At 64.0% G+C, this 56254-nt stretch carries 55 protein-coding genes and 1 tRNA gene (2 of these 56 running past the window's edge); 26 read left to right on the top strand and 30 right to left on the bottom strand.

The window, feature by feature from the left end; translation table 11 throughout:
• Window positions 1-749 carry the 5' portion of a multiple monosaccharide ABC transporter substrate-binding protein gene (gene chvE / locus ASG62_RS22320; protein ID WP_056690598.1) on the bottom strand. 316 nt of this gene lie to the left of the window's left edge, so only the first 749 of its 1065 coding nucleotides appear in the window; it begins with the start codon at window positions 747-749; its stop codon lies beyond the left edge, outside the window.
• A 342-nt stretch (window positions 750-1091) separates the two neighbouring features.
• Here chvE and ASG62_RS22315 point away from each other — a divergent pair, with 342 nt between their 5' ends.
• The 7 genes from ASG62_RS22315 to ASG62_RS22285 all read left to right on the top strand — a co-directional run bounded on the left by ASG62_RS22315 (window position 1092) and on the right by ASG62_RS22285 (window position 8093).
• Complete coding sequence (locus tag ASG62_RS22315; RefSeq protein ID WP_244487475.1) at window positions 1092-1904, top strand: FadR/GntR family transcriptional regulator; 813 nt, start codon at window positions 1092-1094, stop codon at window positions 1902-1904.
• Complete coding sequence (locus tag ASG62_RS22310; protein WP_057180587.1) at window positions 1901-2824, top strand: Gfo/Idh/MocA family protein; 924 nt, start codon at window positions 1901-1903, stop codon at window positions 2822-2824. The genes ASG62_RS22315 and ASG62_RS22310 overlap by 4 nt, the downstream gene beginning before the upstream one ends.
• A 45-nt stretch (window positions 2825-2869) precedes the next feature.
• Window positions 2870-4672, top strand: a complete 1803-nt coding sequence (locus tag ASG62_RS22305; protein WP_056690597.1) for an IlvD/Edd family dehydratase — start codon at window positions 2870-2872, stop codon at window positions 4670-4672.
• Window positions 4672-5598, top strand: a complete 927-nt coding sequence (locus ASG62_RS22300) for a 2-dehydro-3-deoxygalactonokinase (protein WP_056690595.1) — start codon at window positions 4672-4674, stop codon at window positions 5596-5598. Before ASG62_RS22305 ends, ASG62_RS22300 begins: the two co-directional genes overlap by 1 nt.
• A gap of 15 nt (window positions 5599-5613) precedes the next feature.
• Complete coding sequence (locus ASG62_RS22295; protein WP_056690592.1) at window positions 5614-6276, top strand: 2-dehydro-3-deoxy-6-phosphogalactonate aldolase; 663 nt, start codon at window positions 5614-5616, stop codon at window positions 6274-6276.
• Between the two features lie 213 nt (window positions 6277-6489).
• Window positions 6490-6834 carry a hypothetical protein gene (locus tag ASG62_RS22290; RefSeq protein WP_056690589.1) on the top strand — a complete coding sequence of 115 codons (345 nt, stop codon included), beginning with the start codon at window positions 6490-6492 and terminating at the stop codon, window positions 6832-6834.
• A 470-nt stretch (window positions 6835-7304) separates the two neighbouring features.
• On the top strand, window positions 7305-8093 hold the full coding sequence (locus ASG62_RS22285; protein WP_056690587.1) for a metallophosphoesterase family protein: 789 nt from the start codon (window positions 7305-7307) through the stop codon (window positions 8091-8093).
• Window positions 8094-8109: 16 nt separating this feature from the next.
• Here the strand turns inward: ASG62_RS22285 and ASG62_RS22280 are convergent, their stop codons facing one another.
• Window positions 8110-8553: an SRPBCC family protein gene (locus ASG62_RS22280; RefSeq protein ID WP_056690586.1), complete on the bottom strand. Its 444-nt coding sequence runs from the start codon at window positions 8551-8553 to the stop codon at window positions 8110-8112.
• Window positions 8554-8973: 420 nt separating this feature from the next.
• Between ASG62_RS22280 and ASG62_RS22275 the strand changes: the two genes are divergently transcribed.
• A complete protein-coding gene (locus ASG62_RS22275) occupies window positions 8974-10008 on the top strand; it encodes an SOUL family heme-binding protein (RefSeq protein WP_056690584.1) in 1035 nt (344 codons plus the stop codon).
• A 77-nt stretch (window positions 10009-10085) separates the two neighbouring features.
• Here ASG62_RS22275 and ASG62_RS22270 read toward each other — a convergent pair whose 3' ends face one another.
• The 4 genes from ASG62_RS22270 to ASG62_RS22255 all read right to left on the bottom strand — a co-directional run bounded on the left by ASG62_RS22270 (window position 10086) and on the right by ASG62_RS22255 (window position 13089).
• Window positions 10086-10430, bottom strand: coding sequence for a cupin domain-containing protein (locus ASG62_RS22270; protein ID WP_056690583.1), 345 nt, complete (start codon window positions 10428-10430; stop codon window positions 10086-10088).
• 16 nt (window positions 10431-10446) lie between these two features.
• Window positions 10447-11724, bottom strand: a complete 1278-nt coding sequence (locus ASG62_RS22265; protein ID WP_056690581.1) for an O-acetylhomoserine aminocarboxypropyltransferase — start codon at window positions 11722-11724, stop codon at window positions 10447-10449.
• A 124-nt stretch (window positions 11725-11848) separates the two neighbouring features.
• A complete protein-coding gene (locus tag ASG62_RS22260) occupies window positions 11849-12280 on the bottom strand; it encodes a CoA-binding protein (RefSeq protein ID WP_056690578.1) in 432 nt (143 codons plus the stop codon).
• Window positions 12277-13089, bottom strand: coding sequence for an enoyl-CoA hydratase (locus tag ASG62_RS22255; RefSeq protein ID WP_056690575.1), 813 nt, complete (start codon window positions 13087-13089; stop codon window positions 12277-12279). The genes ASG62_RS22260 and ASG62_RS22255 overlap by 4 nt, the downstream gene beginning before the upstream one ends.
• A 276-nt stretch (window positions 13090-13365) precedes the next feature.
• Here ASG62_RS22255 and rplM point away from each other — a divergent pair, with 276 nt between their 5' ends.
• From rplM to ASG62_RS22240, 3 genes are all read left to right on the top strand, one after another.
• The gene (rplM, locus tag ASG62_RS22250) at window positions 13366-13830 is read left to right on the top strand and encodes a 50S ribosomal protein L13 (protein WP_056503638.1); all 465 of its coding nucleotides are present in this window, start codon (window positions 13366-13368) and stop codon (window positions 13828-13830) included.
• A 1-nt stretch (window position 13831) separates the two neighbouring features.
• A complete protein-coding gene (gene rpsI, locus ASG62_RS22245) occupies window positions 13832-14305 on the top strand; it encodes a 30S ribosomal protein S9 (RefSeq protein ID WP_056690573.1) in 474 nt (157 codons plus the stop codon).
• A 160-nt stretch (window positions 14306-14465) separates the two neighbouring features.
• Window positions 14466-15794 (top strand): tyrosine-type recombinase/integrase, encoded by a 1329-nt coding sequence (locus tag ASG62_RS22240; protein WP_056690570.1) that lies wholly within the window; start codon window positions 14466-14468, stop codon window positions 15792-15794.
• Here the strand turns inward: ASG62_RS22240 and ASG62_RS22235 are convergent.
• Together ASG62_RS22235 and ASG62_RS22230 are read right to left on the bottom strand one after the other, a co-directional pair.
• On the bottom strand, window positions 15785-16081 hold the full coding sequence (locus ASG62_RS22235; protein WP_056690569.1) for a hypothetical protein: 297 nt from the start codon (window positions 16079-16081) through the stop codon (window positions 15785-15787). The two genes, ASG62_RS22240 and ASG62_RS22235, sit on opposite strands and share 10 nt — an antisense overlap.
• 78 nt (window positions 16082-16159) lie before the next feature.
• On the bottom strand, window positions 16160-16609 hold the full coding sequence (locus ASG62_RS22230; protein ID WP_156382311.1) for a hypothetical protein: 450 nt from the start codon (window positions 16607-16609) through the stop codon (window positions 16160-16162).
• Window positions 16610-17086: 477 nt separating this feature from the next.
• Here ASG62_RS22230 and ASG62_RS25995 point away from each other — a divergent pair, with 477 nt between their 5' ends.
• The 3 genes from ASG62_RS25995 to ASG62_RS22220 all read left to right on the top strand — a co-directional run bounded on the left by ASG62_RS25995 (window position 17087) and on the right by ASG62_RS22220 (window position 19828).
• On the top strand, window positions 17087-17347 hold the full coding sequence (locus ASG62_RS25995; RefSeq protein WP_082536992.1) for a helix-turn-helix domain-containing protein: 261 nt from the start codon (window positions 17087-17089) through the stop codon (window positions 17345-17347).
• Between the two features lie 208 nt (window positions 17348-17555).
• Window positions 17556-18779 carry a DNA methyltransferase gene (locus ASG62_RS28150; RefSeq protein WP_156382310.1) on the top strand — a complete coding sequence of 408 codons (1224 nt, stop codon included), beginning with the start codon at window positions 17556-17558 and terminating at the stop codon, window positions 18777-18779.
• Window positions 18776-19828, top strand: a complete 1053-nt coding sequence (locus tag ASG62_RS22220; protein WP_056690562.1) for a DUF262 domain-containing protein — start codon at window positions 18776-18778, stop codon at window positions 19826-19828. The genes ASG62_RS28150 and ASG62_RS22220 overlap by 4 nt, the downstream gene beginning before the upstream one ends.
• A 1333-nt stretch (window positions 19829-21161) precedes the next feature.
• Here ASG62_RS22220 and ASG62_RS25990 read toward each other — a convergent pair.
• Window positions 21162-21977 carry a nucleotide-binding protein gene (locus tag ASG62_RS25990; protein WP_156382309.1) on the bottom strand — a complete coding sequence of 272 codons (816 nt, stop codon included), beginning with the start codon at window positions 21975-21977 and terminating at the stop codon, window positions 21162-21164.
• 445 nt (window positions 21978-22422) lie between these two features.
• On the opposite strand from ASG62_RS25990, the gene ASG62_RS22215 reads away from it, so the two are divergent.
• Both ASG62_RS22215 and speB read left to right on the top strand, forming a co-directional pair.
• Complete coding sequence (locus ASG62_RS22215) at window positions 22423-23019, top strand: recombinase family protein (protein ID WP_056690559.1); 597 nt, start codon at window positions 22423-22425, stop codon at window positions 23017-23019.
• 2394 nt (window positions 23020-25413) lie between these two features.
• Window positions 25414-26361, top strand: a complete 948-nt coding sequence (speB, locus tag ASG62_RS22210) for an agmatinase (RefSeq protein ID WP_056690556.1) — start codon at window positions 25414-25416, stop codon at window positions 26359-26361.
• A gap of 165 nt (window positions 26362-26526) precedes the next feature.
• On the opposite strand, the gene ASG62_RS22205 is transcribed toward speB, so the two are convergent.
• Window positions 26527-27621 (bottom strand): COX15/CtaA family protein, encoded by a 1095-nt coding sequence (locus tag ASG62_RS22205; RefSeq protein ID WP_056690553.1) that lies wholly within the window; start codon window positions 27619-27621, stop codon window positions 26527-26529.
• A gap of 205 nt (window positions 27622-27826) precedes the next feature.
• Between ASG62_RS22205 and ASG62_RS22200 the strand changes: the two genes are divergently transcribed.
• Entirely contained in the window at window positions 27827-28057 is a 231-nt protein-coding gene (locus ASG62_RS22200) for a DUF2842 domain-containing protein (RefSeq protein ID WP_056690550.1), read from the top strand.
• Between the two features lie 72 nt (window positions 28058-28129).
• Here the strand turns inward: ASG62_RS22200 and ASG62_RS22195 are convergent, their stop codons facing one another.
• Complete coding sequence (locus ASG62_RS22195) at window positions 28130-28627, bottom strand: DUF29 domain-containing protein (protein ID WP_056690549.1); 498 nt, start codon at window positions 28625-28627, stop codon at window positions 28130-28132.
• Window positions 28628-28743: 116 nt separating this feature from the next.
• Window positions 28744-30288, bottom strand: coding sequence for a hypothetical protein (locus ASG62_RS22190; RefSeq protein WP_056690546.1), 1545 nt, complete (start codon window positions 30286-30288; stop codon window positions 28744-28746).
• A gap of 182 nt (window positions 30289-30470) precedes the next feature.
• On the opposite strand from ASG62_RS22190, the gene ASG62_RS22185 reads away from it, so the two are divergent.
• Window positions 30471-31031 (top strand): polysaccharide biosynthesis/export family protein, encoded by a 561-nt coding sequence (locus ASG62_RS22185; RefSeq protein ID WP_056690543.1) that lies wholly within the window; start codon window positions 30471-30473, stop codon window positions 31029-31031.
• Between the two features lie 294 nt (window positions 31032-31325).
• Window positions 31326-32864, top strand: coding sequence for an undecaprenyl-phosphate glucose phosphotransferase (locus ASG62_RS22180; protein WP_056690540.1), 1539 nt, complete (start codon window positions 31326-31328; stop codon window positions 32862-32864).
• 131 nt (window positions 32865-32995) lie between these two features.
• On the opposite strand, the gene ASG62_RS22175 is transcribed toward ASG62_RS22180, so the two are convergent.
• The 3 genes from ASG62_RS22175 to ASG62_RS26795 all read right to left on the bottom strand — a co-directional run bounded on the left by ASG62_RS22175 (window position 32996) and on the right by ASG62_RS26795 (window position 36447).
• Window positions 32996-35164: a putative bifunctional diguanylate cyclase/phosphodiesterase gene (locus ASG62_RS22175; RefSeq protein ID WP_200944643.1), complete on the bottom strand. Its 2169-nt coding sequence runs from the start codon at window positions 35162-35164 to the stop codon at window positions 32996-32998.
• A gap of 428 nt (window positions 35165-35592) precedes the next feature.
• Window positions 35593-36132, bottom strand: a complete 540-nt coding sequence (locus ASG62_RS22170) for a formaldehyde-activating enzyme (RefSeq protein ID WP_056690534.1) — start codon at window positions 36130-36132, stop codon at window positions 35593-35595.
• 156 nt (window positions 36133-36288) lie between these two features.
• Window positions 36289-36447: a DUF3563 family protein gene (locus ASG62_RS26795; RefSeq protein ID WP_156382307.1), complete on the bottom strand. Its 159-nt coding sequence runs from the start codon at window positions 36445-36447 to the stop codon at window positions 36289-36291.
• A gap of 238 nt (window positions 36448-36685) precedes the next feature.
• On the opposite strand from ASG62_RS26795, the gene ASG62_RS26790 reads away from it, so the two are divergent.
• Window positions 36686-36853, top strand: coding sequence for a hypothetical protein (locus ASG62_RS26790; RefSeq protein WP_156382306.1), 168 nt, complete (start codon window positions 36686-36688; stop codon window positions 36851-36853).
• Between the two features lie 158 nt (window positions 36854-37011).
• Window positions 37012-37692: a MarC family protein gene (locus ASG62_RS22165; RefSeq protein WP_056690830.1), complete on the top strand. Its 681-nt coding sequence runs from the start codon at window positions 37012-37014 to the stop codon at window positions 37690-37692.
• Window positions 37693-38097: 405 nt separating this feature from the next.
• Here ASG62_RS22165 and ASG62_RS22160 read toward each other — a convergent pair whose 3' ends face one another.
• Both ASG62_RS22160 and ASG62_RS22155 read right to left on the bottom strand, forming a co-directional pair.
• Complete coding sequence (locus tag ASG62_RS22160) at window positions 38098-39714, bottom strand: EAL domain-containing protein (RefSeq protein ID WP_274532636.1); 1617 nt, start codon at window positions 39712-39714, stop codon at window positions 38098-38100.
• A 332-nt stretch (window positions 39715-40046) separates the two neighbouring features.
• Window positions 40047-41312: an NAD(P)/FAD-dependent oxidoreductase gene (locus ASG62_RS22155; protein ID WP_056690528.1), complete on the bottom strand. Its 1266-nt coding sequence runs from the start codon at window positions 41310-41312 to the stop codon at window positions 40047-40049.
• 63 nt (window positions 41313-41375) lie between these two features.
• Here ASG62_RS22155 and ASG62_RS22150 point away from each other — a divergent pair, with 63 nt between their 5' ends.
• From ASG62_RS22150 to ASG62_RS22140, 3 genes are read left to right on the top strand one after another with little or no spacing between them, the layout of a single operon-like run.
• Window positions 41376-42290, top strand: a complete 915-nt coding sequence (locus ASG62_RS22150; RefSeq protein ID WP_056690525.1) for a dihydrodipicolinate synthase family protein — start codon at window positions 41376-41378, stop codon at window positions 42288-42290.
• Between the two features lie 5 nt (window positions 42291-42295).
• Complete coding sequence (locus ASG62_RS22145) at window positions 42296-43294, top strand: 4-hydroxyproline epimerase (protein WP_056690523.1); 999 nt, start codon at window positions 42296-42298, stop codon at window positions 43292-43294.
• Window positions 43291-43956: a GntR family transcriptional regulator gene (locus tag ASG62_RS22140; protein ID WP_056690520.1), complete on the top strand. Its 666-nt coding sequence runs from the start codon at window positions 43291-43293 to the stop codon at window positions 43954-43956. Before ASG62_RS22145 ends, ASG62_RS22140 begins: the two co-directional genes overlap by 4 nt.
• 97 nt (window positions 43957-44053) lie before the next feature.
• Here the strand turns inward: ASG62_RS22140 and ASG62_RS22135 are convergent.
• The 7 genes from ASG62_RS22135 to ASG62_RS22105 all read right to left on the bottom strand — a co-directional run bounded on the left by ASG62_RS22135 (window position 44054) and on the right by ASG62_RS22105 (window position 48779).
• Window positions 44054-44130: transfer RNA gene (locus ASG62_RS22135), tRNA-Pro, on the bottom strand.
• Window positions 44131-44232: 102 nt separating this feature from the next.
• Window positions 44233-44802: a MerR family transcriptional regulator gene (locus tag ASG62_RS22130; protein WP_056690517.1), complete on the bottom strand. Its 570-nt coding sequence runs from the start codon at window positions 44800-44802 to the stop codon at window positions 44233-44235.
• Between the two features lie 129 nt (window positions 44803-44931).
• Window positions 44932-45282, bottom strand: coding sequence for an integration host factor subunit alpha (locus ASG62_RS22125; RefSeq protein WP_056690514.1), 351 nt, complete (start codon window positions 45280-45282; stop codon window positions 44932-44934).
• 151 nt (window positions 45283-45433) lie between these two features.
• Window positions 45434-46411, bottom strand: a complete 978-nt coding sequence (locus ASG62_RS22120) for a beta-ketoacyl-ACP synthase III (protein WP_056690509.1) — start codon at window positions 46409-46411, stop codon at window positions 45434-45436.
• Complete coding sequence (plsX, locus tag ASG62_RS22115) at window positions 46408-47514, bottom strand: phosphate acyltransferase PlsX (protein WP_413814227.1); 1107 nt, start codon at window positions 47512-47514, stop codon at window positions 46408-46410. Before plsX ends, ASG62_RS22120 begins: the two co-directional genes overlap by 4 nt.
• Window positions 47515-47685: 171 nt before the next feature.
• A complete protein-coding gene (locus tag ASG62_RS22110) occupies window positions 47686-48252 on the bottom strand; it encodes a YceD family protein (protein WP_056690507.1) in 567 nt (188 codons plus the stop codon).
• Window positions 48249-48779, bottom strand: a complete 531-nt coding sequence (locus tag ASG62_RS22105) for a ubiquinol-cytochrome C chaperone family protein (RefSeq protein WP_056690503.1) — start codon at window positions 48777-48779, stop codon at window positions 48249-48251. The genes ASG62_RS22110 and ASG62_RS22105 overlap by 4 nt, the downstream gene beginning before the upstream one ends.
• 163 nt (window positions 48780-48942) lie before the next feature.
• On the opposite strand from ASG62_RS22105, the gene ASG62_RS22100 reads away from it, so the two are divergent.
• Together ASG62_RS22100 and ASG62_RS22095 are read left to right on the top strand one after the other, a co-directional pair.
• Window positions 48943-49461, top strand: a complete 519-nt coding sequence (locus ASG62_RS22100; protein ID WP_056690500.1) for an outer membrane protein assembly factor BamE — start codon at window positions 48943-48945, stop codon at window positions 49459-49461.
• 304 nt (window positions 49462-49765) lie between these two features.
• The gene (locus ASG62_RS22095; RefSeq protein WP_162245990.1) at window positions 49766-50902 is read left to right on the top strand and encodes a phosphatidylglycerol lysyltransferase domain-containing protein; all 1137 of its coding nucleotides are present in this window, start codon (window positions 49766-49768) and stop codon (window positions 50900-50902) included.
• A 76-nt stretch (window positions 50903-50978) separates the two neighbouring features.
• Here the strand turns inward: ASG62_RS22095 and ASG62_RS22090 are convergent, their stop codons facing one another.
• The 6 genes from ASG62_RS22090 to ribD form a co-directional block, all read right to left on the bottom strand.
• The gene (locus ASG62_RS22090) at window positions 50979-53129 is read right to left on the bottom strand and encodes a sodium-translocating pyrophosphatase (RefSeq protein WP_056690494.1); all 2151 of its coding nucleotides are present in this window, start codon (window positions 53127-53129) and stop codon (window positions 50979-50981) included.
• A gap of 182 nt (window positions 53130-53311) precedes the next feature.
• Entirely contained in the window at window positions 53312-54064 is a 753-nt protein-coding gene (locus ASG62_RS22085; RefSeq protein ID WP_244487472.1) for a sulfite exporter TauE/SafE family protein, read from the bottom strand.
• Window positions 54065-54180: 116 nt separating this feature from the next.
• The gene (gene nusB, locus ASG62_RS22080) at window positions 54181-54666 is read right to left on the bottom strand and encodes a transcription antitermination factor NusB (protein WP_056690488.1); all 486 of its coding nucleotides are present in this window, start codon (window positions 54664-54666) and stop codon (window positions 54181-54183) included.
• 5 nt (window positions 54667-54671) lie between these two features.
• On the bottom strand, window positions 54672-55118 hold the full coding sequence (locus ASG62_RS22075) for a 6,7-dimethyl-8-ribityllumazine synthase (protein WP_056690486.1): 447 nt from the start codon (window positions 55116-55118) through the stop codon (window positions 54672-54674).
• A 112-nt stretch (window positions 55119-55230) separates the two neighbouring features.
• On the bottom strand, window positions 55231-55842 hold the full coding sequence (locus ASG62_RS22070; protein WP_056690483.1) for a riboflavin synthase: 612 nt from the start codon (window positions 55840-55842) through the stop codon (window positions 55231-55233).
• Window positions 55843-55854: 12 nt separating this feature from the next.
• Window positions 55855-56254: the final stretch of a bifunctional diaminohydroxyphosphoribosylaminopyrimidine deaminase/5-amino-6-(5-phosphoribosylamino)uracil reductase RibD gene (gene ribD, locus ASG62_RS22065; protein ID WP_056690480.1), read on the bottom strand. It continues 722 nt past the right edge of the window; 400 of the gene's 1122 nt are visible here — the last part of the coding sequence; its start codon lies off the right edge, out of view — the gene reads right to left on this strand; its stop codon occupies window positions 55855-55857.

Here is a 56254-nt window from a genome sequence, read left to right as displayed (position 1 = left end):
ACGCCCTTCAGCGAGGAGATGATGCCGATCGAAAGGCCGTCGTAGGGCGACAGGACCGCGTCGACCTTCTTGTCGGTGTAGTTGGCCGAGAGGATGTTATCCATTCGGGCCTGCGCGGTCGCCGGGTCCCAGCGCAGCGTGCCGACCTTCTCCATGCCGGTCTGGCCGGACTGGACGACGAGCTTGCCGCTGTCGATGTAGGGCTGCAGCACGCTCATGGCGCCGTCATAGAAGAAGAAGGCGTTGTTGTCGTCCGGGGAGCCGCCGAAGAGCTCGATGTTGAACGGACCGGCCGCGGTCTTCAGATCGAGACCCTTCTCGATCGTCTGAGCCTGCAGCACGCCGACCTGGAAGTTGTCGAAGGTCGCATAGTAGTCGACGTTCGGCGAGTTCTTGATGAGGCGATCGTAGGCGATGACCTTGATGCCGGCATCGGCGGCCTGCTGGAGCACGTCGGTCAGCGTCGTGCCGTCGATCGAGGCGATGACGAGGACCTTGGCGCCCTTCGTGACCATGTTCTCGACCTGGCTGAGCTGGGTCGGGATGTCGTCCTCGGCATACTGGAGATCGGCCTTGTAGCCCTTGGCCTCCAGCGCCTTGACCATGTTGTCGCCGTCCGCGATCCAGCGGGCGGAGGACTTGGTCGGCATGGCGACGCCGACGGTGCCCTTGTCCTGCGCGAAAGCGGACGAGGACAGAGCGGCCATGCCGAACACGGCGCCGGCCAGAAGCAGCTTCAACGATTTCATATGTCTCTCCCTGGTGAAACCCTGTCGCTCCGGCCGCAGATGCACCAAGGGACGCCTTGCCCGCCCGGCTGCACCTTCAAAACACCGTCTCGACGATCCTTCCCGCTCCGGCTCTGCCGTCCGTCCACCTATCGTCGCGAGGCTCCTGGAGCCCGCGATGCCTCCGATCCTGGACGGCGCCTCGGCAAGTGTCGGGACCATCATCAGGTTCACGATCGGAGTCAAGAGGCTCTCGCGCCATTGATCGTATCAAAGATGGTGAATCGCCCGGATGCGGATTGCCAATCGGCGCAGCTTGGTCAATGATCGGATCATTGGGAGAGAATCCGGATAACGGACCACGTGCAGCAAAAATCGGGACGACGCGAGGAGGTCGGCGAGAAGCCGAACCGCACGATGAGCCTTGCCGCCGACATCGGCTGCAAGATCACATCGGGCGAGCTTGCGGCCGGCTCGGCCCTGCCGACCGAGGCCGAGATCCAGAGCCAGTACGGCGTCTCGCGCACCGTCGTGCGAGAGGCCATCCGGCATCTGGCCGCCAAGGGTCTCGTGACCGTCGGACCGAAGGTCGGAACGCGGGTGCGCGAGGCCATCGACTGGAACATGCTGGATGCCGACGTCATGCGCTGGCACCTCGTCTCCTCCAACCGGCGTCCCTTCGTGGAAGCGCTCTACGAGATGCGCCTCATCAACGAGCCAGACGCGGCGCGGCTGGCCGCCTCGCGCATCACGCCCGAGCAACTCGTTCGCCTCGGCGAGGCGCTTCGCGCCATGGCCGAGAATCCGCGGGGCTCGCGCGAGCTGATCGTCGCCGACCTCGCCTTCCACCGGATCGTGCTGGAGGCGACGGGAAACTCGATCCTGCGCTCGCTCGGCACGATGATCGAGCGCAGCCTGTCCATCTCCTTCTCGCTCAGCTGGCGGCAAAATCCGCAGGAGGAGACGGTTCGCCAGCACGGCCGCGTGCACGACGCCATCAAGCGCGGCGACGGCGAGGCCGCCGCCCTCTTCATGCGCCGCCTCATCGAGAGCGCCTTCGAGGACGTGGTGTCGGCCCTTTACGTGGAGGAGGCCGGCCGCACGCTGAACTCCTTCCGAGACAACCAGATGGAGTCGCCTCTCGAGGCGCTTTCCCGGAGAGACAACCTGACATGACGGACATTCGCCTCGGGATCGTCGGCGTCGGCAAGATCGCCCGCGACCAGCACATTCCCTCCATCGCCAAGACCGGCGGCATCTCGATCGTCGCGAGCGCGAGCCGCCACGCCTCCGTCGAGGGCGTCCCGCATTTCCGCTCGCTCGCCGAGATGCTTGAGTCCGGCGTCGAGCTCGACGCCGTCTCCCTCTGCACGCCGCCCCAGGTGCGCCATGGCGATGCGCTGCTCGCGCTTCAGGCGGGCAAGCATGTTCTTCTGGAGAAGCCGCCGGGCGCGACGGTCTCCGAGATCGCGCCCCTCTTGGAGGCGGCCGAGGCTGCGGGCGTCACGCTCTTCGCCACATGGCACTCCCGCTTCGCGCCTGCCGTTGCGCCCGCGAAGGCCTGGGCGGCGGACGCGACGATCGAGAGCGTCCATGTCGAGTGGAAGGAGGACGTGCGCCACTGGCATCCCGGCCAGGACTGGATCTGGGAGGCCGGCGGCCTCGGCGTCTTCGATCCCGGCATCAACGCCCTGTCGATCGTGACGGCCGTCCTGCCGCGGCGCATGTTCCTGGAACGCTCGACGCTGTTCTTCCCTGCCAACCGGGCCCAGCCGATCGCCGCGGACCTTTCCTTCCGCGACAGCGCCGGCGTTCCCGTGACGGCGGAGTTCGACTGGCGCCAGACGGGGCCGCAGACCTGGGACGTCACGATCGTCGCCGACAAGGGCCGCCTGACGCTCTCGCGCGGCGGCAGCGTCCTGTCGATCGACGGCAAAGTCGTTTCCGAAGAGCCGGATGCGGAGTATGCCGGTATCTACGAACACTTCGTGAAGCTTATCGGCTCCGGCCGCTCCGACGTCGACCTCTCGCCCCTCGCCCATGTCGCGGATGCGTTCCTGCTCGGTCGCCGCGAGATCGTCGAACCCTTCGAATAACCGATCGCACCCATCCCTTTCATTCTCGCAGGAAGCTGAACCCCGATGCTGAAGAAGACCGACAACGTCAAACCCCTGCGCTCGCGCTCCTGGTTCGACAATCCCGCCAACACCGACATGACGGCGCTCTATCTGGAGCGCTACCTCAACTTCGGCCTCAGCCTGGAGGAGCTTCAGTCGGGCATGCCGATCATCGGCATCGCGCAGACCGGCTCGGACCTCTCTCCCTGCAACCGACATCACCTGGAGCTCGCCAAGCGCGTTCGCGACGGCATCCGGGAGGCCGGCGGCATTCCGCTGGAGTTTCCGGTCCATCCGATCCAGGAGACGGGCAAGCGTCCGACCGCCGGCCTCGACCGCAACCTCGCCTATCTTGCGCTGGTAGAAGTGCTCTACGGCTATCCGCTGGACGGCGTCGTGCTCACCATCGGCTGCGACAAGACGACGCCCGCCTGCCTCATGGCGGCGGCGACCGTGAACATTCCCGCCATCGCGCTCTCCGTCGGCCCGATGCTGAACGGCTGGTTCCGTGGCGAGCGCACGGGTTCGGGCACGATCGTCTGGAAGGCGCGCGAGCTGATGGCCAAGGGCGAGATCGACTATCAGGGCTTCATCAAGCTCGTCGCTTCCTCCGCGCCCTCGACCGGCTATTGCAACACGATGGGCACTGCGACGACGATGAACTCGCTCGCCGAGGCGCTCGGCATGCAGCTGCCGGGCTCGGCCGCCATTCCCGCGCCCTATCGCGACCGCCAGGAGATTTCGTATCTCACGGGCAAGCGCATCGTCGACATGGTGCACGAGGACCTCAAGCCCTCCGACATCCTGACGCGCGACAGCTTCATCAACGCGATCCGCGTGAACTCGGCCATCGGCGGCTCCACCAACGCGCCGATCCATCTGAACGCCCTCGCCCGCCATGTCGGCGTCGAACTCGACATCGACGACTGGCAGACCTACGGCGAAGAGATCCCGCTTCTGGTCAATCTCCAGCCCGCCGGCGAATATCTCGGCGAGGACTACTATCATGCCGGCGGCGTTCCGGCCGTCGTCGCGCAGCTGATGACGCAAGGGCTGATCCACGAGGACGCCCCGACCGTCAACGGCAAGTCGATCGGCGACAACTGCCGCAACGCGCGGATCGAGGACGAGAAGGTCATCCGGCCCTTCGACAGCCCGATCAAGACGCATGCCGGCTTCCGCGTTCTGCGCGGCAACCTCTTCGACAGCGCCATCATGAAGCTCTCGGTGATCTCGCCGGAGTTCCGCGCGCGCTATCTCGCCAATGCGGCCGATCCCGACGCTTTCGAGGGCCGGGCGATCGTGTTCGACGGGCCGGAGGACTATCACCACCGGATCGACGATCCGGAGCTGGCGATCGACGAGCATTGCGTCCTCTTCATGCGCGGCGCCGGCCCGATCGGCTATCCCGGCGCGGCCGAGGTCGTGAACATGCGCGCGCCGAACTATCTTCTGGAGCGCGGCATCTCCTCCCTCGCCTGCATCGGCGACGGGCGCCAGTCCGGCACGTCCGGCTCGCCCTCGATCCTCAACGCCTCGCCGGAAGCGGCGACCGGCGGCGGGCTCGCGCTCCTGCAGACCGGCGACCGCGTGCGGATCGACATCGGCAAGGGCACGGCGAACATCCTGATCTCCGACGAGGAGCTGGAAGAGCGCCGCAAGGCGCTGCTCGCCAGCGGCGGCTACAAGTATCCCGCCAACCAGACACCCTGGCAGGAAATCCAGCGCGGCATCGTCGGCCAGCTGTCGACCGGCGCCGTGCTGGAGCCGGCCATCGCCTATCAGCGGATCGCACAGACCATGGGTCTGCCGCGCGACAACCACTGATGGCTGCCGCGCAGTCGCCGAAGGACGCCGTCTGCGCGGCGGTCGACTGGGGCACGTCGAGCCTTCGCATCTGGCTGCTCGGGCCGGACGGCGCGGTGCTCGGCGAGCGCCGCAGCCGCGAAGGCATGCAGGTCGCGGCCGAGACGGGCTTCGCGGCCATTCTCGACGGCCATCTCGAGGCGCTTGGGGCGGACCCGGCTCTTCCCGCGATCGTCTGCGGGATGGCGGGCGCCCGCCAGGGCTGGGTCGAGGCGCCCTATGCCGAGACCCCCGCCTCGCCGGGCGACCTCGCGACCGGCGCGATCCTGGTGGAGGGCCTATCCCGCGAGGTGCGCATCCTGCCCGGCGTCGCGCAGAAGGCCGGCGGGCGGCCGGACGTCATGCGCGGCGAGGAGACGATCGTGCTCGGCCTCGCCGCGGAGTCGGATGCGATCGTCTGCCTGCCCGGCACCCATTCCAAATGGGTCTCGGTCGAGGGCGGGCGCATCACGGGCTTCTCCACCTTCATGACCGGCGAGGTCTTCGCGCTCCTCGCCGGCCACTCGATCCTGCGCCATGCCGTGGATTCCGGTCTCGACGTCCTGTCCGAGCGCGATGCCTTCGCGTCCGGCGTGGAGGCGAGCCTGAAAGCGCCGGACCTCACGCTGAACCGCCTCTTCGCGCTGCGCGCCGCCGGGCTTCTCGGGGGTGCCGGGGCGGCGGAGACGACGGCGCGCCTTTCCGGGCTCGTGATCGGGCTCGAAATGGCCGGCGCGCGTCGGCTTCACCCGGGCTCCGAGCGCATCCTCCTCGCCTCGTCCGGCACGATGCTCGACCTCTACTCGGCCGCTCTCGGCGTCGCGGGTTTCGCCTTCGAGGCGGCCGATGCGGACGCCGCCGTGCGGCGCGGCCTCCTTGCGGCAGCACGTCAAGCTTTCTCCCTTTAGACACAGGCCTTTGCCATGAGTTCCACTCCGCAGCCCTCCCCGCCCCGCATCATCTGGCCGACGCTGAAACGAAGCCTCGTCGCGATCCTGCGCGGCATCGGACCCGACCATGCCGAGGCCGTGGTCGGCGGGTTGATCGAGGCCGGCTTCGAAGCGATCGAGATCCCCCTGAACTCGCCGGAGCCGTTCCGCTCCATCGAGCTGGCGGCGCGGCTCGCGCCCGAAGGCGTTCTGATTGGCGCGGGCACGGTTCTCTCGACCGAGTCGGTCGATCGTCTGGCGAACGCGGGCGGGCGCCTGCTCGTCAGCCCGAACGTCGATCCGTCCGTCATCCGGCGCGCCGGCGAGCACGGCATGGTGACCATGCCCGGCGTCTTCACCCCGACGGAGGCCTTCCAGGCCATCGCGGCCGGAGCCTCGGCGCTGAAGTTCTTCCCCGCCGGCGTTCTCGGCCGGTCCGGCGTTTCCGCGATCATGGCGGTGCTGCCGAAGGATATTCCGGTCGGCGTCGTCGGCGGCGTGTCGGAGGCCGACTTCGCCGGGTTCGCCGAGATCGGCGTTCGCACGTTCGGCCTCGGCTCCAGCCTCTACAAGGCGGGGATGGCGCCCGACGAGGTGATCCGGCGCGGCAAGGCCGCCGTCGCGGCCTACGATGCGGCCTTTCCCGTTGCTCGCTGACCCTTTGCCGGTTGCCGTCGAAACGCTCGAAACGAGGCCTCGTCGTTAAGCTTAACTTTCGCACTGCGAAAGCTGAGCTTACCGATCAAGTCCTTGATCTTGCTTGAAACTAACTTTGATGGGCGGTTCGATGCGATCTTGATTGTGCGGTGCAGCGTAAATGTGTATGACTGTCCTTGGAGGAGAATTCTTCTTTCTTTAAGGATGTCCGCAATGATCAAGACCGCGCTTTTCGCCACCGCCGCTCTCCTCTCCGCCGGCGCTGCCCATGCCGAGGACCTGCGTCCCCTCGCCGGTCACACGATCGAGCTCGCCGCAGCAACCGGCTCCGTCTACTACACGAAGGAAGCCCGCGGCTTCCGCGTCGTTGCCACTCTGTCGGGCAGCGAGGGCGCCACGCCCGTCCGCTTCGTCGCCACGCTCGCCGATGGCCAGGCCGTGACGGTCTCGGTTCCGGTCGAAGGCGAAGCCGCCCAGGAGCTCGAGATTTCGCGCGATGGCGAGACCCTGTCGGTCGAGCCGGTCGAAGCGCTGATGGTCCGCGCCTCGCTCGACTGATCGAACAGCCGCCGCTGTCCAGCGGCGCGCTCGCAAGCGGGGACGGATATCCTCCCCGACTCGCCCGGTCGATCGGCCAGGCCCATTCGAGAGACGTTGCAGACGGTTCTCGATCGTGCCCAACCCAGTCGGTTCGAAAGCCTTCATGTCCTCGTGCGGTGCGGGAGGATGCTCTCGACCCTCGATCGTTCCGTGATCACGGCCGGCATCTCGCGATGGCGGCCGTTTCGCGTTCCCCCTCACGGCGGGAGCCATTATCGTCCTTGTCGGAGCCGAACGTCACGTCGATCCGGGGTCGTGTGCTCGTGCCATCCGGCCGGGCCTCAGACCTCGGGCTCCTGCGCCTCCGCGAGCGTCTCGGCGAAAGGCCAATCCGTTTGTTGTCAAAGCTCTTGCATCGTTTGGGCCTGTCCTTCGCAGGCAGGCGCCATAGCTTGGACGATGGTTCTGCGACGGATAAGGGGCGCGCGGTGGATCGTTCGCTTCTCTATGCCATCGGCGACGTCCACGGGCGGGCCGATCTCCTCGCCGACCTGCTGCAGGCGATTGAGGACCACGCGGCACAGGCGGGCCGGACGCATCGCATCTACTTTCTCGGCGACATCATCGATCGCGGGCCGGACAGCCGCGCCTGTCTCGATCTCGTGCGGGACACGCTTGCCCGCTCGCCGACGTCGCGGCTGATCCTCGGCAATCACGACGACTACCTCCTGTCCTTCTTCGACGGGAAGAGTTTCAAGGAATCCTGGTTTCAGCTCTGGATGAACCAGGGGGGTCGCGAGACCCTCCTCTCCTACGGCGTCGATCCCTCCAATCCGAAGGTGGCGCGAAAGAGTCTGCGCGAGCGCTTCGGCCATCATCACAGGATGCTGACCCTCGCCTCGATCATGGAATACGACGATGACTTCGTCTTCGTTCATGCCGGCATCGATCCCTCGCGCTCCCTGGAGAAGCAGACGCGGAGCGATTGCCTCACCATTCGCCGGCGGTTTCTGGAGCATGTCGGACCGCTCGGACACATCGTCGTCCACGGGCATACGATCCAGAGCCCGCCGCGCGCGGTCGCGACGGAGAACCGCATCTCGCTCGACACGGGCGCCTATTCCAGCGGCACGCTCACCGCTCTTGTGATCGACCGTCAGGCGCGCACGCTCGAAACGCTCTCGACCCAGCCGGACGGCCGCGTTCTTTCCGGCAGTCCCGTCCGGCTCGACCGCGGCCTCGGCACCGTGCTCGACGGCTTCGCCGAAGCCGCCTGAGCCGCTTGGTTTCTCATCAGGCGGAAACCGCGTCGACGATCCCGGCGAGGCCGGACTCGTAGACGGCGGAAATGACGCCCGTCGCCTCGTCGCGGCTGACACCCTTGGCATCGAAGGTCGATGTCCACTCGATCCGGGAGCCGTCGCCATCGGCCGTGACGGAAAGGGTGGAGATATAGCCGTCCACGGGCATTGCCCCGTCGAGAATCCGATAGGTGTAGCTCCGGCCCGCATCGTCCCAGTCGACGAGCGCTTCGAGGACGGTTGCACCATCGTTGAGGACCAGGAGGCGAAGCGTCTGCCCGTCCCGCTCCTCGATCGTGGCCGACTGGATGGCCGGATGCCATTTCGCGATACCGGCGAAATCGCCGATCGCGGACCAGACCTTGCCCGGCGATGCGTCCGTCGTCGCCGACTTTGTGACGCCGAGTTCGCCGAGCGAGGTCGAAACCTGTGGCAATGATGTCGAACCTTGCATGTCGTCCCTCCCGTGACATTCCGCGTGCCGTTCTAAGCATTTGGCGGAAACGTAGGTGAAGGTAGCACGTCTGCGCGGACGGACGAGAGCGCTGGAGCGTCGGACAAAAAAAGGGGCGGCTCGAAGGCCGCCCTCTCAAAAACTGGCTGGAGTATCAGGCCATGAAAAACCTGATACCGCGCAAACCGATACGAAGGGTAAAGGTTGCATACGGCCTCGACGATCATGCTTTCGGAACCGAAAAGTTTCAGGTTCGAGGCTTGGCTGCGACCAAGATGCTGCGCCTGCGCAACCAACCCTTGAACGCCGCGTTGAGAGGGCATTTCCCGGAGCGCGGACCCGTCCGCATTCCTTATTCCCGCGCGGTCGCCAGTGACGGGCGCGGATAGCCAGGAGTTCTCCATGTTTGGACACAAGCCGACCGCGTTGGAACGGATCTCGGACGCCCTCAGCGACATCGGCGACCGGATCGTCGATCTGGAGGAGCGCGTGGTCGAGCGGGTGAACCCGACGCCATCGGCGCCCGAGCGTGCCCGGCGGGCGATCGCGCGCCATCTGCCCGGCCATTCCAGCGGCATCTCGCGCTACGTCCCGGACTTCTTCTCCGGCTGGCACCTGCCGACGAGCGACGACGCGCGCTCGACCTACCGCTCGGCGCGCAACCAAGTTTCCAGCTGGGGCTCCTCGCTCTACGGCCTGCGCAACGATCTGCCGGACGTGCGCTCGCGCCTGTCCGACATCGATCTCCCCGATGCGCGCCTGCCGCGCTGGTCGAGCTTCAGCCGCGGCTTCGCCACGCGCAGCCGTCTCGAATATTTCCGCGATCGTCCGGGCCTGACCACGCTGGCCGTTCTCGGCGGCACGGTCGCCGTCGCGGGCGCCGCCTACTTCGTCGCCAAGAAGGTTTCCGAACACACGGAAGAGCCGGACTACGACGTCGTGCGCCAGGACGGCGACATCGAGATCCGCGACTATGACGCCATGGTGGTCGCCGAGACCGTGAAGAGCGGCTATCACGAGAAGGCCCGCCGGGTCGGCTTCGAGACGCTCGCCGACTACATCTTCGCCAACAACCGTTCGGGCAAGAAGATCCCGATGACGGCGCCGGTGCTGCAGCAGCTGTCCGAGGCCGAGGGCCAGACGCGCGGCTGGGCCGTGCGCTTCGTCATGCCCAAGCGCTTCACCAAGGGCGCCCTGCCGCAGCCGGCCTCCGGCGACGTGAAGCTGAAGGACGTGCCGGCCAAGCGTGTCGTCGCCATCCGCTTCAGCGGCAACTTCACGGCCTCGCTCGCCTCCAAGAAGCTGATGCTGCTCTACAATTACATCGCGGACGAGAACCTGAAGCAGAAGGGCGATCCGGAATACGCCTTCTACAACCCGCCCTGGACGCCCGGCCTCTTCAAGCGCAACGAGATCCTCATCGAGATCGACCGCTAAGAGCCGAAGACCGAGACATGACGAACCCCGCATCCTCCTTCGAGGATGCGGGGTTTTCGTTTGTCCCGAACCACTCGTCAGGTCTTGATGACGTAGTGCTTCAGCGTCGTCTCGATCACCCGCCAGGTGCCCTTGAAGCCGGGGCGGAGGACGAAGGCGTCTCCCGCCTTGACCACCGTCTCCGCTCCGCCCTCCTCCGTGATGACGGAATGGCCGGAGACGATGTGGCAGAACTCCCATTCCGCATATTCGACGCGCCATTCGCCGGGCGTCGATTCCCAGTAGCCGGCATAGAGGCCCTGGCCGTCGTCCTCGATGTTCCAGGTCCGGTTGGTCGGGTTGCCGGAGACGATCCGGTCCGCCGCCGGCGCGCCGTGCTCGGGCTCGCCGGCCTGTTCCAGGATGAAAATGCGGTCGGACATGAGTCTCGCTCCTCGCTCAGGTTCGCGCGAGCGCCTGGTCGAGATCGGCGAGGATGTCCTCGATGCTCTCGATGCCGACGGAGAGGCGCACCGTGTCGGGCCCCGCGCCCGCGACGACCTTCTGGTCGTCGGTCAGCTGCTTGTGGGTCGTGGAGGCCGGGTGGATGACCAGCGAGCGCGTGTCGCCGATATTGGCGAGGTGGGAGAAGAGCTCCAGCCCCTGCACGAAGGCGACGCCCGCCTCGTAGCCGCCCTTCAGCCCGAAGGTCAGAACGGCGCCGGCACCCTTCGGCGCGAATTTTAGCTGGTTCGCGTGCCAGGGATCGTCGGGCAGGCCGGCATAGGAGACCCAGGCGACCTTCTCGTGGCCCGAGAGATGCTCGGCGACTGCTTGCGCGTTTTCGCAATGGCGCTGCATGCGAAGCGGCAGGGTCTCGATGCCCGTCAGGATCTGGAAGGCGTTGAAGGGCGAGATCGCCGGTCCGAGATCGCGGAGGCCGAGGACGCGGCAGGCGATGGCGAAAGCGAAATTGCCGAAGGCCTCGTGGAGAACGACGCCGTTGTACTCGGGCCGGGGCTGGGACAGCGTCGGGTAGCGCGCGCTGGCGGACCAGTCGAACGTGCCGCCGTCCACGATGACGCCGCCCATGGAATTGCCGTGGCCGCCCATGAACTTCGTCAGCGAATGGACGACGATGTCCGCACCATGCTCCAGCGGCCGGCAGAGGTAGGGGCTGGCCAGCGTGTTGTCGACGATCAGCGGCAGGCCGTGGCGATGGGCGATCTCGGCGATGCCGGCGATGTCGACCACGATGCCGCCGGGATTGGCGATCGATTCGATGAAGATCGCCTTGGTGCGTTCGCCGATCGCGGCCTCGAAGGTGGAAAGATCGGCAGGATCCGCCCAGTTCACCCGCCAGTCGAAGCCCTTGAACGCATGGGTGAACTGGTTGATCGAGCCGCCGTAGAGCTTGCGGGAGGCGACGAAGTCGTCGCCCGGCTGCAAGAGGGCGTGGAAGACCAGAAGCTGAGCCGCATGGCCGGAGGCGACCGCGACGGCCGCCGTGCCGCCCTCAAGGGCGGCGACGCGCTCCTCGAGCACGGCCTGGGTCGGATTCATGATGCGGGTGTAGATATTGCCGAACTGCTGAAGGCCGAAAAGCGCGGCCGCATGTTCCACGTCGTCGAAGACGAAGGACGTCGTCTGGTAGATCGGCGTCGCGCGCGCGCCGGTCGCCGGATCGGGCGATGCGCCCGCGTGAACCGCAAGGGTCTCGAAGCCGGGGGTCGTCATCTCGTCTTTCCTCCAAAGGCCGAAGCGGCGAAGGGACAGCGCCTTCCGCCGCCCGGGCGACACAGTCCATCGACGTTCCAATCGGTGGCGGCCCGGCGAAACATCGTTCCGGACCGCCCTTCCGTCACGAGCCGATCAGCCGAGGGTGCTCGATCGCCGGGCAGCGGTCCATCACGACCTCGACGCCGGCGGCCATGGCCCGCTTCGCCGCCTCCGCATCCCGGACGCCAAGCTGCGTCCAGAGAACGGCGGGCCGGGGGTCCAGCGCCAGAAGCTCGTCGACGATGCCGGGCAGCGCGTCGCTGGCGCGGAACACGTCCACCATGTCGATCGGCTCGGCAATGGAAGCGAGATCGGCATAGCAGAGCTGGCCGAGAATTTCGCCGCCTGCCTGACCCGGATTGACCGGAACGACATGATAGCCCTTGGCGAGGAGAAACCGCATGACGCCATGGGACGGGCGCTCGGGCTTCGGGCTCGCCCCCAGAAGCGCGATGGTGCGAACCGTCGAAAGGATGCGCCGAAGGCGCTCGTCGGTCTCGATCGTTCCGCTCATTCATTCCTCCAGTCCGGCTTGCGCTTCTCGATGAAGGCCGAAATCCCTTCTTCGGCATCGCGCGCCATCATGTTCTCGACCATCACGCCCGCCGCATAGTCGTAGGCCTCGGCGAGCCCCATCTCGGACTGCCGGTAGAAGGCCTCCTTGCCGATCTTGACCGTGACGGCGGACTTCGCCGCGATCGAGGACGTGTATTTGTGCACGATGGTCGGCAGATACTGCGGCGGGACGACGCGGTTGACGAGGCCGAACTCGCGGGCGCTGCGCGCATCGATCGTCTCGCCGGTCAGGAGCATTTCCATCGCGTGCTTGGGCGCGAGGTTGCGCGAGAGCGCGACCATCGGCGTCGAGCAGAAGAGACCGATATTGACGCCGGGCGTCGCGAAGGTGGCCTCCTCCGAGGCGATGGCGAGGTCGCAGCTCGCCACGAGCTGGATGCCCGCAGCCGTCGCGACGCCGCCGATCTCCGCGATGACCGGCCGGGGATGGCGGACGATATCCTGCATGAGATCGGCGCAAAGGCGCATGGTGCGATCGAAGAAGGCGCGCCCGCCGTCGTCGTCGGCGCGATGGGCGGTCATCTCCTTGAGGTCGTGGCCGGCACAGAAGACCCGCCCCTCCCCGGCAATCACGACGACGCGGCATGCGGGATCGGCGGCTGCCTCGGCCAGCGCCGCGCGCAGCGCCTCCATCATGCGGATCGACAGGGCGTTCGCCGGCGGAGCGGAGAGGGTCAGCCGGTGCACCGGCCCCTCCCGCTCCACGAGGACGGGCTGCGTCTGGCTCAGTTCAACGATCTCGGCCAAGGGCACCTCCTGATGTCGCCGTCTTGCTAGCCCATCCCCGCAGGCCTGCCAATCTCCAGCTACGGATCACCGCAGCATTATGCGGTACCTGAATACCTCTATTGTTAAGCATCTGTTTTTGCTATCTTTAGCCCTGAAGGAAGCATGTCGGACACTCTTGACCTGAAGGAACGCGCGCGGTAGACAACCGCTCAGAGTGCGGTCCCTGGGGCCGCCCTTTTCGTATGGCGGTTCTTCTGGAATGCGCCGACGTGACGCTGTTCCAAGGAAGAACCCATGAAAACCTTCTCGCAGAAGAACGAGACGGTCGAGAAGAAGTGGATCCTGATCGACGCCGAAGGGCTCGTCGTCGGCCGCCTCGCATCGATCGTCGCGCTCCGCCTTCGCGGCAAGCACAAGCCGACCTTCACCCCGCATATCGACGATGGCGACAACATCATCATCATCAACGCGGACAAGGTCGTCTTCACCGGTAAGAAGTTTACCGACAAGACCTACTACTGGCACACCGGCTATGCCGGCGGCATCAAGCAGCGCAAGGCTCGCCAGATCCTGGAAGGCCGCTTCCCGGAGCGCGTCGTCGAGAAGGCCGTGGAGCGCATGCTGCCCGAGGGCCCGCTCGGTCGCCAGCAGCTTCGGAACCTGCGCGTCTATGCCGGGTCCGAGCACCCACATGCCGCCCAGACCCCCGAGACGCTCGACGTCGGCGCGATGAACTCGAAGAACAAGAGGGCTGCATAACATGGCCGACATGAACTCGCTCCAGGCTCTCGGCAGCATCGAGAGCGTCCAGGAAGCCGCTCCGGTCCACGTCCAGAAGCTCGACTCGCTCGGCCGCGCCTATGCGACCGGCAAGCGCAAGGACGCGGTCGCCCGCGTCTGGGTCAAGCCGGGCTCCGGCAAGATCATCGTCAACGACAAGGAATTCGCGGCCTATTTCGCGCGTCCCGTCCTGCAGATGGTGCTGCGTCAGCCGATCGTCGCGGCGAACCGCGACGGCCAGTTCGACATCGTGGCGACGGTCGCCGGCGGCGGTCTCTCCGGCCAGGCCGGTGCGGTCCGTCACGGCATCTCGAAGGCCCTCACCTACTACGAGCCGGGCCTGCGCCCTGTTCTGAAGAAGGGCGGCTTCCTGACCCGCGACAGCCGCGTCGTCGAGCGCAAGAAGTACGGCAAGGCCAAGGCCCGTCGTTCGTTCCAGTTCTCGAAGCGGTAACTTACTCGTTCTCGAAGTCCTACGGCGCAAGGGGTCGGCAGCAATGCCGGCCTCTTTTCACGTTTGACATCGCGTTGACAAGACCTTGATCCCCTGGACATTCCAGTTCATTTCTTTTGACAGATTGAGGACACGAACACGTAGGAATCAGGGGTCTCGCATGTCGTATGAGAACAAGGTCTCCTTCAGGGAAGGACGTATCGTTCTCTACACAAGGAATGGCTCGCCAACCTTCCACGTCCGCCTGAAGGTGGATGGCCAGGACGGCTACGTCGTGCGCTCAACGAAGAGGGTATCCGTCGAAGAGGCACGCACCTTCGCTGAGGACCTCTACGATGACCTGAGATATCGCGTCCGAAACAACCTCGATACCGGGACCCATACGTTCGCCTCTCTGTGGAAGAGATGGCTTGCCGCGAACCGGGCATCCCTCTCCATCCACCGGCTTCGCTACATCGAAGGGACGGCAAACCGCTACCTCCTCCCCTTCTTCGGCAAGAGGTCACTCGAGTCGATCAACGACGTGATCGTTACGCAGTATTGGACGTGGCGTATCGCCTACTGGTCCTCTGCGGAGGGGACAGCGAAGATCGAAGCCGCAAGGAAGACGAGAGCGACCAAGCAGAACCCCTGGATACAGAAGCTCGGCAACGTCGCGAAGGTCCCCGCACAGAAATCGCTGGATATGGAGAGGACCGCCCTCCTCCAAATCTTCCATTGGGGTGAACGCAACGGCCTTATGAAGCGAGTGCCTGACGTATCCTCTCCGAAAGTCAAACCACGAGGAGTCGTGGAGCGCCGGCCGGCATTCGAAATCGAAGAATGGAAAGAACTCTACCGCTTTATGCGGGGATGGGTCCGGGAGGAGTATACGGTCACCCCATCCGCCAGTCAGGGATCACCGATCGTCAGGAAGCCAAACGGCTTCCATCTTTGGCACCGTGAACTCCTTCGGAGCTACGTCCTCTTCATGGGAGCATCGGGCCTGAGACCCAACGAAGCGCGTCAACTTCGTTGGCGAGACATTGCAACCCACACGGATGAACAAGGAACCAAACACATTGTTCTCTACGTCGCACCGACGACGAAGACCGGAGAACGCGAGACCATCCCTCTCAGAAACGCTTGGGTCATCATCGACCGCCTTAAGGCGGCTTCGTCCTTCACGGCACCCGACAATCTAGTGTTCTGCGATCGATCCGGCGCACCCATCGACAATTTCGGAAAGACCTTCAAAGCCTTGCTGATCCGATGCAACCTGTTGAAGGATAGGTTCGGCCGCGATCGAACCATCTACTCGCTGAGACACACCTACTGCACTCTCAAACTTCTCCATAGCGATGTGAAGATCGAGGACCTCGCACAGAACCTTGGGACATCCCCGGCGACCATCTTCGCCCATTATCGCCATATCACGACGAGAATGAAGGCGAGTTCGCTGGGAGGTCAACTCCGGCCCGGCCTCAGTTCAAAGGGACTCTATTTCTGAGTTCCGGTCTCTACCCGTCGATCGGCAAACATCCAATCGGACCGGTCCCAGAGGATGCTCCATGCGCTCTGAGGGATACCGAGATCGGACATCCGATCTAAAACTTCGTAGACGATGGTCTCATCATCACCGAGCTTTCCACGCAGTTGTAAGGAGCAAACCACGCGCCCGTCTTCGTTGAGGAAATCGTCAGGCGACATGTGACCGACCAAGCGCTCTTCGAAGCCTTCGTCCACGCTGACGAGGATCGTGAGTTCAAACTGACCGAAGCCGGTTCCAGGCGCCATCGCTTGATTAATTCCTCTCGTCGTTTCCGTGAATACGGAGACCGTGCCTCTCAAAAGTTTCGCGCGGTAAGCGCCGCCCTAGAGTGAGCAGTATCGTGTCCATTTGACCCACTTCGCGGCGGTCACCGCCATGCGGCCATCATCCAGACGCTGTTCCTTCATGAGGGCTTGCGTCGCCTCCGGCTCCGCTGGCTCGACGGCGTATCGAAGTATGAAGCGAAAATAGTCGACTTCGCCCGGTCGTAGTTTCCTGATTGGAACCGCATTGACGACACAGGCGCAATAAGTCTGAACCTTGTCATCGTAGTCAGCGAGGAATGCCGCTCTTTCCTCATCTGAGACCCGTGGATGCGTTTTTGACATGAGAAGCTTCATCGGCGCCATCCCCCACAAACACGCCTCAGAGATCGCCTGTGCGTCCTCTGCAACCGAGGTCTCGTAGGGAGAAGGGTCCTCCGCCCGAGCGGGTTGAACGATACCAATGGCGATGGATGCAGCAATCCAAATGCCTCTGAATGCCAAGTTCAACTGACCATCTCCATCGCACTCGTGGTCGCATCAAAGAACCCGCGCTCTAGGGCCTTATTCGACGAACGATTGGTAATGAATACAATCACAATCCCAATGATCGTGATCAACATCATCACCACGAAGATCATCATGAGGAGAAACCGACCGAACGAGATGCCCTTCCGTCCAGAGAATGTAAGAACCGATGTGCCGTCTCTTCCAGCATCCAATTCGCTTATGATCGTGATCCGATGCATAGAGGATCGAGGGCGAAGAACAACTCGACCTTTCTTGTCGATGTAGGCTTTCCCAATTCGGGAGGACGCCTTGAGAAGAGCCGTGCGGACTTCCTCATTCGAAACCCCGGAGGGGACCCTTCTCGAAACTGTAAGATCATTAGCCACTGTAGTTCCCCTCTGAATACAAGAGACGCTACACAAATCTGGTGGCTATAGCCAGTGGTTTTCCGGCCATGGGAATGGTCGCGTTCTCCTTATGAACGGACGCGAACTCCTAGCTTGGAATCTGAGACGACTGAGGGTGGAAAAGGGACTCTCACAAGAACGGCTTGCAGCCGATACGTCCATCGACCGTGCCTACCTCGGCGGACTAGAGCGAAAGACTGAGAACGCCAGCGTCGATCTCCTAGATCGGCTCGCACGGGGACTGTCGGCAGGCATCTGGGAGTTGTTCGTTGTTCCTGAACCAGGGGCCGAACCGCCGAAGCCGCTTCGTGGTGGGAGAAGAGCTAAGTGATTGCGTTTTCTCGAACGATTGAGGCCCATTACGTCAGACACGAACGGCAGTCACCGACATTCTACCGTCGGACATCCGTAGGGGGTCGGACCAAACCATAATTAGGAGCCGGTTGATGCACCGGGTCACTCGTAGCCATCGATTAGTTTTGGTTCGGCAGCGAAGGGGGTATATGACAAAGGTAGATAACGGAATCACGTGAAGCGCATTGCTAGCACCACCTTACCTCGTCTCGCCGAAACTAACGGTTAGGGAAAAGCGGAAGTCCCTCTATCCGTATTACGCTGGCTTTTCGGAAGAGTTCGTGAGGACGGTCCTGGGCGGGTTGCATCTGCAAGAGGACGCAGTGATCCATGACCCCTGGAACGGCTCAGGCACGACCACAGCCGTTGCAGCGATGATGGGATTTCGGAGCATCGGATTTGATGTGAACCCGGCTTTGTCGATCATTGCGGCAGCACGAACTGCGACAAGGGAGGAAGCAATAGAGGTCCTCCAAGCGATCAAAGCGCTGGAAGCTCGACCTCCGAAGGGGAAGAGATCAGCGGCTATTCAACTAACCGCAATCTTTCATCGCCTTCACTTGGACACGTGCACACTGGCGGAGACTTACGAGAACCGCCGCGTAAGCTTAATACTATGCATCCTTTTTAGGGCGGCTAGGACACTCGCTAAGCCATCTCGGGCCAGTAATCCGACATGGTATAAGATTTCGCCCTTATCCCAACCCACGACGGCTACCGATGTACTGAACGAAGTTAAGAGGCAAGCCGATATCGACTTGGATTCGATTTCATGGCGGCAGTCGTCTACACCAGCACCGATGCTTCATACAGTTAACTCGTGTATACAACATCTTCCTGACGAGACGATCGATGCTGTCGTGACCTCTCCTCCATATCTAACGCGTATAGACTACGTGAAAGCTACACTACCGGAACTCCAACTCCTCTCCTTGATCTTTCCAGACCTCGATGAGCTAGACATACGTCGAAAGATGATAGGGTCCCCGTTAGTGGGCCGAACAGCGCCAATGGCCATTGATGCGTGGGGAAGGACCGCCTCTGACTGCCTTGGGCTCATCTCCTCCCATCCATCTAAGGCATCCAACGGTTACTACCTTCGGTTTTACCTGCGCTATTTTCACTCTCTTTTCGTGTCTCTTTCGTCGCTGTTTGAATCATTGAAACCTTCGGGCTTCTTATCAATGGTTACACAAACATCTCATTATAAAGAGGTATTCATTGATCTCCCACAGATTGTCGAAGAGATGGCCCTAGCGATTGGGTATCAAAGAACCGGGTCGAGCCAGTTTCACCAGTCTCGTTCTTTTGTGACATTGAATGCGAAGTCCAGCCGCACCCTTTCATGTGTCAATCCAATAGAACAGATATCAATTTTTCTAAAGCCGAATGCGCTGGTGCGATCATGAAAGCCAATCCATCCCCCACTCCCGTGGCTGACTACTGTCAGGATATCAACTTAGGCAAGATCGTAGTCAACAATGACTATCAACGCGCCGAGGGGATATGGTCTCACTCCGCCCGTTCGTTTTTCATTGAGTCGATCCTCCTAGAGTATCCGATACCCAAGCTATACCTCCACGCTCGCTTGGACCTGCTTACAAGGCAGGTCATAAAGGAGATAGTAGATGGTCAACAAAGGAGTAGCGCCCTTCGTGACTTTTACAATGACAAACTGAGATTATCAAGAACACTTATCACTGAAGATGTTCGAGGTCTCAAATACTCACAGCTAGACGACCAGTGGAAGACTGCCTTTTTGTCTTACTCGCTTCCAATCGACCAGTTTACCGGGGTAGGCGAGGACGATGTTCAGGAAGCTTTTCGGAGAATGAACGCGAATAATGTTCCTCTGAATGAGGAGGAGCAGCGCAATGCTCAGTTCCAAGGTCCATTTAAGTGGTTCATACTGGACATCGCGAAGTCCTACACTCCGATATTTAGGGAACTGAAGCTCTTCTCACGACGTGATTTTGTCAGGATGGTCGATGTCAAAGCATATTCAGAGATTGCCTATGTCTTAGACAGCGACTTCGCAACGATAAAGTCAGAACGCTTGAATGCGTTGTACAAAAAGTATAATAGCTCCTTCCCTCAGATAGATGAGTTTAGGATAGTTATATGCACGGGACTTGATGAGTTCGTTAGAAGAGAGGAACTCCATCTTCCTGTATTCCTTCGTGCCCATATTTTCCAGTCGATAGTAATTGCTTTGATTTCCCTAATGGGTAAGTTCAGGTTTGTCGAACGCATCTATGGAGAAAACAAGCAGCACGTAGATGAGATGATTGATCTCAACCCGACTATAGAAACGCTCGGTCTATGTCTCGAAGACCCGGATTCATATCCTGGCTACCACCGCTTTATTCAAGCCTGCACGAGAGGCACCAATACGGGTGAGGCGCGCACGGTCCGGTTCCTCTACTTCACACAGGCGCTTTCGAACGCAGTAGAATGAACCACTGTAGCGATCTTGAAAGTCTCTACGCGAGCTTTGAAAAGCGGCTCTATAGGCTGACTATAGAACTCGATCACGTGCGAGAGATCGAAGGCTACCGAAGGCGAATGATCCTTGCCCAAGTGGTTGTCGAGTTGGACAACCTTCTTTTAGGGTGCCTTCGTGAGTTCCTGGTTAGTTGCCTACTCGGCACGAGAACAGTCAACGGCACTCGTACAGCTTCTCAGCAAGCCCTCACTAGTGAAGGGGAAGCCTCGGCATTCATCATGTCTTCGCTGAACTCGTTTGGTTATCAACGGATGGGTTCGCCAGCAACAGTTCCTCGACGGAAGGAACCAACGATCCGCCAGCCAAGGGACGTGGAGAAAGTCCTCCTGGCTGCGAAGGCTAATAACATCGTGTCGGTTCAAAGGGCGCTGGCATTCAATTTCAAGTTCTTTGACGAAATAGGATCACTTCGCAATTTCTATTGCCATCGTAACAAGGATACGTACGACTCGGCATACAGTAAGGCACGCAACTGGGGGGCGACATCCCGGTTGCATCCAGATGAGCTTGTGTTGAAGCCTCGCCCGGGTCGGCCGGTCCCCATCATCAGGGATTGGATCGGAGAAGCACGGTTGTTCTTTGAGGAAATCACGGCCTAGGCTCACTAGCCCCGGCTCGTTTGAGATTTCCCCTCCCTCCTCATAGGGGGGTCTCCCGTCGATCAACATCCACTAACGGCGTCTGTAGCCTTCCAGGCTTATACAACTCGACGAACGGAGGTCCGAAGGCCGAACTTTTCTAGTCAACGCAGTCAAAGCTATCACCAGATACCTTCGTCAGACCCAATGTCTATCAGGCAAAACGGAGGGTCTTGAAGTCTCCCTACCGTGGGGATGGCAGGGGTTCGGACGCACCCCATTCTGTCGATACGCAATTGCAACAGTGCCTCCTAAGATCATTTGAGAAGGTGTTTTGGACGCCTCCAATGGGAATAGAGAAGGCGGAAGACGTTGCCGCTCCAGCATCAGTGGCGTTGATGGTGGCTTGGGACGAAAATTCGTCCTACGCGACTGGCACCTCTACATAACTAAGGCTCAAGGAAAGTTCAGATGTACGGCTTGTGCAGAGGATTGATAAGCCACGGGCGGTTCAGCGGCTCAGGCAATCGGCTAGTCGAAACTAATTAGCAGGCGGAGGCTGAGACCACCGCCTACTAGATTACATCTACTCATTGACGGCTATTCATAGATTTGAATGTCGCCAAAACCGTCTTTTTGTAAGAGATATAGAGGCAGACACAATCAACAGGGTCACTTCGATCATTTTATTATATAGCTATAGCGCCTTACTGTTCTCTATTAAGTTCCGATTCATTGATTTCAATTTTCGGAAGTCTTTCGACAAGAGATGCTAGAGCGGCTGGCGACACGGTCCAACCGTTAAGCGCACCTATCCAACGACCCCCAAGCTCTTTGATCATCTCCTTGCAAGGTTTTGTTTCCCCTTCAAGTAGATACGCATTCTTATATTTACTGGCCTTGATGCCGTTACCGTCTAGTTCGGCAGAAGGTTCATTATACACCTGATGACGAGAGGACTTTTTGATAATAGTCTTCCGGCTATCAGCAACAGTTGAGGAAGGCTTAGATTCGACCTTCGGCTGAGGAGCCGGAGGGACGGTGTCCTCGCCTCTTGAGTCCTGGAACGACTTAAGGATAGCCATTTGTCGAGCGATCTGGCCGCATGCTGGCCCAAGCGCCGAATGCCAGTTGCGATCCTGCCGATCGCCCTCGTACTGACCGGCCGTTATGCCCATTAAGTCTGTCGGTAACCGGAGGTCCTTTGCATTGTCCGGTATCAAGAAGAAGGAACGCTCAATCCCAAGGCGTCCGATGAAAAGACCCATTTCAAGTATGACGTTGTCGCGGACTGATTCATGTATCTCGTCACGTTTCACCGTGAGGTCGTCTGGCGAAAATACGAAGATGCCGAAATCGCTTTCTCGCAAGACTGCGATCAATGCCGACAGGGCACTCTGGGATAACAGGAAGATTCCCTGATTCCAGACAGAGCATTCTGCCTCTCTAGTTAAGTTGGAATGAACAGCATTGGCGATATGCAGTCCTTCTCGGGACGAACCTATAAAGACCTTAGGTTTCAATCTTTCCTCCTCTTGTCGCCTATCGGCAACAATTCGCCTGTTCCTTCAAAGCAGATACATCAAGGTTGTAGCGTCGAGGTGAAGGAAACTCAAGGTGGATGCTGTTCTACCTTACGTCCCTCACGTCCCTCGAGCCTTTGCGGCATTCGAGCTTTGTGGATGTCCAAAGCCAACAAATCGTTTCGTATGATACCTTCTCGACATACCGTCGATTGAATTCCAGCGCGGCAACCACGATCTATCCGCCTCTTCGGCATCGAGACAGTTTCGGAAAGCCGAAGTGTGAGACAACACATTGGCTCAACATCACTTTCCGTCTTATCTCATATGGGCTTGCCCATGTGAGACGCTGGCTCGACGTCAGTTTCAGTTTCATATGCATTCCTTTTGACATTTGAGACAATAAGTCTCATAATGTCAAAGAACCATGTGAGACCTGAAATCTATGACAACACAGCTTATCGGATACGGCCGAACAAGCACCGTCGATCAAAAATCGGGACTCGAGGCCCAGCGGGCAACCTTGGAAGGGGTTGGCTGCCACAAGCTCTTTCTGGAACAGATTTCTTCGGTTGCGATCCATCGACCGGCATTAGAGGCTGCTCTTAGCTACGTGCGCGAGGGCGACGTTTTGATTGCAACCAAGATCGACCGCTTGGCGAGGTCGATGTCGGACCTACTGATGATATGTCGACGCCTCGACGAAAAGGGGGTTTCTCTCCGAGTCTTGGCTATGGACCTCGACACATCCACAGCGACAGGGAAACTCATGCTTCATGTCTTAGGCAGCGTTGCTGAGTTTGAACGGACTATGATGCGAGAGCGGCAACTGGACGGCGTTCAACGCGCCAAGGCGGCAGGGGTGTATAAGGGACGTGTGCCAACGGCGATGAGAAAGACCGATGAGGTTATCCAACTGAAGGCTAGGGGCATGACTGCAAATGAAATCGCCCAAGCCGTTGGAATTAGCCGAGCTTCAACTTTCAGAATACTAGCATCTTTGAAAGATAGATCACCGGCTGACCGTCAAATAGAAGGCTGAGACTCGCGTCTATCGAGTATATCGAAGACCATTCCGTGAAACTCACGATATAGACCGATACCTAGATCGCCGTGAACTTCACCGGAGGTTATTCTGTGTGTCCTCACCTCGTCCGTTTCAAACCTTGCATATCCATAGAGATCATCACAAGCTTTTAGTAGGTCTATTACGTTTACGATGTATCCGGCAACTTCATGAAGGTTGCTGGGACGCCCTCGCCTTCCATTGCCAACCCTAGTCGTTAAACCCTCCAGACGCGACTGGAGGACTTGAATACGACTAAGAATTTCGGCATAGACGCGAGACTCGCCCTCTGTATGCGCTAGTTCGACCATCTCACGAAGCGCGAAGATGACGTCGGCACTGATTGGCTCATACTCAATGTGGCTGGCTGAGATAATCTGTCCAGGCCGTCTCTGTAGATGAGAATAGAGGGATGTCAGAGTGCAGCCAATCCTACGCGTCTCGCGTGACAGAGCGGACAGCTTAAGCGATAGATTGGACCTCGCACCAAGAAGACGCTGCGCACGCTCCTGTAGGCGGTGCCGTTCGATCTGACTGATTTGTTGTCTTACCATGGTCCCGGCGACAATAACCCCGGCTAGAGTTACTATCGTACCGAGGAGAGAGGCACCTTGGCTTCCCCACTGGAATGTAGTGAAGTCCCCTATCCATCCCCATATCAAGCGTCCGCAGGCTTGCGTTAGTAACCTCTGGCAGTAGTTTGGGATTAGTTCGACCAGCCTTGTAAATGCAATGACGATCCACGCGATCCCCAAGAGGGCTAGGACGACCTTTCGTTTTCTCACAACTAATCCCCACGTCCGACGCATGACTTCCTAAATGCAGCCGGCTCGTCATCCTAGCGATTGTGCGAACCCATATACACCAACACAGCGATTTGTCGCCTTATGGTCAGGCTTCAGTCGCCATTCGTGTTGCATTTCGGCGACAGTCGGATGGTAATTGTCGGAAAGGCGATGAAATTCGAACTTTTGGCTTGGAGTCCTCGATTTTCCCGTACGAGCACCCATACATAAGTGGAGAAGCAGGTTTCGTAGGCACTCAAAAGCCCTCGCGACCCTGCCTCTTAAGAATTGAACATAGCCGCCCCGTATGGGACAGCGGTCCGGGTGACTAGCCAGGTCAGGTCCGGGATACCGTTTGGGTTCGGAAAGCCGAACTAGCCTGTGGTGACAGGCGTAAAGCGTCGAGATTGATGGTGCCCGCGCACTCGTTGATCGAGTTCGCAGGAGTAGGAGCCTGTAGCTGGTTACCTACAGAGGCACCGTCATATCGATGTGGCGGCACACCCTCGCGTCATACCTTGTTAAGGTGAAGCATTTCAGTAAAGGCCGACCGCATGACCCCGGCCTACCACTACGGTGGTGAGATCATCGTTATGGTTCCTCGTCCTGATATCAGCAAACCTTCGCTTTCGCCGGAGACGGCGAAGCTATGTCCCGAGCCATCCTTCCGCAAATATTAGATAATAATCTTTATTAAGAAATAGAAAGTAGTGTGCATCCTATTCATTTGAATGAACGCTCTCTTGAACACGTGTTCATAATTGTTTCTAACCGATAGAGGACTGATGGATAGCTCATTCAGGGACGTAGTTGACTCTCTCCATCAATCATATGTTGCTCTCCTTAATATGACGCCAATAGAGGTAGGCAAGCCAAAGCCATATCCTCCACGCGATTCGGGAGTTTATCTATTCAGTCTAGATGGAAACCCTCAATACGTGGGTCGAACTCGGAACTTACGAAACCGATTCGATGCCCATCGTCTCCCCTCCTCTAAACATTGGTCAGCAGGATTCGCCTTTCAGCTTGCAAGACAGGCAACCAATCACGTTACAGCTTCATATGGGAGTAAGAATCACCTTACTAGACGCCAATTGATGGAGAATGAGGATTTCAACATCGCTTTCTTGGCTTCTAAGCTTAAGATTAGGACCATGCAATTCCAATACGTCTTGGAATCCAACTCCATAAGACAAACGGTCCTAGAGGTCTACTGCGCGGTTGTCCTTAACACCCCTTACAACAAGTTTGAAACTACCTGATAGTTCGGAACATGCGGAGCCTAGAAGAGGTCATGGTCCCCTTTGTATCACGCAGGCTACGTTCCAAGACACGTACCTTCCTTTGACATCGCGTTGACAAAGATAAATCGACTTCTGAAACGCCTGTGTAGGAGGGCTTTCAGCATGTTCCTGTTCTCGAAGCGCTAAGCTTTCGGTACATCCCATTCGAAAAAGGCCGCGAAGCACCCGCTTCGCGGCCTTTTTCATGGGTCCTCGCGGCGTTGTGCAAAGCCGTGCATCTTCAATGTGAGGTCCACATCCGCTAGGGGGAGCCGACCTCAACGCAGCGGGATGCGATCCTCATGGCCGGCACGACCATCGACAACGCCTTCACGGCGACGACCATCCTCGGCGCCGCGGGCGATCCGACCTATGCGGGCATCCCCTCCTTCATGCGGCGGCGCCTGACGAAGGATGCCGTCGGGGCCGACGTCACCGTCTGGGGCATACCTTTCGACGCCTCCGTCTCGAACCGGCCGGGCACGCGGTTCGGACCCTCTGCGCTTCGGAGGGCCTCGCAGATCTTCGACAACGATCCGCAATATCCCTTCCACCGCGATCTCTTCGAAGCCCTCAGCGTCGTCGACTACGGCGACTGCCGGCTGGACTACCGCCTGCCCGAGACCGCACATGCGACGATCCTCACTGAAGCGCAGAAGCTCCTCGGCCAGAGCGGCTTTCTGCTGACATTGGGCGGCGATCACTCCATCACCTTCCCCCTGCTCCAGGCCCATGCCGAGAAGCACGGCAAGCTGTCGCTGGTCCATTTCGACGCGCATCAGGACACATGGCCGCTGGCGGGCGAGCGGGTGGATCACGGATCGTTTCTGACGGCCGCGCTGAAGCACGGACTGATCGACCCGGAGAGCTCGATCCAGATCGGCATCCGCACCCATGCGCCGGAGACGGGCGGGCTGGAGATCATCCACGGCAACGAGGTCGAGGACCTCACCTCCGCCGAGATCGCCAAGCGGATCTACGAGCGCACGGGCGGCACGAACGTCTACCTCACCTTCGACATCGACTGCCTCGACGTCGCCTTCGCGCCGGGCACGGGAACGCCCGTCGCGGGCGGTCCCTCCAGCGCCAAGATGCTGGCCGTCCTGCACCATCTGAAGAATCTGCAGATCGTCGGCGCCGACGTGGTCGAGGTCTCGCCGCCCTACGACCACGCCGACATGACGGCGATCGCGGGCGCGACGGTCGCGCTCTACGTCATCGGCATCCTGGCGGAGAAGAAGGCCGGCTGAGACTTCGATTCAAGCGCTTGCGAGACTGATTCAAGAGGCTCGCGCAGTGAGTCCGGCAATCGGCCCAAGCCTTTCTTCGAGCACATCTTTCACAGTCCGCAGACGAAAAGGGCGGGAGCGGCATCATCGCCGTCCCGCCCTTTTCCGCTTCGAACGTCCGGCCGATCAGTGCCGCGCGGGCACGCGGTACGGGCCCTTCAGGCCCCGCGCATGGGCGACCGCGAAGGCGAGCACGACGAGGGCGCCGCCCTGGTGGAGAAGCGCCCACTCGATCGGAACGGCCAGAAGCAGCGTCGTGATGCCGAGCATAGCCTGGACGATCACGAGGCCGAGGAGCACGACGGCGCGGCGCGCATGGGTCGAGCCCGGCGCCTGCTTCACGGCGGCGACGACATGCACCAGCACCACGGCGAGGAGCAGATAGGCGCTCATCCGGTGCACGAACTGCACCGTCATCACGTTCTCGAAGAAATTCCGCCAGACCGGTTGCATGACGAGAAGCCCCTCCGGCACGATCCGTCCGTCCATCAGCGGCCAGGTGTTGAAGGTGAGGCCAGCATTGAGGCCGGCGACGAGCCCGCCGAGATAGATCTGTGCCAGGGCCAGAAAGACGATCAGCCCGGCAGCGTGCACGGAATGCTCGGAGGGGGCGTCCTCGTCGGAATGGGGCGCAAGGCCCCGCGCGACCCAGATCGTCGAGGCGAAGATGATGCAGGCGGTCGTCAGGTGGATCGCGAGGCGGTACTGGCTGACATCGGTGCGCACGGAGAGGCCCGAGGCGACCATCCACCAGCCGATGGCACCTTGCAGAGCGCCGAGGGCGAGAATGCCGAGCAGCTTGGGCTTCAGGCCGGCCGGAATGCGCCCCGCGATCCAGAAGATCGCCAGGGGCACCGCGAAGATCACGCCGACGAAGCGGGCGAGAACCCGATGCGTCCACTCCCACCAGAAGATGGTCTGGAACGCTTCGAGGCTCATGCCCCGGTTGATCTCCTGATATTGCGGGATCTGCCGATAGAGGTCGAACTCCTCCTGCCATTCGGCGAGCGAAAGCGGCGGCACGATGCCGTGGATCGGCTTCCACTCGGTGATCGACAGGCCGGACTCGGTCAGCCGCGTCGCGCCGCCGACGAGGACGAGCGCGAAGACGACGAGCGCCACCACATAGAGCCAGATCCGGATCAGGCGGCGATTGGTCTCGTCGGACGTGCGGGTCCGCGCGGCGTAGGGGGAGCCGGCGGCCGGGTAGGTGGTCGACATGCGCAAAGGGTCCTCTCCACGCGCCCTCGGCCCGTGAGGTCGCGGGAGCCAAGGGAGCTTGCGGTTCATCTGAACGCCCCGCCCCGGCTTTTCAAGCCGCCATCGGCCGCATCCGATGGTCGCGGCCTGCTTGGAGGACTGGCCATATCAGGCGCAAAAGCCCATAGACCGTGCCAACCGCAACGGAGCCGCAAGGAACGCGCCGATGCCGATCCGGCTGAAGAAGTTTATCGGAGCGATCCTGCTGATCGTCCTCGTCGTGGTCTACGCGATCTTCGCGACCGCTTTCGCGACGCTTTATCTGGCGGAGGCGAGTGGCTTCGTTCACCTCGCCTATTTCCTCGTCACCGGCCTCTTCTGGATCGTGCCGGCCATGGTGGTGATCAAGTGGATGGAAGGCTACTCGCCCCGTCGTCGAGCGTCGGACGGGAAGTAGGACCCCGTTCCGCCGACCGCCTATCGGGCAAGGTCGGGTGTCTGATTCACGCCAGTCTTCGTGGCGATAGCCTCAGCCATGGTCCGCGCTGTCTGAACTAGCACAGGACGCCACGGTGGCGGCGGCCCGCCGAGGGCTGAAATCCGGGGCGAGAAGCTGATCCAGCGTCAAAGGGCATTCTTCGGGTAGCGGAGGAACGGCGACGCCATGTTCATCCAGCGAATCCGCCGCGTTTCGCTTGGCGAGCTGCCAGATCTTCGGCAGGTCCAGCCGCTGCCGAAGCCCGGGTGAATAGGCGAGAACGGCATCTCCCTGAAACCCGGACGCTTCGCCCACCCAGTGAGCGACGGACGGCGCTTCATGATCGAATGCGATCTTGACGAGATGAGTCAGGGTCTGTCGAAGCAGGCTCGAGATTTCCCGGATCTCGGCACGACCCATATCCTCGATTTCCTCGGCCAGGTTTTCGATGTCGAGACGATTGGAGCTGAGGGGCAACGCGCGCAGAAGGGCCGCCTGGTCCTGCGTCCAGCGGTAGAAATCCGTGTCGTGCTGCTGCGACGGAGTCATGGCAGTCTCCCTTGAGAGACTGTCCGAGACGTGTCGGCCAAGCTCCCTCCAGAGGAGCACTTTATAGAGCAAGTCCACGGCAGGCAGAAGGCGGCCCGAACGAAGCTGTCTGCGCGTCAGGCGGCTCTGGCGATCAGGTGGAGATTGCGCGGATAGGCCGACATGAGCAGCGCCTGGCGCCCGCCGCAGTCGGAAAGCTCGCTCATCCGCTTTTCGGCGGTCTCGTCGGCGCCCGGGCTCATCGAGACGATGGCCGCGCTCCCGTCGCCGAGGAGACCCGTCAGGCCGCGAAGGGACATGGGTCCACCCGCGACGACGACGCAGTCGTAGACTTCGGCCAGCGTCGCGAAAAGCTCGCCCAGGCGCTCGGCCTGGATCGGAGCGGCCATGCCGTCGCGTCCCCAGACGATCGCATCGGCGCTGCCGGCCGCGTCCCGGTGAAGGACGGCCGCGATGGTGGCCGTGCCGGTCAGAAAATCGGAGAGGCCTGGCGCGGTCTCCTCGATGCCGAGATCGCTCGCCAGGACGCGGTCGAAACCGAGATCGAGAAGAATGGAGGCTTTGCCCCGCAGGGCCAGCGCCCGAACGAGATCGACGCTCGCGCAGCTGCGCGCGCCCTCGCCGGCCTCGACCACCAGCATCGTGCGAAGGCCGTCGGCCAAAGCGACATCCGCTATGTCCTCGGCTTCCATCGAAAGCAGAACCGGAGCAGATCGGGGCAGCTCGAGAATATCCGCCTCGGGGAGCTTGTCGCCGGTTTCGATAAGGCGCGGCGCCGATGCCGGATCGGGCCGATTCTCGTCGCCCGCCGGAGAGAGCTCGGGCTCCACGATCGCGACCGCAACGGAGCCGATACCCTCCGGGACGATGGCGGGGGGAGCCATCGCCGCGATGGTCTCGATTTCCCCGGCGTCGAGCTGGACCTCCTGACGACCGTCCGTCGCGTTCCCCTCGCCGAACTCGGGTTCGATCGGCGACGGCTCAATCCTCGGCGGCAAGGCGGTCGCACCTCGCGCGGCGGAGCGTCCCGCAAGCTTCGGCTCGTCCCATCGGTTGCCGGCGAGACGCCGGCGACGGGCCTTCAGCTCCGAGGCCGCGGCGTGAACGGAAGCGGCGAGCAGCCCGGCAAGGCCGGCAAGGGCCGCTGCGGGCAAGGCAGGCGATGCGGCGGCGGATTCGCCGGGCAGAGCGAGGTCGGCCAGAACGCGCGGCATCGGGGCCGTCGCCTCGCGCGGACCCGATGCCAGGACATCGCGGGCGGCGCGAGCGAACTCGCCCATCCGCGCATCCGTCAAGAGTTCGCCGGACCCGGCGGGGGCGGAGTGCAGGATCTCGGCCAGCCGCGCGACGGCCGGACGGTCGGGGTCTCGGCCGGACATCAGATCGGCAGACGCCTTGAAGCCGGAAGCCAGGGCATTGCCCGCCGTGACGGCCAGCTCGCCGAGCGATCCGGCGACGGGCCCTGCGGAGACGGAGCCGCGATCCATGAGAATGATCCGCGTCGCCGGCTGGACCGGCAGAAGAAGGCTGCAGAGGCCGAGCGCCGTCCCTGCAGAGGCAGCGGTGGAGAGGAGAATCGCCGCGCGGCGGCGCCAGAGGGCGCCGGCCAGCCAGAAACCCCGGTCGGTCTCGCGCGCCTGTTGAAACGGTCCGCTGGCCATCGCCGCTCTCCTGTCCTGACGGGAGGCAAAATTCTACGGACATGGTTAACAATGCATTAACGTTTCCCGCCTGGGTGGTCGCGGGACGCCGAACTGGTCATGCCGGGGTAAGGTTATTATTCTCTAACGATGGCCGGCGGGCGAGGCATCGCCACGAGTCGGACGATCGGGACAGAGCGGCCATGCGCATTCGAGCCATCAGCCTCGCGGGAGCGATGTGCGCGGGTCTGTCCGCCTGCACGAGCTACCAGCCCGCGCCGCCGGCCTTCCACAAGGCGCTGAACGAGCCCTACCACCTGGATTCCGGGGACAAGGTGCGCGTCACCGTCTTCGAGCAGGACGGGCTGACCAACACCTATGCGATCGACAAGGGCGGCTATCTCTCCATGCCCCTCGTCGGCACCGTGCCGGCGCGTGGTTCGACGACGAACGAGCTGGAGGCGACGCTCGCCGCGAAGCTGCGCGACGGCTACCTGCGCAATCCCGACATCACGGTCGAGGTCGATCAGTATCGGCCCTTCTTCATCATGGGCGAGGTCGGAACGGGCGGGCAGTACACCTATGTGCCGGGCATGACGGTGCAGAACGCCATCGCGATCGCCGGCGGCTTCTCCCCGCGCGCCGAGCAGCGCACGGTGGACGTGACGCGGCAGGTCAACGGCAAGGTGATGAGCGGACGGGTGCTGACATCCGATCCCATCCTGCCCGGCGACACGATCTATGTGCGCGAGCGTTTCTTCTAAGCCCTGATCTTTCGAATGCGAGGCTTTCGGCGGGGTCTTCCGTCACGCCTCTCGTCTAGGGTCGGCTTCGTTCCCGCTGCAGCATGCGGCCTTGGTGACGGCATGTTCGCCGCGGGAACACGGCGGCATGGCGGTTCAGACATGGATTGCTGCACCGCAGCGCAGACTGAAAATTAAGCCGCAACAGCTAAGATCGAGACATCTCGGCGGCTCGCCGCCGATCTCTGCCGACCCTTGCGACACGCGGGCCACGACGCGGGTCGAAGCCCGCTGCGAACGGCGCCTGGAGGCGACATGGATACGATCGACGGACATCTGCCCTTCACTCCCGATGCCGTCAGGGCCTTCGACGGTCCCCTGCCCCATATCGGGACCGGCGAGCTGAACGCCTATGCCGCGCAGGCCGCGCTCCAGTTCAAGCGCAAGGTCATGTCGCCCGCACTGCTCAGCGGCATCTGGCGAATCGTCGAGTTCATGCTGCTCCTTTCGGTCGCGGCCACCATCTACGTCGCCCATGTCGCACCGGTCAGCCCCGATCATCTGCGCTACCTCTGGCCGTCCGTTCTCGGCGCCGGCCTCGGCGTCGCCGCGATCCAGCTGGGCCAGGGCTACGAGATCGGCTTCCTGCGCTCGCGCTCGCGCCAGGTGATGCGCGTCACGCTCGCCTGGGGCGCGGCGCTGGCGGTTCTCGCGGTCGTGCTGTTCTTCGCCAAGGTCACGGACGATGTCTCGCGCATCTGGCTCGCCAGCTGGTTCGCGCTCGGCACGGTCTGCCTCGGCATCGGGCGGCTCGTGCTCTCCGCCAATATCAGGCGCTGGGCGCGCAACGGCGTGATGGAGCGCCGGGCGGTCATCGTCGGCGGCGGCCAGGGCGCCGAGGCGCTGATCCGCGGCCTGGAAATGGAGACCGACAGCGACATCCGCATCTGCGGCATCTTCGACGATCGCGGCGACCGCCGCTCGCCGCCGCTCGTCGCCGGCTATCCCAAGCTCGGCAATATCCGCGAACTCGTGGAGTTCGCGCGCCTCGCCCATGTCGACATGCTGATCGTCACCCTGCCGCTGACGGCAGAGAAGCGCGTGCTCTCGCTCCTCAAGCAGCTTTGGGTCCTGCCGCTCGACATCCGCCTCTCCGCCCATGCGACGCAGTTGCGCTTCCGTCCGCGCTCCTACTCCTTCATCGGCGACATCCCGATGCTGGACGTCTTCGACCGGCCGCTCGCAGACTGGGACTGGATCGCCAAGCGCATCTTCGACCTCGTCTTCGCCTCGGTCGCCATCGTTCTTCTCGCCCCGCTGATGGCCCTCGCCGCGCTGGCCGTGAAGTGGGACTCCAAGGGGCCGGCGATCTTCCGGCAGAAGCGCCACGGCTTCAACAACCAGGTCATCGAGGTCCTAAAGTTCCGCTCGATGTTCCACGAACAGTCCGACCCGGCGGCGGCGAAGATCGTCACCAAGGGCGATCCGCGCGTCACGCGTGTCGGCCGCTTCATCCGCAAGACCTCGATCGACGAGCTGCCGCAGCTTTTCAACGTGATCCTCGGCCAGCTCTCGCTGGTCGGTCCCCGGCCGCATGCCGTCTACGCCAAGTCCAGCGGAAACGAGGCTTTCGTCGAGATCGTGGACGGCTATTTCGGTCGCCACAAGGTGAAGCCGGGGATCACGGGCCTTGCCCAGATCGAGGGCTACCGCGGCGAGATCGACGAGCCAGAGAAGCTGAAGAAGCGCGTCGAATACGATCTGCGCTACATCGAGAACTGGTCGGTCCTGCTCGATCTGAAGATCCTCTTCCGCACCCCGCTGAGCCTTCTGAAGACCGAACACGCCTACTGAAGGCATAGCCAAGCGCAGGCAAACGAAGACGGGCGGTTGGCGATGGCGCCAGCCGCCCGTTTTCGTTCATCGTCGTTCAGGATCGATGACGGGACGCCTCACTTTCGGCCACGAGGACCGAGCAGCCAGCGTCAGGCGACCGCGTGCCTGCTCTGCCGGGCCAGCAGCAGCCGCGAAAAGTCCTCGGCCGGCATCGGCCTGCCGAAGAGATAGCCCTGCCCCTCCGCGCAGTGATGGCGCATGAAGTCGGCCTGTTCCGGTGTCTCGATGCCTTCGGCGATCACGTCGAGATCGAAGCCGCTGGCAAGGCGCGTGATGGCTTCGACGATCGCGACGTTCGAGCGCCCCAATCCGGAGCCGCTGACGAAGGAACGGTCGATCTTCAGGCGGGAAACGGGGAAGTCCTTCAGCATCGTCAGCGAGGCATAGCCCGTGCCGTAATCGTCGAAGGCGATGCCGACGCCGATGGCGCGAAGCTCGTGGAGGATCGAGGTGATGCGGCTTTCGTTCTTGAGGATCGTGTTCTCGGTGATCTCCAGCTCCAGCCCGCCCGCGGGAAGGCCGGCATCGCGCAGGGCGGCGGCGACGACGGCCGGCAGATCGCCGGAGCGGAACTGCGCGGCGAAGAGATTCACCCCCATGCGGAAGGTGGATGCGCCGAGCGCGCGCCATTCGGACGCCTGGATGCAAGCCGTGCGCAATATCCACTCGGAGACGGGAACCGCGAGCAGCCCCTCCTCCAGCGTCGAGAGGAAGGCCGCGGGCGAGAGGACCCCGCGCTCTGGATGGTTCCAGCGGATCAGCGCCTCGGCCCCGACGATCGCGCCGTCCCGAAGGCGCACCTGCGGCTGATAGTAGAGCTCGAACTCGCGGCGCTCCCAGGCCTGCCGGACGCCGGAGCTGAGAGACTCGCGGGCGTGTTCGAGGGGGCGGAGTTCCTGGGTGAAGAGCCGGACGGGCCGCTTGCCGTCCGCCTTCGCGCGATAGAGGGCGAGATCGGCATCCGCCAGGAGCCGGTCGGCCTGCCATTCGCCGCCCTCGGAGACGGCGACGCCGCAACTGGCGCCGACATAGACGCAGCGCAGTCCGATTTCGATCGGGCGGACGATCTCCGCGATGGCCGAATGCGCGAGGGCGGTCGCCGCCATCGGATCGGCGTTCCCCTCGACGAGGATGACGAACTCGTCGCCGCCGAGGCGCGAAGCGAGCGCGACCCCTTGCGACAGATGATCCAGACGGGCGGCCACCGTCTTCAATACCTCGTCGCCGGCGGCATGGCCGAGGCTGTCGTTGATTTCCTTGAACCCGTCGAGATCGACGAGAATGACCGCGGCCGCCCTGCCGCCGTCCGCCGCGGCGGCCATGCGCTGCTCCAGCACGCGCCGGTTCGACAGGCCCGTCAGCGAGTCGAAGTCCGCGGCCCGCTTCAGGCCGGCTTCAGCCGTAATCCGATCCGTGATGTCGCGGATGATGGCGCCGAATCGGTGCGCGCCGGCCTCCTGCCAGTGCGACAGCGAGAGTTCGATCGGAAACTCGCTCCCGTCCTTTCGAACGGCGGACACGGTGACGAGAGACCCGATGAGCCGGGTCGGGCGACCCGAGACCGCGCCCTTCACGCCGGCCTCGTGCATCGCGCGCTGGGCCGGGGGAACGATGATCGAGAGAGACCGGCCGACGGCTTCGGCGGCGGAATAGCCGAACATGCGCTCTGCCGCGCCGTTCCAGGTCAGGATGCGGTTGTCGCCGTCGGCGCAGATGATGGCGTCCACGGAAGCCTGCGCCACCGCGTCGAACCGGCGCTTGCCGCTTTCCTCCGCCAGGGCCGCCCGTCGGGCTTCCAGGCGCTCCAGGACCATTTCGGCGAGATCACGCAGCGCTTCTCGGTCCGCCTCGCCGAAGCCATGCCTCGGCGTGGTGTCCATGATGCAGAGGCTGCCGATCACCTGCCCTTCCGGCGAGACGAGAGGCGCGCCGGCGTAAAATCTGATCTGCAGCGGACCGGTGACGAAGGGCGAGGAGCGGAAGCGCTCGTCCAGCGTCGCGTCCGGCACGACGAAGATGTCGCGCTCGAGGATCGCATGGGTGCAGAACGACCCCTCGCGGCTCGACACGCAGAAGTTCACGCCCTGCCGAGCCTTGAAGAACTGATGGTCGGCCGCGACGAAGGAGATGGCGGCGATGGGCGCGCCGAAGAGACGCCGCGCGTGGCGCACGATGACGTCGAACCCTTCCTCGGGCCCCGTGGCGAGGATGTGGAAGGACTCCAGCGATCGCAGGCGCCGGTCTTCGCTGTCCGGCATGGGATAGCTGGGCGTCGGCGACGATCCCTTTGCCGCGTCCCTCATCGCAAAGGGCACGCGAAACGGGGCACGGCGACCATCGCCCATGGGTCGTCACGCATTCGGATTGCTTCCTCTCGTGAGCCGTGCGACCGAACCGCCCGCCGTGACGAGAGGCGGCGACGTTCGTAAGCGCGGCTGACAGGAAGCCTCTCACGCAGGTGTTACCGTCGTCTGACCGCAATCCCCCTCATTCGGGGCTCGATCGCTATTGTTCGAGAGGTGTTGCGACGGGGACGGCCCGCGATCCGGTCGGCCTGCCGGACCGTCGGCTCGGAGAGGGCGCGACGCCGCGTCCCCACGAGGTCGGGCCCGAAACGACGTGGGGGCCCGATCGGGCGGAGCCACGATCGAACCCCCACGGGTTCACGGATTCAGGCGGCCGAAGCTCAGTTCTCGACGATGCCGCTCAGCGCGTAGTGCTGGATCGTCTTGCGGTTGGCGATCAGCTCGTCGACCGTCGGCTTGCCCGTCATGGCGCGCGAGATGGCGATCTTGGTCGCTTCGTAATTGGTGCGGTAGAGATCCTTGAGGTCGATCTCGGCATGGCCGGGGCAGCGGGGGTCGAGCCAGATCATGATGATCATGCAGAGCTCTTCCGCGTCATCCTTCGGCAGGATGCCCTCGATCAGGCAGTCGACGATCGCGTCGCCGGTCGCGCCCTGAACGACCCCGCCGAGAAGGGCAATGTAGCCTTCCTCGCGGATCGTCGCCTTGGTCGTCATCATCGTGGCGGGGCGCACGAGCTGGTTGAGGTCGCGCACGACGAACATGCGCGTATGACCTTCGACCTGGCCCATCATCGACGCGAAAGCCTGGCCGACCGGACCCCGGACGGAGCCGATCAGCACTTCCGGCATGGCGTCGGTATATTGTCCCTCGGCGGCGAGAACGGTCGCCTCGCCCGTGCGGAACCAGATATCTGTCATGCACTCGCCCTCTTCGACGCCCGTTGAGCCGTTTCAGAGCTTTGGGCGAAGTGGGCGAGAGTCGCAAGCCGGAAGACCGGCTTTTCACTCGGATGAAATCACTCGAGGTCGTTTTTCACCGGAAGATCGACGCGAATCCGCGCCGAACCGATCGGATCAGAACGGATAGTTGCGGTTGCGGAACTGGCCGCGGTCGATCTGACGCTGGCGGCTTTCCAGGTCGATGATCGAAACGGCCTCGTTGAGGTATTCGGTCTCGAGGCGGTTGGCCGTCTGGCCACGGAAAGCGGAGCGGAGCTTCTGCATGAGGTTCATATCGGTTCTCCTTTCCGTCCAAATCTGGGTTAAATCGATTGATGTTGCAACGCACAAACCTGCATGCGAGCCATGCCCTGAGAAGGAGGCTCTTTAACGAGGCATCAACCTTTCGCATCGATGAACGGCATCGATCCCTTCGAACATGATTTTTATACCGATCGATAATAAACGCTTGACCGGCGCTCGGGCTTGCTCCATTTCCTTCCCTACCGAACGGTAGAAAAGGAGGTTCGCCATGACCGAAGACGACGCGCGCGGCGCATTCGACACATACGAGCCCTTTGCTTCTTCGAATGACATGGACGGCGACAGCGATGCGTCCCCGGCCGAGAAGAGCGGCGAGCGCGAGGCGGAGAGTCTGGCCGAGCGGCTGCGGGCGCTCGAGGCCTTCAGCGCCGCCTGATCTCGCAGGGCCATCCATTCGCATACCGAGGCGCCGCACCCGTGGGCGGCCTCGGTGCCCCCTCGTTTCGGCCCCGAACGGCGGCGCGAAAAGCGACCTCCCCCTTGCTCCAGGTCGCTGGCCGGCCCACCATCGGCCGGCGGTGCATGGGAGGCGGCATGAGCGACGATTTCGGCGTGGTGAGGAGCTTTCTTCTCGCCTTCACCGCCCTGTTCTCGATCGTCAATCCGGTGGGCACCGCCTTCATCTTCAGCCAGGTCACGGCCGATCGATCGCATGGCGAGCGCCAGCAGATCGCCGGCCGCATCGGGGTCTATGCTCTCTTGGTGATGCTGGGCGCTCTCTGGGGCGGCACGGCGGTCATGGACTTCTTCGGCGTCAGCATCGCCGCCCTGCGCATCGCCGGCGGCCTCGTCGTGGCGGCCTGGGCCTGGGAACTGCTCTCGGCGCCCGAGCAGCGCGACGAGCGAAAGCAGCGGCAGGCCGGCGAGGCCCTCGGCTCCGCCGACGTCGCCTTCTTTCCCCTGACCATGCCGATGACGACCGGGCCGGGAACGATCTCCGTCGCCATCGCGCTCGGCTCGAACCGGCCATCCGGCGCGGGCGGCTCGATCGGCTTCGTCACCGCCACGTCGCTGGCGGCCTTCGCGGTCGCGGTGCTGATCTGGCTCGCCTATCGCTGGTCGGACACGATCACCAACCTTCTCGGCGAGACGCGCGTCCAGGTCGTCACCCGTCTTTCGGCCTTCCTCCTTCTCTGCGTCGGCACGCAGATCACGCTGAGCGGCGTCCTGGAGGCGCTGGCCGCGGCGGGTATCGGACGCGGTCCCGGCGCTTAGCAACCGCAGCAATCAAGCGGTCGAGAGCATCTTCCTTCCTTCGATCACCGTTGCGGCACCGTCTGCGCTCCTCCCCGCAACCGCCTCGAATCGCAGAGGATCACTCAGAGATGCATAGCAGCCATGCGTTCGGGCGGCTGACATGATGCGTCGCAGCATGTATAGATCTTCCTGCATCGTTTCCTCCCAGATACATGCATAAATTCAAACCCGCCCGGTTCGTCCGCGGCGGGTTTTTTTTGTCCTGTAGGCGGGATGCTCGATCGTCCGGACTCGATTACGCCAGCGGCTCCGACCTTCGACATGTCGGAGCCGAAGCCGTTACGGCGGCGTCGGCCGCCGCCGCGCCTCCCGAACCTTTGGGGGGCGCGGGATACCGGCAGTCCTTCGCCAGCGCCGCCAGCATCAGTCGTGGAAGAAAGACACGATCTCGCCCTTCGGCACGGGTCGGCTGAAAAAGTAGCCTTGGACCTGCGAGAGGCCTTCCGCCCGCGCGATGTTCAGCTGGGCTTGCGTCTCCACGCCCTCGACGAGCGTCGTCATGCCCAGGCTGACACCGATGCCGGCGACGGCGCGGATGATCGCCAGCGCATCGCCGCGCGTTTCGGCCGCGACGATGAAGGACCGGTCGATCTTGATCTTGCCGATGGGAAAGCGGCCGAGATAGCTCAGCGACGAATAGCCGGTGCCGAAATCGTCGATGGCGAAGCGAATGCCGAGCGCGCTCAGCGCATCGAGGTTCCCGAGCGTCGTTTCCGTATCGACGAAGAGGGTGGTTTCCGTCAGCTCGATCTCGAGGCGATGGGGATCGAGCCCGGTCTCGGCCAGAATGCCGATCACGGTTTCGGCGAAGGTCGGCCGGCTCATCTGCGCGCTGGCGACGTTCACCGCGACAGAGATATGCGCCGGCCAGGCTGCCGCATCCGCGCAGGCGCGCCGGAGCACCCACTCGCCGAGCGGTGCGATCAAGCCGATGTCCTCGGCGATACCGATGAACTCCATCGGCGGCAGCAGGCCGCGCGTGGGATGGCGCCAGCGCACCAGCGCTTCCACGCCGACGGTCCTGTTCGTCGAAATATCGACGAGCGGCTGGTAGTGAAGCTCCAACTGGTCGCCGACGATGGCCGCGTGAAGCTCCATCTCCAACTGGTGTCGCTGACTGACCAGTTCGGACATGGAAGCGTCGAAGAGATGGATCGCCCCGCGCCCGCTCGATTTGGCGTGGCGGAGCGCCAGATCGGCCTCCCGTAGGAGCTTTTCGATCTGCGGCGCGTCGTCGGTGCAGATCGAGACGCCGATACTGACGCTGATGCGCAGACGGACCCGGGAGAGATCGTAGGGCTCGGCAAGGGCATTGCGCAGCCGGCGCGCGCTGGCGAGAGCGGCACTTTCACCATGGGCGCGAAAGATGACCACGAACTCGTCGCCGCCGAGCCGGCTGATGATATCGCCCTTGCGCGTGTTCTCGCGAAGGCGCCGTGCGACGGCCAGAAGAAGCTCGTCGCCGGAAACATGCCCATGGAGATCGTTGACGGTCTTGAACTGATCGAGATCGACGGAGAGCACGGCAAGCGCCGGCTCGTCGCCATCGACCCCTGCCAGAAGACGTCCCGCCTCCGTGTGAAGCGTGCGCACATTCGTCAGATCGGTCAGCGCATCGTGCCGCGACAGATGGGCAATCCGGGCCTCGGCCAAACGCTGCCGAGTGACGTCCTCGAAAGTCGAGACCCAGCCGCCGCCTTCGATCGACCGGTAGAGAACCGAAAGGATGCGCCCGTCCGCGAGCTTGCGCAGGATGGGTTCGGCCGTCTGAGCCTTCAGGGCCTGCCACGTCGACTCGCGTATGTCTTCGAAGGTCACGTTCGGCGGATAGCAGCCGTGCTCGATCAGCACCTCGCACACCGCCTGCTGCGTCATGCCGAAGACGAGACGATCATGGGGCAGGTTGAAGATCTCGTGGTAGCGCCGGTTGCAGACGACAAGGCGGGACTCCGCGTCGAACATGCAGAGCCCCTGATTCATATGGGTCAGGGCCGCCTCGAAATGCTTGTTGCGCTCCGAGAGCAGAGGGCTTCCCGGCCCCGCCGACGACGACTTCGGACAGGCGTCGGCGACAGCATCTTCCGGCGGCAGTTTGAGACCGCGTTCGATCCCCCTCTTCCGCGTCAACGCCATTTGCCCCATGCAGCCCCCGAGACGATCTTCATGGATCGATCATGTCGGTGGATATATGGCTTCAAGCGCCTTGCAATTCGATGAAGAGTACTGGTCAAAAAACTGGAGCGTCAGTCGAATCGCCGGCCTCCCGAGCAAGCGCTCCAATCGGCACCGGGATACTGCTTGCATACGTATGATCAGACTCGTGAAGCGTTCCTGGGGGCGAAGCGCTCGAGACTGAGGGCAGAGGCGAGATCCGCCGGCAATCCCGGGCCCGCCATCATGCTCGACACGAGTTCTCCCGTGATCGGGCCGAGCGTCAGTCCGAGATGCTGATGGCCGAAGGCGTAGAAGAGATTGTCCGCCGCTTCGGACCGGCCGATCGCCGGCAGGTAGTCGGGAAGGGTCGGGCGCGCGCCGGCCCAGCGCGCAGGCGTGCCGCGCAGGGGCAGGCCCAGTTCTCTGACATGGCGCTCCAGCGTCCGCCAGCGGCGCGGATCGGGCTGCGAGCGCGGCCCGGTGAACTCCACGAAGCTCGCCGCGCGAAGCCCTGCCGAAAAGCGCGTCACGATCATCGAGCGATCCTCGAAGACGACCGGCGGCGTGCCCTCCGGCCAGCCATGGTCGGGGCTTTCGATGTGGTAGCCGCGCTCGGCGATGATGGGAACGCGCGTGCCGAGCGGCTCCAGCAACTGGCCGGCCTGCACCCCGGCTGCAAGGAGCACGCGGGCCGGCTCCAGCGTCTCGCCCGACGCCAGCGCCAGCACGGCTCTCGTGCCGCGAAGCGTCAGACCCCGGACCCGATCCTCCCGCATCTGCCCGCCGGCCGCGCGGAAGGCGGCGAGTAGCCCCTCCCGCAAAGCCGCATGGCTCGACACCTGCGCCGTGTTCTCGAAGATCAGCGCGCCGGCGGGCGGCACCGCCATGAGGCGACCCAGATCCTGTCGCTCGGCCGGCGTCGCGACGCGAAGGCGCGCCGTGCCGATATCGGCCGAGGTCCAGGCCTCGACGCCGCGGGCCGCCGCACGCGGATCGTGCCAGACGACGATATGCCCCTCCTCCTTCAGGATGCTCTCGCCGGGAAGGCTCGCGGCGAGCCGGCGCCAGGCCGGCATGGCATCGGCGAGAAGGCCGCCGAGAATCGCCGCGCCGTGCCGGTATCGATCCGGCGTCGAGGCGCGCGCGAGCCGGAGGGCGAAGGGCAGCCAGTGCCCGACATCGCGAAGGGGAAGCGACAGCGCGCCGCCGGCGATCGTCAGCCGGCGGGGCGCCGAGCGGATCGTGGCGAAGGAGGCGAGCGGGGCGACCTGCTCGATCGCGATGTGGCCCGCATTGCCCCAGGAGGCCGCCAGGTCCGGCCCGCCGGAGTCGACGACGAGGGTCGAGACCCCTGCCCTCTGCAGGGCAAGCGCCGAGGAAAGTCCGACGATTCCGCCGCCGATCACGACCGTATTGGCTGCCACTTGACGCTCCCCGACGTTTCTGTCGTATATCGTATACGATTTTTGAGCGAAAGGAAGAACGAGATGACGACCGGCTGGCATGGCGTGTTTCCCGCAGTCACCACGCAGTTCGACGAGACCCTCGCGGTCGACCACGACGCGACGCAGAAGGTTCAGGACGCGCTGGTCCGCGACGGCGTGAACGGTCTGATCGTCATGGGCACCTGCGGCGAAAACAACTCGCTCGACCCCGAAGAAAAGCGCACCATCCTGAAGGGCGCGGTCGAAGCCGTCGCGGGCCGCGTGCCCGTCGTCACCGGCGTCTCCGAGTTCGACACCCGACGCGCCGTCGCCTATGCCCGCGACGCCGAGAAGCTCGGCGCGGACGGCCTGATGCTGCTGCCGGCCATGGTCTACGTGCCCAAGCCCGCCGAGCTGGTCGCCCATTTCAAGGCGGTCGCCGAGGCGGTGAGCCTGCCGATCATGCTCTACAACAACCCGCCGGCCTACCGCGTGAACATCGGCGCCGACGTGCTCCACGCGCTGGAGGACGTGCCGAACATCAAGGCGGTGAAGGAGAGCGCGCCCGATCCGCGCCGCTTCACCGACCTCCTCAACGAGTTCGGCGACCGCTACGAGCTCTTCGCCGGTCTCGACGACGTCGCACTCGAAGGCCTCATGCTCGGCGCCAAGGGCTGGGTCTCCGGCCTCACCAGCGCTTTCCCGCAGGAATCCGTGCAGCTCGTCGCCGCCGCCGACCGCGGCGACTGGGAGACGGCCCGCGCGATCTACCGCTGGTTCATGCCGCTTCTCCATCTCGACGCCGAGCACGATCTCGTCCAGTCGATCAAGCTGGCCGAACAGATCATGGGCCGCGGCTCCGAGCGCGTGCGCATGCCGCGCCTGCCGCTGACCGGCGCGCGCCGCGCCGAGGTGACGGCGATGGTCGAGCGGGCCGCCGCGACGCGCCCGAGCCTTGCTCCCGCCAAGGCGGCCTGACGCTCATGCGGCACACGTTCTTCTGCATCGACGGGCACACGGCGGGAAACCCCGTGCGCCTCGTCGCCGGGGGCGCGCCGCTCCTGCGAGGCGCCTCCATGTCGGAGCGCCGCCAGGACTTCCTCCAGCGCTTCGACTGGATCAGGACCTCGCTCTGCTTCGAGCCGCGCGGCCACGACATGATGTCGGGCGGCTTCCTCTATCCGCCGACCCGCGAGGACACCGATATCGGCATCCTCTTCATCGAGACGAGCGGCTGCCTGCCCATGTGCGGCCATGGCACGATCGGCATGGTGACCTTCGGCCTGGAACACGGGCTGATCCAGCCGCGCGAGCAGGGCAAGCTGCGCATCGAGGTGCCGGCCGGCATCATCGACGTCGCCTACGGCACCGAGGGCGATCGCGTCAGCTTCGTGCGCATCACCAACGTTCCCGCCTATGTCGCGGCGCGTGGCATCGCCATCGACGTGCCGGATTTCGGCCCGCTGTCGGTCGATGTAGCCTATGGCGGCAACTACTACGCCATCGTCGAGCCGCAGGGCGCCTACACTTCGCTGGACGATCTCGGGGCGGCGCGGCTGATCGAGCTGTCCGCTTCCGTTCGCCGGCTCGTCGGCGAGGCCTTCACGCCGGTTCATCCGCTGGACCCGACGATCCGCGGCGTCAGCCATGTCCTCTGGGCCGACAAGCCTCGCGGTAACGGGGCGGACGGGCGCAACGCCGTCTTCTACGGCGACCGCGCCATCGACCGCTCGCCCTGCGGCACCGGCACCTCCGCCCGCCTCGCCCATCTGGCGGACAAGGGGAGCCTCGCCGTCGGCGACCGCTTCGTCCACGAAAGCTATATCGGCAGCCGCTTCACCGGCCGCGTCGAAGCCAAGACGGACCTGGCCGGCGAGGCCGCCATCATCCCTTCGATCGAAGGCTCGGCCATCGCGACCGGCTTCAACACGATCTGGATCGACCGGGCGGACACGTTCTGGCAGGGCTTCCAGGTCGTATGAGCGCGACGCCGCTCCTCGTGCGGACCGGTCTTGCCGCGCGCATCGTCGATATCGTCCGCGACCGGATCGTCGCGGGCGAGCTGTCCGAGGACGGCGCGATCCGGCAGGATGCGCTGGCGGCCGAACTCGGCGTCAGCAAGATCCCGCTGCGCGAGGCCTTCGCCAAGCTCGAACAGGAAGGCCTCGTTCTCGCTAAGGCCAATCGCGGCTATTTCGTGCGCCCGCTATCGGCCGCGGAAGCCTACGACGTGTTCGAGCTGCGCCTGAAGATCGAGCCGGACGCGGTCGCGGCGGCCTGCGCGAAGGCGAGCCCCGGCGACATCCTGGTCGCCCGCGCGGCGCTGGCCGCTCTCAACGCCTCGGCCGCCGGCGGCAAGGCGGCGGCGGGTCCGCTGAACCGGGCTTTCCACATGGCCCTGGTGCGCCCCTGCGCCCGCCCCGTGACGATCCAGACGACCGAACGCCTCCAGATCATCGCCGAGCGCTACGTCGTGCACCATCTCCAGGCGAGCGGCCGGCCGGACCGGGCTATCGGCGAGCACGAGGCCCTCTTCGCTGCCTGGGAAGCCAAGGACCGCACGGCCTCCGCCAAGCTCTGCTCGGCTCATATCCAGGGCACGCTGAACGATTTGACGATCGAACTCGGCCGCAAGCCCAGCTGACGCGGCCATCGAAGCCGCGGCGGCGCGACGGTCGCCGGCCGAATGCAAACCATGCCCTTCGGCATGATCGAATTCAATCGTGATGATTTTGGGAAATTGGTCGGAGCGAGAGGATTCGAACCTCCGACCCCTTGGACCCCATCCAAGTGCGCTACCAGGCTGCGCTACGCTCCGACTGAGCGAACCTTTAGAGAGCGGGAGGCTCGCGCGCAACCCCCTTTTGCGGGGATCGCGAAGAAGGTTGAGGCGGCGCTCGCCCGCCTCGCCCGATCCGCCCTATCGCACCTGATCGAGCAGCCGCTTGCACTCCAGAAGCTCCATGATGACATCCTGGAGGCTGGCGGCGCTTTCGGTGGGAAGACCGAGTTGGGGGCCGGATTCGGCGTCGCGTTCGCCCCGGCGCAGAAGCGCGGAGAGGCCGCGCGGGCGGTCCTGATGGGCGCGGACGGGCTCGCGGGGCTCGTCGGCCTCCACGTCGAAATCCTCGACCTGCGGCTCCGTCTCGCCCTCGCCGTCCTCCGGCAGAGGCCCGGCGGTGCGCCCCGACTGGATATCGTCGAGCGCGGCGACGTCCCCCGCCCCGATCTGGATCACGAAGCGGTTGCCGTTTTCCTTGAGAATGCGCTGCACGCCCCGGATCGTGAATCCCTTCACGTAGAGCAGGTAGCGGATGCCCTTCAGAAGCTCGACATCGTCCGGCCGATAGTAGCGGCGGCCACCGCCGCGCTTCATCGGCTTGATCTGCGTGAAGCGCGTTTCCCAGAAGCGCAGGACATGCTGCGGGAGGTTGAGGTCTTCGGCGACCTCGCTGATCGTGCGGAAAGCGTCGATGCTCTTGTCGGTCATGTCACTCCAGTCGATCGGGGCCAGTCGGCGAATCGGCCTTGGACGGACCAGCAGGCAGCCGGGCGTGGGCGGGACGGCCGACCGTGAACCGGCCGGGTGAGACGGGAGACGACCGAAAGCCGTAGAGACTTACTCGGCCGCCTTCAGCATCTCGACGGGCGCGGCACCCGGGGCCCGGCGCTTGGCGTGCGATTCCAGGATGCGGTCCTTCATCACGTTCGACGGCTTGAAGACCGCGACGCGGCGGGGCGAGATCGGCACTTCTTCGCCGGTCTTGGGATTGCGTCCGACCCGCTCGTTCTTGTCGCGCACCAGGAAGGAGCCAAAGGAGGAGATCTTCACCGACTCGCCACGGGCGATGGTGGCGCAGATCTCCTCGAGGATCGTCTCGACGAGGAAAGCGGATTCGGTCCGCGACAGACCGATCTTGCGAAAGACCGCCTCGGCGAGGTCTGCGCGCGTGACCGTTCGATCGACCATCCGAAATCCCCTTGCCTGCGCGACGACGATGCTCCGACCGGACCATCCGCGCTGTTCCCCTCACATCCGCGAGCGGGCCGCTCCCCAGCGGCAACCGTTCGTGAATTTCGGCCAAGATATCGAAGTTGCTCAACAAATCAAGCGCCGCGGGTCACCAGCGGACGACGACGGCGCCCCAGGTGAAGCCGCCGCCCATCGCCTCCAGCAGAATCAAGTCGCCCGACCTTATGCGACCGTCGCGGGCAGCCCTGTCGAGAGCGAGCGGAATGGATGCGGCCGACGTGTTTCCGTGGTCGTCGACCGTGACGACGACCTTCTCCGGCGCGATGCCGAGCTTCTTGGCGGAGGCGTCGATGATTCGGCGATTCGCCTGATGCGGCACGAACCAGTCGATGTCGTTCGCATCGATGCTCAGCGCGGCGAATGATTCTTCCACGACGCCGGTGATCATGCCGACGGCATGCTTGAAGACCTCGCGGCCTTCCATGCGCAGCTTGCCGACCGTCCCCGTCGTGGAGGGACCGCCATCGACATAGAGCTTCTCCTCGTGGGCGCCGTCCGAGCGCAGGCGCGAGACGAGAATGCCGCGATCCTCGGCCGTGCCCTCGCTCTCCACCGCCTCCAGCACGACGGCGCCCGCGCCGTCGCCGAAGAGCACGCAGGTGGAGCGGTCCTCCCAGTCGAGGATGCGCGAGAAGGTTTCGGCGCCGATCACCAGCGCCCGCTTGGCCATGCCGCCGCGCAGGTAGAGATCGGCCGTCGTCAGCGCATAGACGAAGCCGCTGCAGACGGCGGCCATGTCGAAGGCGAAGCCATGATGGATGCCGAGCCGGCGCTGCACCTGGACGCTCGATGCGGGAAAGGTGTTGTTCGGCGTCGCGGTGGCGAGAATGATGAGGTCGATATCGCCGGGCTGAAGTCCTGCGGCGTCGAGCGCGCGGCGCGCGGCGCCCTCGGCGAGCGAGACCGTCGTCTCGCCCTCGTCCGCGATGTGGCGGCGCTTGATGCCAGTGCGCTGGACGATCCACTCGTCGGAGGTCTCGACCATGCCTTCGAAATCGGCATTGGCCATGATGCGGGCCGGCAGCATGGAGCCGGTGCCGCGCACGACGGAACGGACGACGCTCATCGGGCGGCCTCCGGAATCTCGGCGGCCGGAAGAACCGCCTCCACGGGGGTGGCATCCGCAACGGCGGCACCCGCGACGGCCTCGTCGGAGACCCTCAGATAGAAATTGCGCAAGTCGTCCTCGATCCGCTGCTGAAGCCCGTTTTCGGCCATGGCGTAGGCAAGGTCCATCGCGGCGGCCGTGCCCTCGGCGTCGGTGCCGCCATGGCTCTTGATGACGATGCCGTTGAGGCCGAGAAAGACGCCGCCATTCACCTTGCGCGGGTCCATCTTGTCGCGCAGCCGGTCGAAGGCGCCCTTGGCGAGAAGATAGCCGAGCCGGGCGAGCCAGGTGCGCGTCATGGCCTCGCGCAGGTAGCCGGCGATCTGCCGCGCCGTGCCCTCGGCCGTCTTCAGCGCGATATTGCCGGTGAAGCCTTCGGTGACGACGACGTCCACCGTGCCCTTGCCGAGATCATTGCCCTCGACGAAGCCGTGATATTCGAGCCCGCCGAGCGGCGTCTCCTTCAGGAGGCGCCCGGCCTCGCGAACGTCGTCCTGGCCCTTCACCTCCTCGACGCCGATGTTGAGGAGGCCGACCGTCGGGCGCTCGATGCCGAAGAGCGCGCGCGCCATGGCGGCGCCCATCATGGAAAAGTCGAGAAGCTGCTGAGCGTCCGCGCCGATCGTCGCGCCGACATCGAGCACGATGCTCTCGCCGCGCTGCGTCGGCCAGATCGCCGCGATCGCCGGACGCTCGATATTGGCCATGGTGCGCAGGCAGAACTTCGCCATCGCCATGAGGGCGCCGGTGTTGCCGGCCGAAAACGCCACGCCGGCCTCGCCGGTCTTCACGGCCTCGATGGCGCGCCACATGGAGGACTTGTAGCGGCCCTGGCGCAGCGCCTGGCTCGGCTTGTCGTCCATGCGGATCGAGACGTCGCAGTGATGGAAGACCGAGGCGGCCTTCAGCTGCGGCAGCGTGTCGAGGACCGGCATGACCTGATCCTGCTCACCGAAGATGACGAAGCGAAGCCCCGGATGGCGCTGGAGAGCGATGTTGGCGCCGGGCAGGATGACGGATGGCCCATGATCCCCACCCATCGCATCGATGGAGATCGTCACACCGGAATTCTGCTTCAAAGCCTGCTCGCTTTCGCCTGTCGGACCGTTCGACGCGGCGCGACCATAGTCATTTCCAACCGGCTGACAACCGAGGGCCAGCCCCGCCGCCGTCTCATGTCCAGACGCGCCCTGCGTTGCACCGCGAAGGCGGCGAAGGTGGGGCGCCGGCCTCTACGACCCGCGCTTCAGACTCTCCAGCTTGGCGAAGGGCGAAACCTTGCCGGCCTCGGGCTCCGGATCGGTGTCGAAATCCTGGAAATCGATGCCCGACGCTCGGGGATAGGGATCGAGCGCGAGGGCAACCAGCTCCGACAGGACCTCGCCGAAATCCAGCCGATCGCCGGAATAGGTCTCGGGAATATCCTCGCCCTCGGGGTCGAGGTGAAGCTCGCCGTCGACGGGCGAGGACGGCCTCGCCAGCCGCGACTGCTCGGGCACGAAGATGAGATCGACCTCCTCCTCGATCGTCTGCCGGACGGGATCGAGCGTGACGACGCAGGACTGCACGACCTCGGCCCGGTAGGTGCCGACGATCCGAACGCCCTCGCTGCGCCAGGCTTCCACATTGACGTCCGCCTGCAGAGCTTCGACGGCGGGAATATCCAGGCGGCGGGCCAGCGCCTCTCGCTCGTCGGCGCGCGCCTCGAAGACGATCGGCATGCCGTTCTTGGGCAGGCGCGAGACGCTGATCCAGAAGCTCGGCCCCTCCAGGCGGGGCTTGGCGTCGTCGTTCGTCATAATGTCACCCCCGCTCCATCCAGTCGGCCGGCCAGAATCGCCGCGTTGGAAAGCCGGCCATAGGCCTGATGCCGTTCGTTCATGTCGCGCGCAAGATGCGCGGCCTGCTCGGTGGTCCCGGCGCCCGCCAGCGCGAAGCGCCGCAGCGCCGTCGCGAGAGCGGCCTGATCCCCGGTGCCCAGCGGCGCGTCATAGGCCGCGACGCGCTCGTAGAACATGCCGGCCAGCTTGCGCATGCGCTTGGGAACCGAGACGTCGCCGATGCCGAGCTCGCGGATCGAATCCTCCACGTCGAGAATGAAGCGATCCACGAGATCCTGCGCCAGCGGCTTCAGCGCGGCGTCGTCACCGCATCGCGCCAGGAACAGGAACACCGAGATGCACAGCGATTCGAAACGGCCCATCACCGTGTCGGGCAGGCCACCCTCGGTGAAGAGGACCGGACGGCGGGACGTCTCGACGATCCCGGCATAGAGGTCGTCGACGATCTCGCGGTTGCGGCTCAGCGCCTTCCATCTCTTCAGCATCGATCTTGCGGCCTCCCGTAGAGCCGGGCCGTGACACGCCTTCCGTCCGATTGCAACGCCGGGCGGAGTGCTTTAGTTGAGGCCGACCGGAGGGGATCGCAAGGCTTTGCCGCGATCCTGCCTTGCATGGGGATTAGGGACGTCCGGACGCCGTTCCAGGGAGATGTCACGCGTGATCCGCAACGGACGAATTCTGCAGGCCGCGCTCGGCGCCACACTTCTCGGCAGCCTTGCCACGGTCAGCGCCTGTTCGACGGCCGAGACCCTGAACCAGGGCTATATCGTCGACGAGCAGACCATCGCGCTCGTGCCGGTCGGCTCGAGCCGCGAGCAGGTGATTCTGGCGCTCGGCTCGCCCTCCACCACCGCGACCTTCGACAACGAGGTGTTCTACTACATCTCGCAGAAGCGCGTTCGCACCATGGCCTTCATGAAGCCGACGCTGGTCGACCAGCGGGTGCTCGGCATCTACTTCAACAAGGAAGGCACGGTGGACCGGCTGGCCAATTACGGCCTGCAGAACGGCAAGGTCTTCGACTTCATCTCCCGCACGACCCCGACCGGCGGCAAGGACGCGAGCCTGCTCGGACAGATCCTGCAGCCGGGCGTTCCCGGCGCGGGCGCGGGCGCCCCGAGCAGCATCGGCTCGCAGGAAGACCGCGGCATCGGCCCGCAGCGCTAAACGGCGTGGATCGTCTCGACGATCCCGTCCCTCTGACGACGCGAGCGCTGGAGCAGGGTCGAAAGCTCCGCTTCGGCGCCAATTCGTTAAGCGTGAATCGGCGTTTGCGCCACAGGTCCGCCGTAAAGTCATGAGCCGTAAGAACAAGGCAAGCACCGCAAGCCTATAGGTTGCGCTCTCAGCGCCACCTGGACGCTGCGTTGTCGCCGCCGGCCGGCATTTCGCAGCATCCGCCACCGACCGGGTTACGATGCAAAGTCTTGCTCTCGCCACGCTTGCCGACGAGTTGGAAACGGCCCGTTCCGTGTCCATCGACTCCGCCGCCTCGACCCCGAAGCCTGCCGCCTCGAACATCCGCTTTCTGCGCCCGGTCGACGGCTCGCGCCGCGCCGGCCTGATGACGTCGCTGAAAAGCCTCGTGCAGCCGAAGGCGCCGGCACCGGTTCTCGACGCGGCACAGGCGATGGAGGCGGCCGTGCGGATCGTCGAGCGCCAGGGGCTCGGCGAAGCCAATCTCGTGCGCATGGCCGACAAGGATATCCTCTTCAGCGAAGACGGCGAAGCCTTCGTCATGTATGCCCGGCGCGGCCGGTCGATGATCGCGCTGTCCGATCCGATCGGGCCGGCCGATCGCTGGGAGGGCCTCGTCCACCTCTTCTGCGAGACGGCCCGCGCGTCCGGCTGCCGCCCGGTCTTCTACCAGGCCTCCCCCGCCCTTCTCGGCGCCTGCTTCGAGGCGGGCCTGAAGAGCCTGAAGCTCGGCGAGCAGGCGGTTGTCGATCTTGCGACCTTCGACATGAAGGGCGGCAAGTGGCTGAGCCTTCGCCGCTCGACCAACCGGGCCGAGCGCGACGGGCTGCAGTTCTCCTTCGTTCCCGCCTGCGACGTGCCGGCCCTGATGCCGGAGCTGGAGGCGGTCTCGAACGCGTGGCTCGGCCATACGCGCGCCCGCGAAAAGAGCTTCTCGCTCGGCAGCTTCATTCCCGATTATCTCGCGACCCAGCCGGTCGCGATCATGCGCTTCGAAGGGCGGCTCGTCGCCTTCGCCTCCGTGCTTGTGACGGACCGGCGCCAGTCCGCCTTCATCGATCTCATGCGCTTCGTGCCGGGCGTCCATCGCGGCATGATGGATCTTCTCTTCGTGAAGACCATGCTCCACCTGAAGGACGAGGGCTTCGCCGCGCTGAACCTCGGCATGGCGCCGCTGGCGGGCCTTGGCGACCAGGACGGCGCGCCGCTCTGGAACCAACTCGGCAAGACCGTCTACGAGTGCGGCGAGTCCTTCTACAATTTCCAGGGCCTGCGCGCCTTCAAGTCGAAGTTCGAGCCTCGCTGGGAATCGCGCTATCTCGCCGTGCCCACCCATTCCAACGCCTATCTCGCCATCATGGACGTCGCCATGCTGATCAGCGGCGGGTTCAAGGGCATGTTCGGCAAGTAGACCGCGACATCCTCTAAAACGCCGAGAGCCCGCCGATCGTGAGACCGGCGGGCTCTCGGCGTTCTTGGCACTCGCTTCAGTGGTGCGCGAGGATGGCGAGCAAGAGAAGCGCGACGATGTTGGTGATCTTGATCGCCGGGTTCACGGCGGGGCCGGCCGTGTCCTTGTAGGGATCGCCGACCGTATCGCCCGTGACGGATGCCTTGTGGGCCTCCGAGCCCTTCATGTGCCGCTGGCCCGCCGAATCGACGAAACCGTCCTCGAAGCTCTTCTTGGCATTGTCCCAGGCGCCGCCGCCCGATGTCATCGAGATCGCGACGAAGAGGCCGGTGACGATGACCCCGAGCAGCATGGCGCCGAGCGCGGAGAAGGCCTGGCTCTTGCCCGCGATCAGGAGCACGCCGAAATAGACGACGATCGGGGCGAGAACCGGCAGGAGCGAGGGCACGATCATCTCGCGGATGGCCGCGCGCGTCAGCATGTCGACCGCCCGCGCATAGTCCGGCCGCTCGGTGCCGGCCATGATGCCGGGCTTCTCGCGGAACTGGCGACGGACCTCCTCCACTACGGCGCTCGCCGCGCGGCCGACCGCCGTCATGGCGATGCCGCCGAAGAGGTACGGGATGAGGCCGCCGAGCAGCAGGCCGACGACGACGAAGGGGTTGGTCAGCGAGAAGTCCGGCACGACGTCGCGGAAATACTCGTAGCCCCGGCCGGCCGCCGCTTCGGCGACGAAGTACTGGAGATCGTAATTGTAGGCGGCGAAGAGCACGAGGGCGCCGAGACCAGCCGAGCCGATCGCGTAGCCCTTGGTCACGGCCTTCGTCGTGTTGCCGACGGCGTCGAGCGCGTCGGTGGACTTGCGAACATTGGCCGGAAGGCCTGCCATTTCCGCGATTCCGCCGGCATTGTCCGTGACGGGACCGAAGGCATCGAGCGCGACGATCATGCCGGCGACGCCGAGCATGGCGGTGACGGCGATGCCGGTGCCGTAGAGCCCGGCCAGCTGGAAGGTGGAGACGATGCCGGCGACGATGACGAGCGTCGGAAGCGCCGTGGATTCCAGCGAGACCGCGAGACCCTGGATGACGTTGGTGCCATGGCCGGAAACGGAGGCCTGGCTGATCGAGCGCACGGGCCGAAAGCCGATGCCGGTGTAGTATTCCGTGATCCAGACGATCAGCCCCGTGACGGCGAGGCCGACCACGCCGCAGATGAAGAGGTTCAGACCGTTGATCGCAAGGCCCGCCGAGGTCGTGCCGATCTCGCCGAAGCCGACCGTGGCATAGGTCGCGAGCGCCAGCCCGCCGATCGAGAGAAGGGTCGTCGCCCAAAGGCCCTTGTAGAGCGCGCCCATGATCGAGCCGTTCGCGCCCAGCCGGACGAAGAACGTGCCGACGATCGAGGTGATGATGCAGGCGCCGCAGATGGCGAGCGGGTAGATCATCACGCTTTCCAGCATGGGCTGGCCGACGAAGAAGATCGCGCCGAGCACCATGGTCGCGACGACGGTGACGGCATAGGTCTCGAAGAGATCGGCCGCCATGCCCGCGCAGTCGCCGACATTGTCGCCGACATTGTCGGCAATGGTCGCCGGGTTGCGCGGATCGTCTTCGGGAATGCCGGCCTCGACCTTGCCGACGAGATCGCCGCCGACATCGGCGCCCTTGGTGAAGATGCCGCCGCCGAGGCGCGCGAAGATCGAGATCAGCGAGGCGCCGAAGCCGAGCGAGACGAGGCTGTCGATGACCGTGCGGTCGGAGGCCGTAAAGCCGAGCTGGCTGGTGAGAACCCAGAAATAGCCGGCGACGCCGATCAGGGCGAGGCCCGCGACGAGCATGCCGGTGATGGCGCCGGACTTGAAGGCGATGTCGAGACCGGCCGAGAGCGAGCGCGAGGCGGCCTGCGCCGTGCGCACGTTCGCGCGCACCGAGACGTTCATGCCGATGAAGCCGGCAAGGCCGGACAGGACGGAGCCGACGAGGAAGCCGACCGCGGCAAAGCCCGAGAGAAGCCACCATGTGAGCGCCAGGACGATGACGCCGACGATGGCGATGGTCGTGTATTGCCGCGCCAGATAGGCCTGCGCGCCCTCGCGGATAGCGCCGGCGATCTCGCGCATGCGCGCGTTGCCCTGATCGGCCGCCATCACGGAGCGCGTCGCCCATGCCGCGTAGGCGATGGATAGCGCTCCGCAGAGTATGACGATGAGTAGTATGTTCGACATGCCGTTTCGTCCCCCCCAGACCGGACTTTGCCGGCCGCTCTTCTTCGAAAAGCCTTGGCCCTCACGCGACTCTTGCCGGCCGCTTCGGACAGGGGGACGTTATAGGAGGGTCATGGCGCGTCAAGCGACCGCAGGCATTGCGGCGAAGGGGCCGCGATCCGACGGCGGACGGACTGAGAGGCTCAGGAGCGCCAGAGACCGTCGAAGAGTGGAAGACCCGCGACGGCCGAGGCGCCGATCAACACGAAGCAGACGCGCCGGAAATGGCGCTCGTCGGTCGTGCGGTGAAGCGTCGAGCCGAGCCTCAGGCCGATCGCATAGGTCGGCGCGGCGAGCGCGCAAAGAAGAAAGACGCGCGCCTCGAAGAGGCCGCCGACGAGGTAGCTCGCGATCGAGATGACGGTGGAGACGGCGAAATAGGCGATGACGTTTGCACGGACCCTCGCGCCGGCGCTGGAGCCGCTCAGCCAATAGGCGACGACCGGCGATCCGCCGAGCTGCGCCGCGCCGGAAAAGACGCCCGCGATACCGCCGACGCCGACGGTCAGCGCCGTGTGCGGGCGGCCGAGATAGCGCCAGCCGCTGATAAGGAAGAGGAGAAGAAGGAAGGCAAGGCTGCAGATCGCCCATCGCAGCAGAACGGGATCGACGACGGCGAGAGCCAGAGTGCCGAGCGGCACGCCGACCACGGCGCCGAGCGCCATGGTCGCGACCTCCCGGCGATCGGCCAGGCGAAACGCGGCCGGGAGCATGCCGAGGGTCAGGATGGCGTCGACGACGAGGAGCGTCGCGGAGGCGAGCTTCGGGCCGACCACCGCGCTCGCCAGCGGGATGAAGATGAGGGCGGCGCCAAAGCCGGAAAAGCCACGCGCCGACCCGGCCAGGAAAGCGGCGAGAACGACGAAGGCGAGGCCCTGGCCGGAGAGCCCGGCCATCCAATCATCCGGCATCGAAGGGCTCGCGAGGGAAAGGAGGAATACCGGCGGCCATCGCCGTCAGTCAGGCATGGGCATGGTCGCGGGAAAGATCGAGGCGGCCGCGGCCGAAGCGGTCAGCTCGTCCCCCGCCCCTCGCCCCGCACGCGCCGCGAGACGCGGTCGAGGACCGCGTTGACGAGCCGCGGCTCGTCCTCGGCATAGAAAGCCTTGGCGATATCGACATATTCCACGATGATGACGGCGACCGGAACGTCCTTGCGCGCGGTGATCTCGTAGGTGCCGGCGCGAAGGATGGCGCGCAGCGTCGTGTCGAGGCGCGCCAGCGGCCAGTCGGGCGTCAGCGAGGTGTGGATCAGCGGATCGATCGCGGTCTGGCCGCGCACGACGCCGGAGACGATGTCGCGGAACCAGGCGGCATCGGCCTCGCGGTAGGTCTCGCCGTCGACCTCCTGCCCGAGGCGGAAGGACTCGTATTCGGCGACCGTCTCGAGAAGGCCGGTTCCGCCGACATCCATCTGATAGAGCGCCTGCACGGCGGCGAGCCGCGCTGCGCCGCGCTTGTTCGCGTGCCGGATGGGTTTGGGGGCCGCGTCTGACATGGGGCTCAGGCCCCCAGCTTTTCGCGGAGCGCGACCATGTGGAGGGCCGTGTCGGCCGCGCCGCCGCCCTTGTTCTTGCGATCGACGAGCGCGCGCTCGAGCGCCTGCTCCTCGTTCTCCACCGTCAGGATGCCGTTGCCGACGGCAATGCCGTCGTTGATCGACATGTCCATGAGGGCGCGGCAGGATTCGTTGGCGACGATGTCGAAATGATAGGTCTCGCCCCGGATGACGCAGCCGAGCGCGACATAGCCGTCATAGGACACGCCACCGGCATCCTCGGCCGCCAGCGCGAAGCTGATCGTCGCCGGAATCTCCAGCGCGCCCGGCACGGTCACGACGTCGAAGGTCGCGCCCGCCTTTTCCAGCGCGGCCTTGGCGCCGACGAGAAGGGCATCGGCGATGTGATCGTAGAAGCGGGCTTCGACGATGAGGATATGGGGATTGGACATAGGTGAACTTTCGAAGCGTCGATCGTCGGCGGGGTTGGAGCGACCCTATAGAGCATGTCGGACCCGCGCGGTATCTCGCTTCCGCAGGAAAGCGATGCGCGGGCCGGGACGGTCAGCCCGCGTCCGGCGCGAAGAGGCGCTCGGCATAGCGCGCGATCTGGTCGATTTCCAGGTTGACGCGGTCCCCGGCGCGCCGCTCGCCCCAGGTCGTCACCGCCAGGGAATGACGGATCAGGAGAACGTCGAAGACGTCGTCGGCGACGCCGTTGACCGTCAGCGAGGTTCCGTCGAGACAGACCGAACCCTTGCGGGCGATGTAGCGCTTGTGCTCGGGCGCGACCTTCAGGCGAAAGCGGACGGCCTCGCCCTCTTCCGTCACCTCCACGATCTCGGCGATGCCATCGACATGACCGGACACGAGGTGGCCGCCGAGCTCGTCGCCGACCTTCAGCGCCCGTTCCAGGTTGATGCGGGTGCCCTGCCCCCAGGCGCCGGCCGTGGTCAGGCGCAGCGCCTCCTCCCAGGCCTCGACCTCGAACCAGCGCTCGTTGGAGCCCTCGCCCGGCAGCGCGGTCACGGTGAGGCAGACGCCCGAGCAGGCGATGGAAGCGCCGAGCGAGATGCCGGCGGGATCGTAGACGGTCTCGACGCGAAAGCGTCGTCCCTGGTCGAGGGCCTCGGTGCTGGCGATGCGGCCGATGTCGGTGACGATACCCGTGAACATGGTCGGTGATCCTCAGGCGCCGGGGCGCCGGTCGTATTCGGTCCAGCGATCCCGGCCGAAGCGGGATGTCCGCGTCCTCGCGAAGCGCTGTGGCACGTCGTGCGGATCGATCGGAGATGCAAGCCCCCCCGCGCCGATCTCGCCCTCGCCCTCCACGAGGATCAGCCGATCGACGAGGTCTTCGGCGAGGAACTGCCGCGCGACGGTCGCGCCGCCCTCCACGAGGACCGTCGCGATGCCGCGCGCCGCCAGATCCTCCAGAAGCTCCGGCAGCGCGATGCGCCCGCTTCCGGGATCGGTCTCGCAGGCGATGATCTCGCAGCCGGCCTCGCGAAAGCGCCCCGCGCCGGGCCGGTCGCCGATGACGGCGAAGGCGGTCGGCACATGGCGCGCGGTGGCGACGACGCCTGCC

Source organism: Aureimonas sp. Leaf427, from assembly GCF_001425485.1.
GTDB lineage: Bacteria > Pseudomonadota > Alphaproteobacteria > Rhizobiales > Rhizobiaceae > Plantimonas.
The sequence above is the reverse complement of the archived record's forward strand: the minus strand, read 5'-3'. Positions and strand labels throughout refer to the sequence as shown.

Bases quoted from the DNA above. Each gene is read 5' to 3' on its own strand.
- ASG62_RS22310 (WP_057180587.1), top strand. From the start codon at position 1,901: ATGACGGACATTCGCCTCGGGATCGTCGGCGTCGGCAAGATCGCCCGC.
- ASG62_RS22305 (WP_056690597.1), top strand. From the start codon at position 2,870: ATGCTGAAGAAGACCGACAACGTCAAACCCCTGCGCTCGCGCTCCTGG.
- ASG62_RS22300 (WP_056690595.1), top strand. From the start codon at position 4,672: ATGGCTGCCGCGCAGTCGCCGAAGGACGCCGTCTGCGCGGCGGTCGAC.
- ASG62_RS22295 (WP_056690592.1), top strand. From the start codon at position 5,614: ATGAGTTCCACTCCGCAGCCCTCCCCGCCCCGCATCATCTGGCCGACG.
- ASG62_RS22290 (WP_056690589.1), top strand. From the start codon at position 6,490: ATGATCAAGACCGCGCTTTTCGCCACCGCCGCTCTCCTCTCCGCCGGC.
- ASG62_RS22275 (WP_056690584.1), top strand. From the start codon at position 8,974: ATGTTTGGACACAAGCCGACCGCGTTGGAACGGATCTCGGACGCCCTC.
- ASG62_RS22270 (WP_056690583.1), bottom strand. From the start codon at position 10,430: ATGTCCGACCGCATTTTCATCCTGGAACAGGCCGGCGAGCCCGAGCAC.
- ASG62_RS22265 (WP_056690581.1), bottom strand. From the start codon at position 11,724: ATGACGACCCCCGGCTTCGAGACCCTTGCGGTTCACGCGGGCGCATCG.
- ASG62_RS22260 (WP_056690578.1), bottom strand. From the start codon at position 12,280: ATGAGCGGAACGATCGAGACCGACGAGCGCCTTCGGCGCATCCTTTCG.
- rplM (WP_056503638.1), top strand. From the start codon at position 13,366: ATGAAAACCTTCTCGCAGAAGAACGAGACGGTCGAGAAGAAGTGGATC.
- rpsI (WP_056690573.1), top strand. From the start codon at position 13,832: ATGGCCGACATGAACTCGCTCCAGGCTCTCGGCAGCATCGAGAGCGTC.
- ASG62_RS22240 (WP_056690570.1), top strand. From the start codon at position 14,466: ATGTCGTATGAGAACAAGGTCTCCTTCAGGGAAGGACGTATCGTTCTC.
- ASG62_RS22235 (WP_056690569.1), bottom strand. From the start codon at position 16,081: ATGGCGCCTGGAACCGGCTTCGGTCAGTTTGAACTCACGATCCTCGTC.
- ASG62_RS25995 (WP_082536992.1), top strand. From the start codon at position 17,087: ATGAACGGACGCGAACTCCTAGCTTGGAATCTGAGACGACTGAGGGTG.
- ASG62_RS22220 (WP_056690562.1), top strand. From the start codon at position 18,776: ATGAAAGCCAATCCATCCCCCACTCCCGTGGCTGACTACTGTCAGGAT.
- ASG62_RS22215 (WP_056690559.1), top strand. From the start codon at position 22,423: ATGACAACACAGCTTATCGGATACGGCCGAACAAGCACCGTCGATCAA.
- speB (WP_056690556.1), top strand. From the start codon at position 25,414: ATGGCCGGCACGACCATCGACAACGCCTTCACGGCGACGACCATCCTC.
- ASG62_RS22205 (WP_056690553.1), bottom strand. From the start codon at position 27,621: ATGTCGACCACCTACCCGGCCGCCGGCTCCCCCTACGCCGCGCGGACC.
- ASG62_RS22200 (WP_056690550.1), top strand. From the start codon at position 27,827: ATGCCGATCCGGCTGAAGAAGTTTATCGGAGCGATCCTGCTGATCGTC.
- ASG62_RS22195 (WP_056690549.1), bottom strand. From the start codon at position 28,627: ATGACTCCGTCGCAGCAGCACGACACGGATTTCTACCGCTGGACGCAG.
- ASG62_RS22190 (WP_056690546.1), bottom strand. From the start codon at position 30,288: ATGGCCAGCGGACCGTTTCAACAGGCGCGCGAGACCGACCGGGGTTTC.
- ASG62_RS22185 (WP_056690543.1), top strand. From the start codon at position 30,471: ATGCGCATTCGAGCCATCAGCCTCGCGGGAGCGATGTGCGCGGGTCTG.
- ASG62_RS22180 (WP_056690540.1), top strand. From the start codon at position 31,326: ATGGATACGATCGACGGACATCTGCCCTTCACTCCCGATGCCGTCAGG.
- ASG62_RS22175 (WP_200944643.1), bottom strand. From the start codon at position 35,164: ATGCCGGACAGCGAAGACCGGCGCCTGCGATCGCTGGAGTCCTTCCAC.
- ASG62_RS22170 (WP_056690534.1), bottom strand. From the start codon at position 36,132: ATGACAGATATCTGGTTCCGCACGGGCGAGGCGACCGTTCTCGCCGCC.
- ASG62_RS26795 (WP_156382307.1), bottom strand. From the start codon at position 36,447: ATGAACCTCATGCAGAAGCTCCGCTCCGCTTTCCGTGGCCAGACGGCC.
- ASG62_RS26790 (WP_156382306.1), top strand. From the start codon at position 36,686: ATGACCGAAGACGACGCGCGCGGCGCATTCGACACATACGAGCCCTTT.
- ASG62_RS22165 (WP_056690830.1), top strand. From the start codon at position 37,012: ATGAGCGACGATTTCGGCGTGGTGAGGAGCTTTCTTCTCGCCTTCACC.
- ASG62_RS22160 (WP_274532636.1), bottom strand. From the start codon at position 39,714: ATGAATCAGGGGCTCTGCATGTTCGACGCGGAGTCCCGCCTTGTCGTC.
- ASG62_RS22150 (WP_056690525.1), top strand. From the start codon at position 41,376: ATGACGACCGGCTGGCATGGCGTGTTTCCCGCAGTCACCACGCAGTTC.
- ASG62_RS22145 (WP_056690523.1), top strand. From the start codon at position 42,296: ATGCGGCACACGTTCTTCTGCATCGACGGGCACACGGCGGGAAACCCC.
- ASG62_RS22140 (WP_056690520.1), top strand. From the start codon at position 43,291: ATGAGCGCGACGCCGCTCCTCGTGCGGACCGGTCTTGCCGCGCGCATC.
- ASG62_RS22130 (WP_056690517.1), bottom strand. From the start codon at position 44,802: ATGACCGACAAGAGCATCGACGCTTTCCGCACGATCAGCGAGGTCGCC.
- ASG62_RS22125 (WP_056690514.1), bottom strand. From the start codon at position 45,282: ATGGTCGATCGAACGGTCACGCGCGCAGACCTCGCCGAGGCGGTCTTT.
- ASG62_RS22120 (WP_056690509.1), bottom strand. From the start codon at position 46,411: ATGAGCGTCGTCCGTTCCGTCGTGCGCGGCACCGGCTCCATGCTGCCG.
- ASG62_RS22110 (WP_056690507.1), bottom strand. From the start codon at position 48,252: ATGACGAACGACGACGCCAAGCCCCGCCTGGAGGGGCCGAGCTTCTGG.
- ASG62_RS22105 (WP_056690503.1), bottom strand. From the start codon at position 48,779: ATGCTGAAGAGATGGAAGGCGCTGAGCCGCAACCGCGAGATCGTCGAC.
- ASG62_RS22100 (WP_056690500.1), top strand. From the start codon at position 48,943: ATGTCACGCGTGATCCGCAACGGACGAATTCTGCAGGCCGCGCTCGGC.
- ASG62_RS22090 (WP_056690494.1), bottom strand. From the start codon at position 53,129: ATGTCGAACATACTACTCATCGTCATACTCTGCGGAGCGCTATCCATC.
- ASG62_RS22085 (WP_244487472.1), bottom strand. From the start codon at position 54,064: ATGGCCGGGCTCTCCGGCCAGGGCCTCGCCTTCGTCGTTCTCGCCGCT.
- nusB (WP_056690488.1), bottom strand. From the start codon at position 54,666: ATGTCAGACGCGGCCCCCAAACCCATCCGGCACGCGAACAAGCGCGGC.
- ASG62_RS22075 (WP_056690486.1), bottom strand. From the start codon at position 55,118: ATGTCCAATCCCCATATCCTCATCGTCGAAGCCCGCTTCTACGATCAC.
- ASG62_RS22070 (WP_056690483.1), bottom strand. From the start codon at position 55,842: ATGTTCACGGGTATCGTCACCGACATCGGCCGCATCGCCAGCACCGAG.